The sequence below is a fragment of the Roseimicrobium gellanilyticum genome (genome assembly GCF_003315205.1).
GTDB lineage: Bacteria > Verrucomicrobiota > Verrucomicrobiia > Verrucomicrobiales > Verrucomicrobiaceae > Roseimicrobium > Roseimicrobium gellanilyticum.
In genome coordinates, this window is the sequence record NZ_QNRR01000001.1 from 57,672 (window position 1) to 115,342 (window position 57,671).

At 60.7% G+C, this 57,671-nt stretch carries 46 protein-coding genes (2 of these 46 cut by a window edge); 25 read left to right on the forward strand and 21 right to left on the reverse strand.

Features of this window, described 5'->3' with window-relative positions; all coding sequences use genetic code 11:
* The 4 genes from DES53_RS00225 to DES53_RS00240 form a co-directional block, all read left to right on the forward strand.
* On the forward strand, positions 1-326 hold the final stretch of the coding sequence (locus DES53_RS00225) for a ParB/RepB/Spo0J family partition protein (RefSeq protein ID WP_113956201.1). The gene continues 583 nt to the left of window position 1, outside the view; the window shows 326 of its 909 coding nt (coding positions 584-909); its start codon lies off the left edge, out of view; its stop codon occupies positions 324-326.
* A 153-nt stretch (positions 327-479) separates the two neighbouring features.
* Positions 480-989, forward strand: coding sequence for a nuclear transport factor 2 family protein (locus DES53_RS00230; protein ID WP_113956202.1), 510 nt, complete (start codon positions 480-482; stop codon positions 987-989).
* A gap of 78 nt (positions 990-1,067) precedes the next feature.
* Positions 1,068-2,516 carry a DUF2868 domain-containing protein gene (locus DES53_RS00235; protein WP_113956203.1) on the forward strand — a complete coding sequence of 483 codons (1,449 nt, stop codon included), beginning with the start codon at positions 1,068-1,070 and terminating at the stop codon, positions 2,514-2,516.
* A gap of 138 nt (positions 2,517-2,654) precedes the next feature.
* Entirely contained in the window at positions 2,655-4,100 is a 1,446-nt protein-coding gene (locus tag DES53_RS00240; RefSeq protein WP_170156749.1) for a GTPase domain-containing protein, read from the forward strand.
* A gap of 497 nt (positions 4,101-4,597) precedes the next feature.
* On the opposite strand, the gene DES53_RS00245 is transcribed toward DES53_RS00240, so the two are convergent.
* Positions 4,598-6,493: an NHL repeat-containing protein gene (locus DES53_RS00245; protein WP_147263102.1), complete on the reverse strand. Its 1,896-nt coding sequence runs from the start codon at positions 6,491-6,493 to the stop codon at positions 4,598-4,600.
* A gap of 319 nt (positions 6,494-6,812) precedes the next feature.
* Here DES53_RS00245 and DES53_RS00250 point away from each other — a divergent pair, with 319 nt between their 5' ends.
* The 7 genes from DES53_RS00250 (at position 6,813) to DES53_RS00280 (ending at position 17,251) form a co-directional block, all read left to right on the forward strand.
* Positions 6,813-9,113, forward strand: a complete 2,301-nt coding sequence (locus DES53_RS00250) for an outer membrane protein assembly factor BamB family protein (RefSeq protein WP_113956206.1) — start codon at positions 6,813-6,815, stop codon at positions 9,111-9,113.
* Positions 9,114-9,156: 43 nt separating this feature from the next.
* On the forward strand, positions 9,157-10,785 hold the full coding sequence (locus tag DES53_RS00255) for an outer membrane protein assembly factor BamB family protein (protein WP_113956207.1): 1,629 nt from the start codon (positions 9,157-9,159) through the stop codon (positions 10,783-10,785).
* Between the two features lie 192 nt (positions 10,786-10,977).
* Complete coding sequence (locus tag DES53_RS00260) at positions 10,978-12,027, forward strand: hypothetical protein (RefSeq protein ID WP_113956208.1); 1,050 nt, start codon at positions 10,978-10,980, stop codon at positions 12,025-12,027.
* 23 nt (positions 12,028-12,050) lie between these two features.
* Positions 12,051-13,490 carry an aldehyde dehydrogenase family protein gene (locus tag DES53_RS00265; protein WP_113956209.1) on the forward strand — a complete coding sequence of 480 codons (1,440 nt, stop codon included), beginning with the start codon at positions 12,051-12,053 and terminating at the stop codon, positions 13,488-13,490.
* Between the two features lie 54 nt (positions 13,491-13,544).
* Positions 13,545-14,669, forward strand: coding sequence for an iron-containing alcohol dehydrogenase (locus tag DES53_RS00270; protein ID WP_113956210.1), 1,125 nt, complete (start codon positions 13,545-13,547; stop codon positions 14,667-14,669).
* Between the two features lie 111 nt (positions 14,670-14,780).
* Entirely contained in the window at positions 14,781-15,701 is a 921-nt protein-coding gene (locus DES53_RS00275; RefSeq protein WP_113956211.1) for an alpha/beta hydrolase, read from the forward strand.
* Between the two features lie 461 nt (positions 15,702-16,162).
* Positions 16,163-17,251 (forward strand): bifunctional chorismate mutase/prephenate dehydratase, encoded by a 1,089-nt coding sequence (locus DES53_RS00280; RefSeq protein WP_113956212.1) that lies wholly within the window; start codon positions 16,163-16,165, stop codon positions 17,249-17,251.
* A gap of 47 nt (positions 17,252-17,298) precedes the next feature.
* Here DES53_RS00280 and DES53_RS00285 read toward each other — a convergent pair whose 3' ends face one another.
* The 4 genes from DES53_RS00285 to recO all read right to left on the reverse strand — a co-directional run bounded on the left by DES53_RS00285 (position 17,299) and on the right by recO (position 22,821).
* The gene (locus DES53_RS00285) at positions 17,299-19,176 is read right to left on the reverse strand and encodes a potassium transporter Kup (RefSeq protein WP_113956213.1); all 1,878 of its coding nucleotides are present in this window, start codon (positions 19,174-19,176) and stop codon (positions 17,299-17,301) included.
* A 33-nt stretch (positions 19,177-19,209) separates the two neighbouring features.
* Positions 19,210-21,099: a potassium transporter Kup gene (locus tag DES53_RS00290; protein ID WP_245958058.1), complete on the reverse strand. Its 1,890-nt coding sequence runs from the start codon at positions 21,097-21,099 to the stop codon at positions 19,210-19,212.
* Between the two features lie 213 nt (positions 21,100-21,312).
* On the reverse strand, positions 21,313-22,194 hold the full coding sequence (locus DES53_RS00295; protein ID WP_113956214.1) for a tetratricopeptide repeat protein: 882 nt from the start codon (positions 22,192-22,194) through the stop codon (positions 21,313-21,315).
* A 51-nt stretch (positions 22,195-22,245) separates the two neighbouring features.
* Positions 22,246-22,821: a DNA repair protein RecO gene (recO, locus tag DES53_RS00300; RefSeq protein ID WP_170156750.1), complete on the reverse strand. Its 576-nt coding sequence runs from the start codon at positions 22,819-22,821 to the stop codon at positions 22,246-22,248.
* A gap of 105 nt (positions 22,822-22,926) precedes the next feature.
* Here recO and DES53_RS00305 point away from each other — a divergent pair, with 105 nt between their 5' ends.
* The 3 genes from DES53_RS00305 to DES53_RS00315 are packed head-to-tail and all read left to right on the forward strand — an operon-like array spanning position 22,927 to position 26,388.
* On the forward strand, positions 22,927-23,688 hold the full coding sequence (locus tag DES53_RS00305; protein ID WP_113957138.1) for an SDR family oxidoreductase: 762 nt from the start codon (positions 22,927-22,929) through the stop codon (positions 23,686-23,688).
* On the forward strand, positions 23,685-25,220 hold the full coding sequence (locus tag DES53_RS00310; protein WP_113956215.1) for an acyl CoA:acetate/3-ketoacid CoA transferase: 1,536 nt from the start codon (positions 23,685-23,687) through the stop codon (positions 25,218-25,220). Before DES53_RS00305 ends, DES53_RS00310 begins: the two co-directional genes overlap by 4 nt.
* Before the next feature lies 1 nt (position 25,221).
* Positions 25,222-26,388: a thiolase family protein gene (locus DES53_RS00315; protein ID WP_113956216.1), complete on the forward strand. Its 1,167-nt coding sequence runs from the start codon at positions 25,222-25,224 to the stop codon at positions 26,386-26,388.
* 36 nt (positions 26,389-26,424) lie between these two features.
* On the opposite strand, the gene DES53_RS00320 is transcribed toward DES53_RS00315, so the two are convergent.
* Positions 26,425-27,750 carry an MFS transporter gene (locus DES53_RS00320; protein ID WP_113956217.1) on the reverse strand — a complete coding sequence of 442 codons (1,326 nt, stop codon included), beginning with the start codon at positions 27,748-27,750 and terminating at the stop codon, positions 26,425-26,427.
* 165 nt (positions 27,751-27,915) lie between these two features.
* On the opposite strand from DES53_RS00320, the gene DES53_RS00325 reads away from it, so the two are divergent.
* The 3 genes from DES53_RS00325 to trmD all read left to right on the forward strand — a co-directional run bounded on the left by DES53_RS00325 (position 27,916) and on the right by trmD (position 30,331).
* Entirely contained in the window at positions 27,916-28,320 is a 405-nt protein-coding gene (locus DES53_RS00325; RefSeq protein WP_113956218.1) for a cupin domain-containing protein, read from the forward strand.
* A gap of 102 nt (positions 28,321-28,422) precedes the next feature.
* A protein-coding gene (gene prfB, locus DES53_RS00330; protein ID WP_211325448.1) for a peptide chain release factor 2 occupies positions 28,423-29,548 on the forward strand; the annotation gives its coding sequence in 2 pieces (ribosomal slippage) (positions 28,423-28,485 and positions 28,487-29,548; 1,125 coding nt in all).
* Between the two features lie 30 nt (positions 29,549-29,578).
* Entirely contained in the window at positions 29,579-30,331 is a 753-nt protein-coding gene (trmD, locus tag DES53_RS00335; protein WP_245958059.1) for a tRNA (guanosine(37)-N1)-methyltransferase TrmD, read from the forward strand.
* A 151-nt stretch (positions 30,332-30,482) separates the two neighbouring features.
* Here trmD and DES53_RS00340 read toward each other — a convergent pair whose 3' ends face one another.
* From DES53_RS00340 to DES53_RS00365, 6 genes are all read right to left on the reverse strand, one after another.
* A complete protein-coding gene (locus tag DES53_RS00340) occupies positions 30,483-31,136 on the reverse strand; it encodes a transposase (protein ID WP_113956220.1) in 654 nt (217 codons plus the stop codon).
* A gap of 146 nt (positions 31,137-31,282) precedes the next feature.
* Positions 31,283-32,086, reverse strand: coding sequence for a squalene/phytoene synthase family protein (locus tag DES53_RS00345; protein WP_113956221.1), 804 nt, complete (start codon positions 32,084-32,086; stop codon positions 31,283-31,285).
* Positions 32,083-33,003, reverse strand: a complete 921-nt coding sequence (locus DES53_RS00350; RefSeq protein WP_113956222.1) for a fatty acid desaturase — start codon at positions 33,001-33,003, stop codon at positions 32,083-32,085. Before DES53_RS00350 ends, DES53_RS00345 begins: the two co-directional genes overlap by 4 nt.
* A gap of 45 nt (positions 33,004-33,048) precedes the next feature.
* Positions 33,049-33,795 (reverse strand): SgcJ/EcaC family oxidoreductase, encoded by a 747-nt coding sequence (locus DES53_RS00355; protein ID WP_113956223.1) that lies wholly within the window; start codon positions 33,793-33,795, stop codon positions 33,049-33,051.
* Positions 33,792-34,811, reverse strand: coding sequence for a Rieske 2Fe-2S domain-containing protein (locus DES53_RS00360; RefSeq protein ID WP_113956224.1), 1,020 nt, complete (start codon positions 34,809-34,811; stop codon positions 33,792-33,794). The genes DES53_RS00355 and DES53_RS00360 overlap by 4 nt, the downstream gene beginning before the upstream one ends.
* 147 nt (positions 34,812-34,958) lie before the next feature.
* Positions 34,959-36,725: a glycine--tRNA ligase gene (locus tag DES53_RS00365; protein WP_113956225.1), complete on the reverse strand. Its 1,767-nt coding sequence runs from the start codon at positions 36,723-36,725 to the stop codon at positions 34,959-34,961.
* A gap of 152 nt (positions 36,726-36,877) precedes the next feature.
* Here DES53_RS00365 and DES53_RS00370 point away from each other — a divergent pair, with 152 nt between their 5' ends.
* Positions 36,878-38,251 carry a glycoside hydrolase family protein gene (locus tag DES53_RS00370; protein WP_113956226.1) on the forward strand — a complete coding sequence of 458 codons (1,374 nt, stop codon included), beginning with the start codon at positions 36,878-36,880 and terminating at the stop codon, positions 38,249-38,251.
* 8 nt (positions 38,252-38,259) lie between these two features.
* Here DES53_RS00370 and DES53_RS00375 read toward each other — a convergent pair whose 3' ends face one another.
* On the reverse strand, positions 38,260-38,772 hold the full coding sequence (locus DES53_RS00375) for a DUF3592 domain-containing protein (protein WP_113956227.1): 513 nt from the start codon (positions 38,770-38,772) through the stop codon (positions 38,260-38,262).
* 44 nt (positions 38,773-38,816) lie between these two features.
* On the reverse strand, positions 38,817-39,380 hold the full coding sequence (locus tag DES53_RS00380; RefSeq protein ID WP_113957140.1) for a L,D-transpeptidase: 564 nt from the start codon (positions 39,378-39,380) through the stop codon (positions 38,817-38,819).
* A gap of 78 nt (positions 39,381-39,458) precedes the next feature.
* Here DES53_RS00380 and DES53_RS00385 point away from each other — a divergent pair, with 78 nt between their 5' ends.
* The 3 genes from DES53_RS00385 (at position 39,459) to DES53_RS00395 (ending at position 42,638) form a co-directional block, all read left to right on the forward strand.
* The gene (locus DES53_RS00385) at positions 39,459-40,331 is read left to right on the forward strand and encodes a carbon-nitrogen hydrolase (protein ID WP_113956228.1); all 873 of its coding nucleotides are present in this window, start codon (positions 39,459-39,461) and stop codon (positions 40,329-40,331) included.
* 477 nt (positions 40,332-40,808) lie between these two features.
* A complete protein-coding gene (locus tag DES53_RS00390; protein WP_113956229.1) occupies positions 40,809-41,864 on the forward strand; it encodes an agmatine deiminase family protein in 1,056 nt (351 codons plus the stop codon).
* A gap of 48 nt (positions 41,865-41,912) precedes the next feature.
* A complete protein-coding gene (locus tag DES53_RS00395; protein ID WP_113956230.1) occupies positions 41,913-42,638 on the forward strand; it encodes a YebC/PmpR family DNA-binding transcriptional regulator in 726 nt (241 codons plus the stop codon).
* A 93-nt stretch (positions 42,639-42,731) separates the two neighbouring features.
* Here the strand turns inward: DES53_RS00395 and DES53_RS00400 are convergent, their stop codons facing one another.
* From DES53_RS00400 to DES53_RS00425, 7 genes are all read right to left on the reverse strand, one after another.
* A complete protein-coding gene (locus DES53_RS00400; RefSeq protein WP_113956231.1) occupies positions 42,732-45,308 on the reverse strand; it encodes a protein kinase domain-containing protein in 2,577 nt (858 codons plus the stop codon).
* Between the two features lie 323 nt (positions 45,309-45,631).
* Positions 45,632-46,459, reverse strand: a complete 828-nt coding sequence (locus DES53_RS00405) for a peptidylprolyl isomerase (protein ID WP_113956232.1) — start codon at positions 46,457-46,459, stop codon at positions 45,632-45,634.
* A 48-nt stretch (positions 46,460-46,507) separates the two neighbouring features.
* On the reverse strand, positions 46,508-46,873 hold the full coding sequence (locus DES53_RS32340; protein ID WP_147263106.1) for a hypothetical protein: 366 nt from the start codon (positions 46,871-46,873) through the stop codon (positions 46,508-46,510).
* A complete protein-coding gene (gene ygfZ / locus DES53_RS00410) occupies positions 46,870-47,820 on the reverse strand; it encodes a CAF17-like 4Fe-4S cluster assembly/insertion protein YgfZ (RefSeq protein WP_113956233.1) in 951 nt (316 codons plus the stop codon). Before ygfZ ends, DES53_RS32340 begins: the two co-directional genes overlap by 4 nt.
* Before the next feature lie 18 nt (positions 47,821-47,838).
* Positions 47,839-48,855, reverse strand: coding sequence for an NAD(P)-dependent oxidoreductase (locus tag DES53_RS00415; RefSeq protein WP_113956234.1), 1,017 nt, complete (start codon positions 48,853-48,855; stop codon positions 47,839-47,841).
* 47 nt (positions 48,856-48,902) lie between these two features.
* Entirely contained in the window at positions 48,903-49,895 is a 993-nt protein-coding gene (locus DES53_RS00420) for a peptidylprolyl isomerase (RefSeq protein ID WP_170156751.1), read from the reverse strand.
* A 99-nt stretch (positions 49,896-49,994) separates the two neighbouring features.
* On the reverse strand, positions 49,995-51,002 hold the full coding sequence (locus DES53_RS00425; protein ID WP_113956236.1) for an ATP-dependent Clp protease proteolytic subunit: 1,008 nt from the start codon (positions 51,000-51,002) through the stop codon (positions 49,995-49,997).
* Between the two features lie 166 nt (positions 51,003-51,168).
* Between DES53_RS00425 and DES53_RS00430 the strand changes: the two genes are divergently transcribed.
* The 4 genes from DES53_RS00430 to DES53_RS00445 all read left to right on the forward strand — a co-directional run.
* Positions 51,169-54,831, forward strand: a complete 3,663-nt coding sequence (locus DES53_RS00430; protein ID WP_425468366.1) for a PVC-type heme-binding CxxCH protein — start codon at positions 51,169-51,171, stop codon at positions 54,829-54,831.
* Positions 54,832-55,145: 314 nt separating this feature from the next.
* Positions 55,146-55,550 (forward strand): GxxExxY protein, encoded by a 405-nt coding sequence (locus DES53_RS00435; protein ID WP_113956238.1) that lies wholly within the window; start codon positions 55,146-55,148, stop codon positions 55,548-55,550.
* A gap of 220 nt (positions 55,551-55,770) precedes the next feature.
* Complete coding sequence (locus DES53_RS00440; protein ID WP_113956239.1) at positions 55,771-56,691, forward strand: ABC transporter permease; 921 nt, start codon at positions 55,771-55,773, stop codon at positions 56,689-56,691.
* A protein-coding gene (locus DES53_RS00445) for an ABC transporter permease (RefSeq protein ID WP_113956240.1) crosses the window boundary here: on the forward strand, positions 56,684-57,671 show its 5' portion. 8 nt of this gene lie beyond the right edge of the window; the window shows 988 of its 996 coding nt (coding positions 1-988); the start codon lies at positions 56,684-56,686; the stop codon falls past the right edge of the window. Before DES53_RS00440 ends, DES53_RS00445 begins: the two co-directional genes overlap by 8 nt.

Consider the following 57,671-nt stretch of genomic DNA (forward strand, 5'->3'; position numbering starts at 1 on the left):
CAAAGGTGCTGCTCTCGCTGAAGAAGGCCGAGGACATTGAGGTTGCCGCGGAGGAAGTCATTCGCAAGTCGCTCACCGTGCGTGCCACGGAGAAGCTCGTGGAGGGCATCCTCAATCCTCCCGCGCCGAAGCCGAAGCCATCCGCACCGGATGCCGAGCTGAAGGTGGCTCTCGATTCCATCCAGACACGCCTCACGCGCCATCTCTCCACTGGCATCGCCATTCATCACGGCGAGAAGAAGGGCAAGGTCGAGATCGAATACTACAGCGTGGATGATCTCAATCGCCTGCTTTCGGCGATGGGCTTGCCGGATGAGGTGTCGTAGCGAAGATGACTGCACCTGTGGGTGCTGCATGGAGATGCGCACATTTGGACTGCTGCCATCCATTGCCACACGCCAATCCAGATTGGGCGATGGACGCGTCGCTTGCATTCCGCCCGGAAAGGGCGACGACTCCGCGAGCCTTTCCAGAGCGTGATGAATACGAAATTGAAGACGACAGCAGACCGGGTGGGGAAGTGGACCTCGCCCTTCGTGTGCATGGTGGTGGCCTGCCTCGTCCTTGCCTCGTGTGGAGGCACCAATGCCGGAGGCAAGACGCCCTCCGGCCCGCATCCTGATGAAGCGAACATTCGCGCGTTTCTGAATACCTATTTCTCCACCTGGTCCGCCAAGGACATGGATGGCTACGGTGCCTGCTTCCATCCCCAGGCGCGCATCCTCATGCTGGATGCGGATGACAAGGTGAGCAGCCAGGGGCTCACGGATTTCCTGCATGGGCAGAAGATGGCGCATCAGCTCTCCAAGGAACCCATGGTGGAGAAGCCTCTGGAAATGCGCTTTCAGGGAGATATGCGGGGCGTGCAGGCGGAAGTCACCTGGGTGCTGACGAAGGGCAGTTCCGAAGTGCGTGGCACGGACCTTTTCACACTGAAGCGCGAGGGGAACGGCTGGAAGATCGTCGCGCTCGTGTTTTACGGAGAGTAGGTGTCGCGGCCGCCGCGGGGAGGGAGCGTTCGCCCCAGCCTTCAACTGCGGTGGTACCTAGGGCGTATTTCTTAGCGCTTGGCTTGCAGCTCATTCCAGCGCAAGTTCCCGCCAGTGAACTGGGATGACTTTCAGCAGGTCGCACGCGCCCGCGCTGTCGAGGAGACAGATGCGGAGGCTCGCATCTGGGATGGTGGCGCCCGGCGGGCGGCCACCGAAGAAGCGAAACGCGTTGCCGGCTCGAATGTACTGGCCTTTCTCATCCGACGCTCCGCTGCATTGATCGGGCGCACGAAGGAGCCCGTGGAGTCAGTGCTTGGCGTGCCTGCGATTCCTGGCTGGTTGGTCAGCACAGGATGGATCGCGGCGTTTGGCATCGGATGGGTTCTTTCCGCCGTGGGGCAGGAGAGGGAGATCAATCTTCTCGCGCTGCCGCTCATGGGCATCCTCGCGTGGAATGCCGTCGTCGTGGTCCTCAGTCTCGTGGCATTGCTGCGTCCTTCGAATGAAAGCGCCAGGGGTGAGCGCGTGGAGCAGTTCTTCCGTCGCATCTCCGCGTGGAAGTCTCCCTCGACGCAGGATGCCGTGGCACGCCTTCCGCAGAAGGCGCCGGCGAAATTCCAGGAACTCACGAGTGGGACATGGCGGGCACGCCTCGCTTCGCGTTTCCGTGCGTGGCTGCATCTCGGCGCTGCGCTCATTGCCATCGGCAGCATTGCGGGGATGTTTGCGCGGGGCTGGTCGCGGGATTACCACGCCGTTTGGGAGAGCACACTGCTGGAGTCGAATGGCGCCTCGCGATTTCTCGGGGGGTTGTTTGCACCCGCGTCCAAGGTGACCGGCATCCCGGTGCCGCTGGAGAAGATTCCCGGCATGCAGCGCGTGGATGGGAAGGATGCCCTGGCGCCCGTTTCTGCACGCGACTGGATCTGCCTGTATGGCGCGACCCTCGGACTGCTGGTCGTGCTCCCGCGGTTCCTGCTCCTGTTGATGGAGCTGGCGCATGCGCGAAAGATTTCGCGGCGTGCATTGCAGGGCGCGGAGTGGCAGGCGTACGCACGGCGCGTGCTTTCCCTGGTGGAGGGAGCGGGTGCACCGGCGCATGTGTTGACCCATGGCCTGCCGACGGATGCCGCTTCGCAGGATCGTTGGCGGCAATGGGCGCACCAGCACTGGCGTGATGTGGGGCATGTGGATTTCCAGAGCGTGCCCGTCGCGGAAGAGACGGAGTACCTCGAAAGCTGGCAGCCCGCCGCGCCTCGTGTGTTGCTGGTATTTAATATGTCCAACGTGCCGGAGTCAGAAATCCAGCGCGAACTGGCGGAAGGGATTGCGGCGAAGCTGCACGCCAGCCTTTCTTCCGCGCCGCTGGTGGTGGCGCTGGAGGATCGAGAACTGCGCCAGCGCTGGGCTGGATTTGCGGATGGTGAAAAGCGACTGGCAGAGCGGCTCGCCTCGTGGCGCGAAACCCTGAATGGTTTGCCAGTGGAATGGCTGAAGATGGAGGCGGGGATGGGATCGCGATGACGTACCGCCACCGCAACCTACCAGCCGCGATGCCTTTGCGTGTTCCCATACAACCTTTGGGCATCTCATGGCGCATTGACGAAGCCGCGCCCTGTGGCAATGCATGGGGTTCAACCATTTGACCGATTCCGCCCTCACGTGGCCGCCATCACTCTCAGCCTCATCTCCCATACCAACGCGGGCAAGACCACGCTCGCGCGCACATTGTTGCGCCGCGATGTGGGCGAGGTGCGGGATGCGGCTCACGTCACGCTCTTCAATACCTCCTACACCCTCATGGAGGCGGATGAGGCGTCTCTGGTGTTGTGGGACACGCCGGGGTTCGGTGACTCCGCCCGCTTGCTGAAGCGACTGAAGCGGATGGATCGTCCGCTCGTCTGGTTCTTCAGCCAGATGTGGGACCGCATCACGGACAAACCTTTTTGGTGCAGCCAGCAGGCGTTGGGGAATGTGCGCGAAGAGGCCGATGTGGTTCTCTACCTGGTGAACGCCAGTGAGTCCCTCGCGGGTGGCACGTTCGTGGAAGCGGAGATGGAAATCCTCGGCTGGCTTGGCAAACCCGTGCTGGTGCTGCTGAATCAAACCGGCGTACCACGGCCGGTGGAAGAGGAAGCCGCGGAAGAACGTCTGTGGCGCAACCACCTCACGAAGTTTCCCATCGTGAAAGCCGTGCTGAACATGGATGCCTTCTCCCGCTGCTGGGTGCAGGAGGGCGAACTCATGCGCGCCATCGAGGAGGTGCTTCCCGCGGAGAAGAAGGATGACTTCATCATCGTGGAGAAGGCCTGGAACGCACGGAATGAGGAAGTGTTCCGCAAGTCCATGCGTGCACTCTCCCATCAGCTCACGGCCAATGCACTGGATGGTGTGCCGGTGAAGCCCGTGGGTTTCCTGGAGAAGTCCCTGCGCAGCGTGGCGGACGCCCTGCACGTGCCCATGCCCGAGGCGGATGCCGAGCGCGCGGCAGCGCGGCAGAAGTTGTGCGAGTCCCTCTCTGCTCGCATGGAGCAGACGGTGAATGAGCTGCTTGCTTTGCATGGCTTGGAAGGTGATGCTGGCAAGGAACTGCTGGAAGCGGCGCAGACCGATTTCTCCGAGCCGCAGAAGATGGATGTCGCGGCCACAAGTCTGGTGAGCGGCGCGGTGAGTGGTGGTCTTGCCGGATTGATTGCCGACCTCAAGGCCGGTGGGCTCACCTTTGGTGGTGGTGCGCTGGTTGGTGCGGTGATTGGCGTGTTCGGCAGCTATCGGCTCATCAAGGCCTTCAATCTCGATCGCGGTGAGGACAACAAGCTGCACTGGAGCCGTGAACACTTCCGTGAGCAGGTGAAGCTCGCGCTGCTCAGCTATCTGGCAGTGGCGCACTTCGGCCGCGGCCGAGGTGCCTGGAAGCGCGATCCACGCCCCGCACACTGGCAGATGGAAGTCAGCCAGCTCGTCGACAACGCCAAAGCGCGCGTCGATGCCATCTGGAAACATTCCTCACGCTCGAATGTGGGCGTGGCGAGTGTGAATGAGGAGGTGGAGCTGATGATGCGCGAGCTCGGTGATGAAACGCTGAAGAAGCTGTATCCGGTTCACTGATTCAAACCATTCATCACACGCTGCCATCGCGCGTTGTGCATGGTGCGCAGCACAAGTTTGATTCTCATGCCATGATCGCGGGGCCTCACGCGGGAGCATCGACGCGTCATCACATAAAAAAAGCTCTCCGGTCTTTCGACCGGAGAGCTAGCGATCCAGCAACCAATACGAGGATCGGAACGAAAGGGAACAACAAACGGGTTGGTACCAATCGGCCTGCCAAACGTGAGTCCGCACAGACAGTCGAATCTTAAAATCTTTTGGGGAGGCGTCAATTGCGGGGGGGCACTTTTTCAAAAACAGACCCTCATTCTCACTTTTGAGAGGGTGTTTCGGGCCCCTTTTACGAAAATTTTAGGATTATTCCGTTTGACAGGGGGTGAAGCCGCTCCGGCTGCAATTTTATTTACCGAGAAATTTCACATTTCTCAAAAGAAAGGGCTTGCCACCTCCGTGGAGGCGGCAAACCCGGCGTGGAAAATCCGTAGGTTATTCGCTCAGCGGCAGAAGGTTTTTACCGTCCATCCTTCGGCACTTTGGAACTCCGTAGCGCACACCAGCTTGCCGACGAAGTCCACCGTCCAGAACTGCTTTGCGCCGTCTGTGTGTTCCCACAAAATCTTACCAGTACCGTCCGTGCCAATGCGGTAGCTGACCGCTTTCCATCCTGGCTTGTTTTCGATCTGCGTCTCGATTTTGATCTCGTCCGAAGTGTTGAGCGTCCAGACCAGCGCTTTGCCGCTGTTGGGATCAGACCACAACATTCTGCCCACGGCACCTTCGCCGGTACGGTCATAGCTGGTGGCGATGAAGCCGGGAACTGAGTAGGATTTCGAGTCCACCTTGTCGCCGCAGCCATCCACCGTGAGCAGGGTGGCATTGCCTGACTCGTCGCTCCAGAGAACTTTCGAGTGGGTGGTGAGGCGCACAACGAACGCGTCGAAAACGCCGTCAGGTCCTGCGTTGGTAAGGTTGAGCACTCCATCTCCGGGGTCGTAGTCTCCTGTGCCGTCGTGGTGACCGCAGCACCAGACATTGGCCGAGACCGCATCTGTCGTGATGGCATTGCCGAACTCACTCTCGGCGCCGCCCATGCGGATGGCCCACTCCAGATTACCCAGTACGTTGAGTTTGCTGACGAACACATCCGGGTTCGCGGAAGTGGTTGAGGTCAGAAGGAGCGCAGCTGGACCGGTATCGAAGTCCACCGTGCCGCTGAATTTTCCGGTGAGCAGGATGTTTCCCAGAGAGTCCACCGCCAGGGCGTCGCTCGATCCTGCGGTATTCTTCGCCCAGAGGAGAGCGCCATTGCTGTTCAGCACGCTCACGAAGCTCGTGCCATGGGCGCTGCTGAGTTGGAACACACCACCATTCGGGTCGAAGTCCACAGTGCCGAAGAAGCTGCCGATGAGATGGATGTTCCCCGCAGCGTCCAGAGCGAGATCATGGGCACGTTCCTCCGCAGTGCTACCGACACGTTTCACCCACTGAAAGATGCCGGCACTGCTCAACTTGTGGATGAAGAGGTCCGTCTGATCTGCCGTGGTGGCGGTTACGGCAGTGATGCCGGGACCGGGGTCGAAGTCATTCGTGCCGGAAAACCAGCCCGTGGTGTACACATGGCCGGCGGCGTCCACGGCAACGGCAGAGGCATTGTCGTCATCTCCTGAGCCACCCAAGGTCTTGGCCCAGATGAAGAGACCATTCGCACTGAGCTTGCTGATATAGATGTCCTGGAATGCTACGGCGGTGAGGTTGGTGGTCAGGAGGCCGGGGTCGAAGTCGGCGGTGCCACTGAAGCGTCCCACGGTGATGACGTTTCCACTGGCATCGATGGCAATGTCGTTGGCCGTCTCTCGGCTTGTGCCTCCAAGACGTTTTGCCCAGACGAAGTTGCCGTCCGTGTCCAGCTTGCACACGAAGCTGTCGTCCTGTCCGGCGCTGATGAGGTTGAACGTGGCCGGGCCCGGATTGAAATCGCTCGTGCCTTCGAAGCTGCCGGTGCACACCACATTGCCGGAGGGATCCAGTGCCAGGGCTTGGGAGAATTCCGTTCCGGTTCCCCCGACCCGCCTGGCCCAGATGAGTTGGTTGTCGTGGTCGTACTTCGCCACAAAGGCATCATACCCGCCCGCGCTGGAGAGTTTGGCGAGGCCCGGACCCGGGTCGAAGTCCACGGTCTCCATGAAGAAGCCGGTCACGTAGAGGTTGCCTTCTTTGTCGCGGACGATGTCGGTGATTTCGTCATTGCCGATGTCTCCCGCACGGAAGGCGGAGCCAAAATGCTGGGCTGGGGAGGTGCCTGCGGTAAGGCTTAGCACCGAGGCGGCGAGCAGGCTGAGCAATGAAACCGACCTGCGGATGTGGTGGCGACGTATGATAGAGATTCTCATGGAGGGGACTGGTTCTCTCTAAAGGCATGTCCCCCGCCGCCCGAAGCGTGACGTGAATGTTCGAGCTGAAATCCAGAAAAAGTGCGTCACGAGGAGTCCAAAAAACACCTCTACGGCGGTTCAAGACATGTCCCTCAACCCGTGACCCTCGCGGGTTTCTTCCCACCCTGCGTCAGACATGCTGCTTCTGATAGATTTCTCCCATCGCCCCCGTTCCTTCGCTCCGCGTTGCGGTGCTCGGCCGGGTTTGCGCTTTTGGTTGAAGTCTTTAGACGCCCCGTGTTGAGTTTTGTCCCTGCCGTTTTCCCACCAATCCGTCATGACCCTGCATCACCGCCACCTGGCTCTCCTTGCCGTCGGACTCTCCGTTTTCGCCCCGGCCGTCATCCCCGCTTCTGCGGCTGACGCTGGTAATGGAAAGAACAACTGGACCACCTGGCGTGGCCCTTATCAGAACGGGGTCTCCGCTGAACATTATAAGAACGGCAAGCTGAACCCTTCCCCTGCCTGGGTGTATGACAGCAATGGCCGTGGCACACCGGTGGTGTGCGATGGCAAGGTCTTCTCCTGGGGCTACCGGGGCAAGGACGGCAACTTGGTGGAAATCCTCAGCTGCCTCGACGCTGCCACTGGCAAGAAAATCTGGGAGCACGAGTTCCAGGATTTCCTGAGCGATACCATTTATGACCGCTATTCGATTGGAGCCCCGGCGGTCGACCCCGAGACGAAGCGGGTCTATTTGATCACCCACTACGGCATGTTCTCCTGTTATGACTTCGACGGGAAACTCCAGTGGACCATCTCGACGATGGAAGACTACGGCCGCATGAGCTTCCCGAACGCCCGCGTGGGTACGCCGGTGATTGAAGGCGACCTGGTCATCATCCACGGCATCACCTCCAACTGGGGCGCAGACGGTCCTGCCGCCGACCGCTTCTATGCGTATGACAAAATGACGGGCGAGCTCGTGTGGTGGTCCCGCCCAGGCATTGTCCCGCCGGTGGACAGTTCCTTCTCCACGCCGGTCTTCGAAACCCGAGACGGCAAGCGCGTATTCTACTCCGGCACCGGCTGCGGCAATGTGGTGTGCGTGAACGCCCGCACTGGCAAGCCGCTCTTCCGTTTCCAGGCAGCAAAGAATGGCGTGAATGCTTCCGTGCTGCTTTATAAGAACAACATCATTGCGGTGCACGGCGATGAAAACGTGGACTCCTCCGAGAAGGGCCGCCTCGCTTCCATCAAGATTCCTGCGAAGCTCACTCCGAATCTGAGCCCCGAAGGTGAGATCATCCCGCTGGCCACGGCAGACGCGGAAGCCTGGCGTTCCCCTGTGGGTTCGAGCAACGGTTCCCCTGTGCTGGTCGGCAATCGCATTTTCCAGCTCGATGACACTGGCGTTCTCAATGTCGTGAGCGCCGACACGGGAGAAACTCTGTGGACCAAGAAGATGGCGACTGGCAACGTGCATGCCACGCCGCTGTATGTGGATGGCCTCCTCTATCTGACCCTTCTTGATGGCCGCCTGGTCGTGATGAAGCCCGGTGACAAGGATGGTGAAATCCTCCAGGAAGTGAAACTCGACGGCCAGTGCCTCGGCGCTCCGGTGGTGTGCAATGGCCAGCTCTTCGTGCATACCACGGTGAAGTTCTATTGCTTCACCATTGAGAACAAGGGTATCACCACAGACACGATTGCTGCCCCGGAAATGCCCAAAGCCGGCAAGCCCGCTGCGCTGCAGGCTATTCCCGCAGAAGTGGTGCTGACCCCCGGCGCTACCCAGAAGTTCCGCGTGCGTGAAATCGATGCCAATGGCTTCGTGGTTGGCGAAGCGAAGAATGTGAAGTGGGAGTCCTTCATCCCTCCGACCGCTCGCGTGAAGAGCACCATGGACGCCAAGTTCAACGACAAGGGTGAACTGGTTGCCGGACCCGAAGCCCACCTCTCCGCAGGTGCTTTCAAGGCCACGGGTGAAGGTGGCATCTTCGGCACCATCCGTGGACGCTTGCTTCAGAACCTTCCCATCAATCAGGATTTCAGTGCCGTGGAACTCAACGAAGAGCAGCCTTCGGAGCACGTGAAGTTCGCCTTCCCGCCCCTGCCATGGATCGGTGCTCGTCTGAAATTCGACGTGCGTGAGTTGAACGGTGAGAAGGTCTTTGCGAAGACGTTTGACCGCATCCTCTTCCAGCGTGCGACGGCATTCATTGCGAAGTCCGACCTGTCCAACTACACCATGCAGGCAGACGTGCTCACGGACGGCAGCGCCCGCGTGAAGTCGGACATCGGCCTCATCAACCAGCGCTACATGATCGCGCTGCGTGGCAACGCCGGCCAGCTCGAAGTCAGCTCCAACATGGAGCGTCTCAAGGCGACCGCTCCCTTCAAGATGAAGGCCAATGTCTGGTACACTCTGAAGACCCGTGTGGATGCGAACGGCGATGGCGGTGGCACCGTCCGCGCCAAGGCCTGGGAAAAGGGCCAGGCGGAGCCTGAAGCCTGGACCCTTGAAGTGCCGCTGGCACGTATCCATAAGAATGGCTCACCGGGCATTTTCAGCTTCACCCCGCTGAACCAGAAGCGCGCCTATCTGGACAACATCTCCGTGACCCCGAACAAGTAACCGCCGCCACCACCAACCCCACCAACATCTAAGTTACCCTGCGATGAACAAGAAAACTGTCCTCATGCTCGCGGCGGGCCTCGCCTGGGGCTGCCTGCATGCTGCTGACCACACCCAGTGGGGCGGCGTGAATGCGCGCAACATGGTGTCCGATGAAAAGGGCCTTCCGTCGGAAATGGAACCCGGCAAGAAGCTGGGTCCGAAAGCAGCGCCGAAGGCGGCGGGTCGTCTCCGCCCAGATGCCCAGGAAGCGAATGCGGCTCCTGGTGCAGAGGACATCGACATGTCCACCACCAAGAACTGTCTCTGGGTGGCCAAGCTTGGCTCGCAGACCTACGGCTCGCCCATCATTGCCGATGGCAAGGTGTATGTCGGCACGAACAACGAAAGCCCGCGGAATCCCAAGCACATTGGTGACCGCGGTATTGTGATGTGCTTTGAGGAGAAGACGGGCAAGTTCCTCTGGCAGCTCGTGAGCCCGAAGATGGGCACCGGCAAGGTGAATGACTGGGAATACCTCGGCATTTGCGGTTCTCCCACCATCGTCGGCAAGAAGGGTTACGTTCCCGGGAACCGTTGCCAGATCATCTGCTTCGACGTGGATGGCATGGCGAATGGCAACCAGGGCATGCAGGATGAGGCCCAGTTCATGGCCGCTCCCGGACCCGATGGCAAGCCGGTGCCGGTGGAGCCCGGACCCACGGATTGCGACATCCTCTGGGTGTATGACATGTACAAGGAGCTCGGTGTGTTCCAGCACAACGCCACCTCCGGCTACCCGCTCGTGGTTGGTGACAAGGTCTTCGTCCCCACCTGCAATGGCGTGGACTGGACCCACTCGAACATTCCCGCGCCGAACGCTCCCAGCTTCATCATGCTGAGCGCGGAAACCGGTGAACTGCTCGGTGAAATGGATCACGTGGTGAGCGAGCGCGTACTGCACTGCTCCTGGTCCTCACCCATTGAGGCGATGGTGAATGGCGTGCAGCAGATCATCTTCGCTGCCGGCGATGGCTGGGTCTATGGCATGGCCCCCGAGACCAAGAAGAACGACGAAGACCTCGACATCCTGAAGGAGTACTGGCGCTATGATGCCAATCCTCCCGAGTACCGGAAGGACGACAGTGGCAAGCCCCGCAAGTATGCCGAGTTCGACGGCCCCAGCGAAATCATCGCGACCCCTGTGTTCTATGAAGGTCTTGTGTACGTGCCCATCGGTCAGGACCCCGAGCACGGTGAAGGCCTCGGCATGATCAGCGCCATCGACCCGAAGAAGACCGGCGACTTCACCGGCCAGGCCGTGTGGACCTTCAAGGGCATCGAACGCTCCATCAGCACCCCTGCTCTCAAGGATGGACTGGTGTACGTGGCCGACTATACCGGCCGCCTCTTCTGCCTGGATGCCAAGACGGGCAAGGAATACTGGAAGTATGACACCAAGGGACACATCTGGGCGAGCCCGCTCGTGGCAGATGGCAAGGTGTACATCGGCAATGAAGAAGGCGAACTCTTCGTGCTCGCCGAGGGCAAGGAGATGAAGGAACTCGCGGTGATTGAGTTCCCCGCTCCGATTCTCGGTGGCGTGAGCGCGGCCAATGGCGTGCTCTACGTGGCCAGCCACACCCACCTGTACGCCTTCAAGCAGGGAGCCCAGGGCGTTGCCCAAAACTGAGTCACCTGTTTCGGTGGATCTGCCTTTGTTGTGAACCTGTCCCGCCCCCGGCGATTGCTCTGTCCAAAGTGCGCGCCGGGGGCACTTTCTCTCCCGAATTGCAGGGACAGTGGCAGGCGGGTGAAAACCCGCTAACGTTTCCGCCCCAGTTCACCCACCGCCCACCACCACTCCCACGCATCTCTCAAGACCATGACCGCTCAAGACCGCCTCGAAGCCCATCTCAAGGAAATCATCCAGTGGCACTTCTCCCCTGAAACCGGCTGCCAGTTCTGGCTGGACTGGGCGAAGAAGAACTTCGATCCCCGCCAGGAGATCAAGTCGATGGAGGACATGAAGAAGTTCCCCCACTTCCAGGATGAGTGGCTGCGCGACCTGCAGCCCGAAGTGTGGGTGCCTGCCGCGTACAAGGGCAAGCCCTTCAACATCTTCGAAACCGGTGGCACCACCGGCATGCCAAAGCAGCGCATCGGATGGGAGGACTACAAGACGGACTACAGCGAATTCTCCACCAAGATTTCGGATGAGCATTTCCCGCCCGGCGGTGCATGGCTCATGATGGGACCGACCGGTCCGCGTCGCCTGCGGCTCGCCATTGAGCACCTTGCCAATGTGCGTGGCTCTTCCTGCTACTTCATCGACCTCGACCCGCGCTTTGTGAAGAAGCTCATCTCGAACAAGCAGTTCGATGTGGCGCGCCAGTACATGGACCACGTGGTGGACCAGGCGGCGATCATCCTGAAACATCGCAAGGTCAGCGGGCTCTTCACCACGCCGAAGCTGCTCGAAGCACTCGCCGAGAAGGTGGACGTGTATGAGGCCGGCATCCGTGGCGTGTTCTGCGGTGGCACCACCATGGCTCCCCAGTACGTACGTTTCATTGTGGAAGAAGTGCTGGAAGGCCGCATCGGATTCTATCCCACCTATGGCAACACGCTCATGGGCCTCGCCGCCAGCGTGCCGCTCCAGAAGGAGGACAACTATTCCATCACCTACTACGCGCCGCAGCCTCGCGCCGTGCTTCGCGTCGTGAAGCCGGATGATACCAAGGTGACCGTGGACTATGACACCTGGGGCCGTGTGGAACTCACCACACTGACGAAGGAGTTCTTCATGCCGCGCTTCCTTGAGCGTGACGAAGCCCTGCGTCGCAAGCCCCGTGCTCCCTATGAGTGGGACGGTGTGGCCGAGGTGCGTCCCTTCGGTGCCATGGAGAACAAGATCGTGGAAGGCGTGTATTAATCAGTCAGCAGTCAGTCGTCATCATGAGCAGCATCCCGCACCTACCCGCCCTGCGCAAAGGGCAGCCCTATGAAAGCCTCGACAAGGTCGAGGTGAAGGATCACCGCACCGGCGAGGTCATGGCGACCGTGAGCCAGGTGAATGCCGGCATCCTTCGGCGTGACCTCAACCGCATCGGAGAGGCGCGTCAGGCATTGCGCAAGTTCACCGTGGACCAGCTCATCGCCATCTCCGCGAAGGCGGGTGAGCTGTTTTCCGAAGGGACGCTGCCTCTCGGCGACAAGGGCCACACGCAGACCGTCCAGCAGTACACAGAAACGCTTTCCCGCACGAGCGGTCTGCCGCACGCGATGGTGAAGCGCAACATCGCCAAGGTGGCGGATGCGCTCTTCAACATGCGCACCGTGCTCAATGGCCTGACACGTGGTCTGGACACAAGCGTGATCGACATCGGCTTCGGCGAGCAGGCTGGTTGCCCGGTGAGCTACTACCCCACGACGAATGCGCTGGGGCTGGTGATGCCGAGCAACTCTCCTGCGGTGAATTCCCTCTGGCTTCCCGCGATTGCGCTGAAGACTCCGGTGATCATCAAGCCGGGTCGTGAAGAGCCGTGGACGCCGTTCCGCCTCATTCAAGCCTTCATCGCTGCCGGCGCTCCTGCCGAGGCATTTGGCTTCTATCCCACCGACCACGAAGGTTCGGGTGAAGTGATGAAGATCTGCGGCCGCGCGCTCATCTTTGGCGACGCAAACACTGTGGCCCAGTACAAGGACAATCCGAAATATGAGTGCCACGGTCCTGGCTTCAGCAAAATTCTGATTGGTGCGGACGAAATCGAGCGCTGGCCCGAGTTCATCGACTTGATTGCCGGTTCCATCTCAGACAACGGCGGCCGCTCCTGTATCAATGCCTCTGCGGTGGTGGTGCCGAAGTACGGCAAGGAAATCGCCGACGCCCTCGCGAAGACGCTTGGCCCCGTGGCCCCGACTTCGCCTGATGATCCCGAAGCGAAGCTCAGCGGCTTTGCCAATCCGAAGATGGCTGAGTTCATCGACGGCGCGATTGAGAACGGTCTCAAGGAGCCCGGCGCGGAAGACATCACGGCGAAATATCGCGGTGGTCCCCGCAAGGCTGAACGTGACGGTGGTGTGTACATGCGCCCCACGATCGTGCTGTGCGACTCCTTCAAGCACACGCTGAGTAACAAGGAATACCTCTGCCCCTACGCCAGTGTGGTGGAAGTGCCGCAGGCCGACATGCTCGCGCAGATTGGGCCTTCGCTTGTGGTCACCGCGATCACGAAGGACCCGCGTTTCATCGAGCAGCTTCTCGAGTCACCGCTCATCGAGCGTCTGAACATCGGGCCCATCTCGACGATGCGCATCTCCTGGAACCAGCCGCATGAAGGGAACATGTTCGAGTTCCTCTACAAGCGCCGCTCCATCGAAGTAGCGCAGAACTAGCCAGGTTCTGCCGTCCTCCTTCCATCCTTAGTTCAAGCCCCCCGCTTCACCCGCGTGACAACCCTTCTTGCGCCGTTCGATCACATCCCCCGCACCCGCCTGGTCTTCGGAAACGGAACCGTGCAACGCATTGGTGAGCTGGCGCAGGAACTCGGCGGCAAGCGGGTGCTGGTGGTCTCGGATGCCGGCATTGTAAAAGCCGGGCACACCGGGCATGCCGTGGAGGCTTTGCGCAAGGCGGGCTTGGAGTCGGCGGTGTTCGACCAGGTGCATGAGAATCCCACGAACCTGGATGTGGATGCCTGTGTGGAATTCGCCAGGGAGTTCAAGACAGACCTCATCATCGGCCTCGGTGGCGGCAGCAGCATGGACACTGCCAAGGGCTGCAACTTCATCCTCACCAATGGTGGCACGATGAAGGACTACTGGGGCGTGGGAAAGGCCACGAAGGCTATGCTGCCCCTCATCGCCGTGCCCACCACGGCAGGCACGGGCAGTGAGTGCCAGAGTTTTGCCCTCATCTCGGATGCCGTGACGCATGTGAAGATGGCCTGCGGCGACCCCAAGGCCGCGGCAAAAATTGCCCTGTTGGATCCGGAGCTCACGGTCTCCCAACCGGCACGCGTCACCGCCGTGACGGGCATTGATGCCGTGGCACATGCACTGGAGACGGCGGTAACGAACAAGCGCAATCCGCTTTCCACCACCTATTCCCGCCAGTCGTTCCGCTTTCTCATGCGCGGCTTCGAGCGCGTGCTGAAAAACCCAGCGGACCTGGAAGCGCGAAGCTCCATGCAGCTGGGTGCTGCTTTCGCGGGCACGGCCATCGAGAATTCGATGCTCGGCGCCGCCCACTCCTGCGCGAACCCGCTCACGGCGGAGTTCGATATCGTGCACGGTCAGGCGGTGGGTTTGATGCTGCCACACATCATCCGCTTCAATTCCGGACTTCCCGAAATCGCCGAGATCTATGCCAGCTACCACGCCAATGATCTGCCGGGACGTGTCACGGAACTCCTTCGCGCCGCTGGCCTCTGCACGCAGCTTCGCGAGCTGAACGTGGATCGCGAACGCATCCCGGTGCTGGCCCAAGGAGCCGCAAAGCAGTGGACTGCCAACTTCAATCCACGCCCGCTGACGGAGGCTGATTTCATCGCGCTCTACGAAGCTGCGTGGTAAGTGGGCAGTCTTGTGGAAGAGACGGTCATACGGCGTCGTTCAGCCGAATGCGTTCTATGGTTTGGTGAGCGCCTGTTTCTCTACCCGGCTACCCCAGCTGCCTTTTCTGCCATGAAAACACTTTCCGCCATCCTCGCTGCCACCATTGCCGTGGCATTTGCATCGGCTGCTTTTGCCCAGGCTCCTGAAAAGCCCAAGACTCCAGCGCCTGCGAAACCAAAGTTCACCAAGGTGCTGCCCGCCTTGCCCGACACACTGGCTCTGCATGAGAAGATTGAGTGCTCTCGTGTGGGTGACTTCTCCGTGCTCCTGGACATCTATGTTCCCAAGGCTCCGGGCAAGTATCCTGCCATCCTGCTCATTCACGGCGGAGGCTGGAGGGCTCGTCAGGTGGAGGCAGACAAGCCTCTGGCGGAGCGTCTGGCCCAGCGCGGATATGTGGTCGCCCAAGTGGCCTACCGCCTCTCCACCGATGGCAAGTTCCCGGCAGCGCTGCATGATTGCAAAGCGGCCTTGCGTTTCCTCCGGGCACATGCGGGAGAGTATCACCTCGACCCTGAGCGGATTGGCGTCGCGGGCGGTTCCGCCGGCGGCCAGCTCAGCGGATTGATGGGAATGACCGGGGGCGTGAAGGAGTTGGAGGGCACCGGTGGTGAGCCTGAGCAGTCCACTGCTATCAAAGCCTGCATCGTGATGGCTGCGACCATGGACTTTGTGGAGTCGAACCGGATGCAGAACAACGAGGCGGTGATTCAATACCTTGGTAAATTCGACGAGAACAAGGCGCTGTACGCCCAGGCCTCGCCCATCACCCACGTGAAGCAGGGTTGCCCGCCCACCTTGTTCCTCGAAGGGGAACATGACACGGAAAAGATTGGTCGCCCCGAGATGCAGGTGAAGCTGCGTGCGCTGGGCGTACCCACGGAAGTGATCACTCTGAAAGGCGCCCCGCATCCGTTCTGGATGAGCCAGCCCTGGCTGGATGAGACTGCCAAGGCGGCAGGGGACTGGTTTGACAAGTATTTGAAGTAGGGGGCGATGACCTCCAAGAGAGAGCAGGCGAAAAGTCTCAAGGCCTTTGCACGAACTCCTGTGGAGGATTTGACCCCAAGAGGATGCTGCGACCCAAGGAGTGGGAACGCCTCGTTCCCATGGTGAAAGGGTGCATGATTTACCCCGCCCGAAGCGCTTCTCCGACACAAGAGAGGTCGCGTGGGTGCCGAATCACAAGGGGTAGTTACGTACTGATGGGAACGAGGCGTTCCCACTCCTTGGGCATGAATGGCGCGTGAAAGGGGAAGCTCCCAGCCACAAACCGAGTGGGCAGGAGTGAGTCTATTTGGTGGCATCTATTGCACCCAAACGCGCGCCGCCCCCTGAATTTCCCCTTGGGCCAGACCCGCTCCGGATCACCCGATTTGCCTTCGAGTGCATTTTCTACTTTCCACCCCGGCAGCGCTCGCTCTAAATCCTCGGGATTTCCTCACATCATCATGACACTGGAAGACGTTCGTATTGAGATTGACCGCGTGGATCAGGACCTCCTTCGCCTCCTGAACGAGCGCGCCGATCTGGTGCATCACGTTGGGGAAATCAAACGCAAGGAGGGACTGGAGATCTACGCCCCGGACCGCGAGGAGCGGCTGCTGAAGAAACTCATCGAGCTGAACAAGCAGAACAAGGGCCGCCTTCCCGAGAAGTCCATCCGCGCCATCTACCGGGAGATCATCTCTGCCGCCCTGGCCCTGGAGCAGGACATGCGCATTTCCTACATGGGTCCGGCGGGGTCCTGGACTCACCAGGCGGCCATCAGCCGCTTTGGCAACAGCGTGCTGTATCTCCCTGAGGCGAGCACGGAAGATGTTTTCGAGCGCGTGACCACCCAGGAGGCGGACTACGGCGTCCTGCCCATCGAGCACAGCACGGAGGGCGCAGTGCATCACACGCTGGATCACTTGGTGGACTCGCCTATGCAGATCTATTCGCAGTTCCTTTGGCGAACGGAAACTGTCCTCATGTCCAACGGTCCCAAGGATACGGTGGACTACATCTATGGCCACCCGCAGGTGATTGCCCAGTGCCGCAAATGGCTGACGCATAACTTTCCCGATGTGGAGCTGCGTGAAGCTCCCAGCACCAGCCAGGCGGCTGCCTTCGCCTGCGAGCACCCAAACTCCGCTGCGCTGGGCACGGCCCTTGGTGCGGAACTGCAGGGCCTGAAAATCATCGCGGCCTCAATCGACGACAGTGCGTCCCAGGCCCGTTTCATCGTGCTGGGTCGTCGACCCGCCCCGGCTACGGGAAATGACCATACCATGCTCATGGTGACTGCCCGCGACCGTGTGGGCGCGCTGCTGGAGATACTCAAGGCATTTGCCGACCATGGCATCAACGTGCGGCAGATTGAAAATCGCCCGGTGCCTGTGGAAGAATCTGCTTCGCAAACGCATGTGCGGTTCTTCCTTGAAGTCACGGGTCATTGCCACGACGAGGCTTTGAAGAAGTCGCTCGATGTGGTGATCAATGACGGCGACGCCATCAAGATTCTCGGGAGCTATCCGAGCTCGCCCTGGGGGGAGTGAGGGGAAGCGGATTTGAAATTTGAGATCTCAAATTTCAAATCGCCGGCTCACAGCTCCATCTGAATCCCCAGTTCAATGACCTGTCGTGAAGGCAGGTCGAAGTAGCCGGTGGCGGGGCGGGCGATGCGGGAGAGGAAGATGAAAAGCTTTTTCCGCCAGGGCATCATGCCGCTCTTGCCGGTGGGGAGGAGCAGTTCTCTTGCCTGGTAGAAGCTGATGTTGCTCATGTCGCCGCCGCGTTTCACGGCGAGGGCACGGCAGAGGTCGCGCATCACATCAGGGGATTCCACGAAGCCGTACCTGAGCACCACGCGGTAGAAATCAGGCATCAGCTCTGTGACGGTGAAACGCTCCTCCTTGGTTGCGTGGGGTTCCTCGAGGAATTGCACCGTGAGCAGCACCACGCGCTCGTGCAGGGATTTGTTGTGCTTCAGATGGTGCAGCAGCACAAGGGGCATGCCATCCGAGGAGCCGCTCATGAAGACGCCGGTGCCACGCACCCGGGGAATCCGTTTGTTCTCCAGTTCGCCCAGCAGGTGCACAATGGGAATCTGCCCCCGTGTCATGATGCGCCACAGCAGCGCGCGGCCATCCTGCCAGGTCTTCATGAGAATCCAGAGCAGCAGGGTCAGCAGCAGCGGCATCCACGCGCCGTGGAAGAGTTTCGCGAGGCTGCCCGCCACATAGGTGGACTCCCACATGAGGAAGAGAATCACTGGGACCATCCCCTTCCACCAGGGCCACTTCCACAGACGGGTGACCACGATGAGCAGCAGGGCGCCGGAGAGCATCATGTTCGCGGAAACCGTCAACCCGTAGGCAGCCGCCAGCTTGCTGGAACTCCCAAAGGCCAGCACCAGGGCGAGGCAGCACACGCAGAGCAGGAGATTGATCTGCGGCAGGTAGATCTGCCCACGCACATGAGGGTTCGTGTGCTTGATCTTCAGGCGGGGCAGGAAGCCGAGTTGTACGGCCTGCTGGGTGAGGCTGAAGACACCGGTAATCATGGCCTGCGAGGCGATGATGGTGGCCAGGGTGCTCAGGATGACCAGGGGCAACAGCCAGCTTTGCGGCACGAGACGGAAGAAGGGGCTCTCATGCGCAGAAGGATCACGCAGCACCAGTGCCGCTTGACCAAGATAGTTCAGCGTCAGACCGGGATAGGCCACGAGGAACCAGGAGCGCTGCATCGCTGTGCGTCCGAAGTGGCCGATGTCCGCATACAGTGCTTCGCACCCCGTGACGCACAGCAGCACACTGCCCATGATGCCGAGTCCATGGTGGCCATGCTCCAGAAGGTACCGCACCCCATAGTGTGGAGAAAGCGCAGCCACCGCGCCGGGATGCTGTATCAGATTGTAGATGCCCAAAAAACCCAGCACGCCAAACCAGATGAGCATGATGGGCCCGAAGCCCGCACCGATGCGGTGGGTGCCATGCCGCTGCACGAGGAAGATGGCCAGCAGGATGGCCACCGCCACCGGCACCACGTACTTCTCGAACTCGTGGTTAATTTCTTCCAATCCCTCGACAGCAGAGAGCACCGAGATGGCTGGAGTGATGACGCCGTCTCCGTAGAGCAGCGCCGCGCCGACGATGGCGAACAGGCCCAGCCACTTGAGGTGTTCCTTCTTCAGTCCTGCTTCCGGATGCCGGAGGATGGAGAGCAGGGCAAAGACGCCGCCCTCACCTTGATTGGTCGCTCGTACGAGGATGAGCAGGTACTTGATGCTCACGATCAGGATGAGCGACCAGAGCATGAGGGACACGGGTCCCAGGATGGTCACCGGGTCGTTCGCATGGAAGCGACCTTCGGCCAGACACTCGCGTAGCGCATACAGCGGGCTGGTGCCGATGTCTCCATACACCACACCAAGCGCTGCCACGGCGACCGCCCAGCTTCTGGCATGATGTGGATTGTTCATGAGTTCCGGACTGCGTCCAACTGCGCCACTCCACTACAGTTCGAGCTGGATGCCCAGTTCGATGACCTGTCGTGAGGGAAGCTGGAAGTAGCCGGTAGCGGGCCGGGCGATGCGGGAAAGAAAGACAAAAAGTTTTTTCCGCCAGGTGGCCATGCGGCCCTTGCCGTCGGTGAGCAGGAGTTCACGGCTCTGGTAGTAGCTGATGTCCCCGAGCTTGGTGATGCCCTGCCTCTTCAGCGCGGTGGTGAGGTCGCGCATCACTTCCGGCTGTTCCGCAAATCCATAGCGCAGAATGATGCGGCAGAAGGATTCGTGCAGTTCCACAATCTGAATGCGGTCCGCATTCTTGATGTACGGCTCCTCCTCGAATCGCACAGTGAGGATGACGGCATTCTGATGCAGCACCTTGTTGTGCTTCAAATGATGCAGCAGCACGAGGGGGAGGCCATCCGAGGAGGACGAAAGGAAAACGCCGATGCCCGGCACACGGAGGATTTTGTTTTTCTTCACCTCCTCCACGAGGTGAGTCACCGGGATGAGCTGGCGGGTGACGCGCTTCACCAGGATGGCACGGCCGTCGCGCCAGGTCTTCATCAGCGTCCAGAGGATGGCGGTGATGACCAGGGGGATCCAGGCGCCATGCAGGAGCTTGGTGAGGCTGCCCAGCCAGTAGCCGATTTCCATGGAAAGGAAGATGCCGATGGGGATGGCGGCCATCCAGGACGGCGTCTTCCACACGCGGGTCATCACCATGAAGAGCAGGATGCTGCTCAGCAGCATGTCCGAGGACACGCTCAGACCGTAGGCGCCGGCCAGCGAACCGGACTCCTGGAACACGACCACAAGAGTGAGGCATGCCACGCACAGGAGCATGTTCACCTGCGGCATGAAGATCTGGCCGCGCATGTCCGGAGAGGTGTGCACGATCTTCAACCGGGGAAGGAAGCCGAGCTGCACCGCCTGCTGGGTGAGGCTGAAGACGCCAGTGATCATGGCCTGTGAGGCGATGATGGTAGCGGCGGTGGCGAGGAAAACGAGCGGCCAGTGGGACCACGCCGGCGCCATCTGGAAGAAGGGATTGAACTTCGGCTGGTCCACCATGCCGGGGTTGTTCAGGATCAGGGCGCCCTGGCCAAGGTAGTTCAGGATCAGGGCTGGGTAGGCGGCGAAGATCCAGGAGCGGTTCATGGCCGTGCGGCCGAAGTGGCCGATGTCGGCATACAGGGCCTCGCAACCTGTCACGCAGAGCAGCACGGTTCCCATGATGTGCAGGGCCTCGGAGCGCTCATAGATGAGGTAGATCCAGCCGTGGTGAGGCAGCAGCGCGGTAAGGATGCCGGGCGCCTTCACGAGATTCATCAGCCCGAGAAGGGCCAGCACAAAGAACCAGACCAGCATCACCGGTCCGAAACTGGCGCCAATGCGTACCGTGCCGTGCCTTTGTACAAGGAAGAGTCCCAGCAGCAGGATGGCCGCACACAGGGGCACAATGAAATGCGGCAGGTCCGGATTGATGACGTAGAGACCTTCCACCGCCGCGAGCACCGAGATGGCGGGCGTGATGATGCCGTCCCCATAAAGCAGGGAGGCTCCCACGAGGGCGATGATGCTCAGTACTCCAATGGCTCGCTTGGAAAGACCCGCGGCTTGCTGGCGCAGGAGCGCATAAAGGGCAAAGACCCCGCCCTCACCCTGATTGTCCGCACGCGAAAGGAGCAACAGGTACTTGATGGTGACGATGATGGTCAGCGACCAGAACATCAGGGACACGGGCCCGTAGACGGTGAGCACCTTGTCCGCCTCGAACCTGCCGTGGGACACGGTCTCCTTCAGGGCGTACAGTGGGCTCGTCCCAATGTCTCCATACACCACCCCGAGCGCCAGTAGCGCGAGAGTCCAGCTCGAGGATTTCTTGTCTGACATCGGATGCCTTCCCCGTGTTCCTAAGGTCCGGGTCGAGGGACTGCCATCTATGCATTGCGCCGGAGATTTGGCAACTTGGAAGATGTGAACGTGCAGTTCACACGTTCAACGTAAGTACGTTATGCATACGTGTTGAGGGTGGCGTGGAGAAACCCGTGTGCCCCCGCCTTCATCGCGGAATCTGCTGCACCTCTATTTAGAGGACGGGGCGAATTACCGCCGCAGCACCTTGGCGATGCGCTTCCTGAGGGCCTCGGCCTTGCGGTCTTCGCCCATGGAGTCCAGCACGTTGGCGTAGTCCATGCCGATTTCCTCGTAGCTGTCTGCGCAGGTATCGATGTTCTGTTCGAGAATGCGCAGGGCCTTTTCGTAGTTCTGCTGGGCAGCCGCGTCGTCCTGCAGTTCATAGCAGGCGGTGGCGAGGTTGCTATAGCTCTGGGCCACTTCTGGATGCTCGGGGCCGAAGACCTTCGTGCGGATGTCGAGTGCCTCCATGTGCATCTCCTTCGCCTGCTCGGGGAAGCCGGCGGTGTAGTAGAGACCACCCAGGTTGTTGAAGACGGCGGCCACGCGTTCATTGTCACGGCCGTAGTCCTTCTCCAGAGTCTCCAGCGCCATCAGGTAGTGCTGCTCCGCAAGAGGGTAGCGGCCCAGGCTTTTGTAGATCATCGCCAGATTGTTGCGCATCTGGGCGCTGTCATGGGTGCGCGGCGGCACCATGCGGTCGTAGCCTTCGATGGCCTGCTCATACAGCGGGATGGCCTGGTCCTCTCGCTGGTTGAAATCATACAGGGTGGCCAGTCCTGAGCGGAGGCGGGCCATCTGGAAGGTGTCTGCGCCACCGCGCTCGCCGGTTTCGATGCCTTCCTGATACAGGGACTCGGACTTCTCGAAGTCGCCGGCCTGGCGATGCAATTCCCCGAGGGTTTCCAAGGCGTTGACCAGCAGGGGAAGGTTGGCTTCATCCTCCTCGGCTGCCTGTCGCGCATTGCGCAGGGCGGTGCTGGCCACCCTCAGCGCGTCGTCGATCTTCCCGGCATCCAGCAAACTGGACAGATGTCCTTCGAGCAGCGTGTTGAGGTTTTCTGAGGACATGGGTTCAGTTTGAAGCCGAAAGGATCACAACAAGCATGGACCGCGTTTCCATCAAGCAAAATCGCGATCGCTGCGGGATTCTTGTTTAGGGATTTTGGCAAGTTCTTCAAGCAGTTGCTTGCGCTGAGGTGGCAGCGGACGGTGATAAACATCGTGCAGGAGGGCAGCCGCGCCCTTCTGCCCATCCCCCAGGCCCAGTTCCGAGCAAAGGCGGGTCTCGTATCGCTGGACCAGTCTTTCCGAGGGTTCGTGCTCCACGAGGTAGTCCAGGCTCAGTGTCAGCAACTCGTGAATACCACCCAGCGGTGTTTCCTTTTCGGCCACCAGATCAATAAGCTTGCTGAAGTAAGTGGCGGCCAGCACCCGCAGGTAACTGGCTCGGAGCTGCAGTCGCGGGTTCGTGAGATGCACTTCACGCAGGGTGTGTAAATCGGTCTTTGGGTTGCGGGCCCACACCACCTCGCAGGTGACGAAGAGATCCAGCCGTCCTGCAAAAGGGGACTTGGGCTGGAGAGCACCCTTGGCCACCGTCTTGAAGAGCCCGTCCTCCGCCGAGCACCAGTGCACGATCAGACTGGTTTCGGTGAGCCGGGTGCGGTTGATGAGGATGGCACTGGAAGTTTCCAAATAGAAATGCCTCCGGATGGGGTGGGGAAGAAATATGAAACCTTCTTTTCCACGGAATGTAAAGGCTTGCAGAGCTCGTGGCGTTCCGATTTTATGACGCCCGGCATGAGCATCGCCATCGATCTGACTGGAAAAACCGCCCTCATCACCGGGGCATCGCAAGGCATTGGCGCCTGCATGGCACGCACGTTTCACCAAGCGGGCGCCACCGTGGTGATCAATCACCCTGGCATGGGCAGCACCGCTGCGGATGCGGCGTCCCTCGCCGCGGAGCTTGAGCAGGAACGCGCAGGAAGTACCCTCGTGGTGGAGGCGAATGTCGCAAGCGCGGAGGCAGTGCAGGCCATGATGCAGAAAGTACGCGAAGCCTGCGGTGGACTCGATTACCTCATCAATAATGCCGCCATCATCCGTGACCGCACCGTCGCGAAGATGTCGCTGGAGGAATGGCAGTCCGTGATGGATGTAAATCTCTCCGGGGTCTTCCACTGCTGCAAGCATGCGCTGGAGATCATGCGTGATCACGGCGCCATCGTGAGCATGGGCAGCATCGCTGCGATCCAGGGGTTCTACGGCCAGGCAAACTACGCTGCAGCGAAGGCAGGCGTGCAGGCGATGATGCGGGTGATCAGTCGCGAGGCGGCGAAGCGTGGCATCCGCGCCAATGCCATCGCGCCAGGGGTGGTGGATACCTCCATGGCGGCGACTATTCCGGAGCATGTGCGCGCGGAGATGCTGAAGAATGTGCCACTGGCCCGCTTCGGCACGGTGGAGGAGATTGCGCATGTGGCGCTTTTTCTTTGCTCGCCACTCGCGTCCTATGTCACCGGGCAGACCATTGAGGTGAACGGAGGCTGGCGCGGATGAGGGCCGCTGCGCGAGTCGTCTCTGTGGAGGAAGCCGTGGCCGCGATCCCGGATGGCGCGACCGTGGCCGTGGGGGGCTTTGTAGGGGCCGGGCATCCGGAGATGCTCACGGCGGCGCTGGAGCGCCGCTTTCTCGCGGGAGACGGACCCCGTGATCTCACCCTGATGTATGCGGCAGGGCAGGGCGACCGTGCGTCGCGTGGACTGAATCATCTCGCTCACGAAGGCCTCTTGAAACGGGTCATTGGTGGACACTGGAACCTTGCTCCGAAGCTGGGAAAGCTGGCGCTGGAAAACAAGATCGAGGCGTATAACATTCCCCAGGGGGTGGTGTGTGTCCTGTTTCGAGAGATTGCTGCGAAGCGTCCGGGCATCTTTACCAAGGTCGGGCTGAATACCTTCATCGATCCTGTGCATACGGGAGGCCGCATGAATGCACGTACGACGGAGCCTCTGGTGGAGCGGCTCGCGATGGATGGCGAGGACTGGCTGCGCTACCGCACCGTGCCAATCCATGTGGGGCTCATCCGCGCCACCAGTGCGGATGCGCGGGGGAATCTCACGATGGAGCGCGAGGGTCTCGTGGGGGAAGTCCTGCCCATCGCCCAGGCGGCACGCAATCACGGCGGCATCGTCATCGCACAGGTGGAACGCCTCACGGAAGGCAGCGTGGATCCCAAGGCGGTGCGCGTGCCCGGTGCGCTGGTGGATTATGTCGTGGTGTCCGATGCGGAGCAGCACGCGCAGACCTTTGGCGAGCAGTATAATGAGGCGTACGTCACCGCGTTGGGCGAGAAGCTGGAGCCGCCACGGCTCTCCTTCTCTGAGCGCAAAATCATCGGGGCTCGTGCGCTGCAGGAGATACGACCCGGTGAAATGGTGAACCTGGGCATTGGCCTGCCCGAGGCAGTGGCGTCCGTGGCAGCGGAGACAGGCAGGTTGCGGGACTTTACACTCACCGTGGAAAGCGGGCCTGTGGGCGGCGTGCCGGCCTCAGGTTTGAGCTTTGGCTGCAGTCATCGCCCGGAGGCGGTGATCGACCAGCCATCGCAGTTCGACTTCTACGATGGGGGGGGCATGGACATCGCGATCCTCGGCGCGGCGGAGATCGATGCCGAAGGCAGCGTGAATGTGAGCATGATGTCCGGCCGCTTTGCCGGAGTGGGTGGCTTTGTGAACATCGCGCAGAGTGCAAAACGTCTCGTCTTCTGCTGCACTTTTACGGCAGGGGATCTCGCGGTGGAGATGCAGGAGGGGGGCCTCCGCATCATGCGGGAGGGGAAGCACTCCAAGTTTGTGAAGCGGGTGCAGCAGGTCTGCTTTCACGGCCCCACCGCCATGCGTGAGGGACGAAAGGTCATTTATGTCACGGAGCGGGCAGTTTTTGAGCTGACCCCACAGGGGCCGGTACTCGTCGAGCTGGCTCCGGGAATCGATCTCCAACGCGATGTGCTGGATCGTATGGAGTTTGCGCCTGTGGTACAATCGACACGCACGATGCCCTCCGAATGTTTCCCGCAGCGCCTGTCCTGATATGAAATGGCCGACCCCCATCTATGTTGTCGAAGCGAAGCGCACGCCCATTGGCCGCTTTTGCGGTGGGTTGAAGGAAATGTCACCGGTGGAGCTGGCACTGGCGGTAGCGCAGACTGTGATGCCGGATGAACTGGGCGGGCAGGTGGATGAAGTAATCCTCGGCCAGGTGCTGCAGGCTGGCTCGGGCATGAATGTGGCGCGGCAGCTCGTGCTGCAACTGGGCCTCGCACAGAGTGTGACGGGTTTCACGGTGAATATGGTCTGCGCCTCCGGCATGAAGGCCGTGGCGCTCGGGGCAGATGCCATCGCGTCTGGACAATCCTCCGTGGTGCTCGCGGGTGGCGTGGAGTCCATGAGCCGTGCGCCGCACTATGCGCGCAACGTGCGGGAAGGGACGAAGCTGGGCCATGCCACCCTGGAGGACTCCATCTTTGTGGATGGCCTGACGGATCCAATTCTCAAAGTGGGCATGGGTGAGACGGCGGAGCGCATTGTGGATGCCTGCGGCATCACCCGTGAGGCGCAGGATGTCTTTGCGATGACCAGCCAGGAGCGCGCGGCCGCAGCAGTGGAGGCCTTTCAGCGGGAAATCGTGCCGGTGGAAACAAAGGCCGGCATGATCACCCATGACGAGCATCCGCGTGCAGACACCACCCCGGAGAAGCTGGCGAAGCTGAAGCCCGCCTTCCGCAAGGATGGCACGGTGACCGCAGGGAATGCTTCAGGCGTCAATGATGGTGCCGCGCTGTTGCTTCTGGCTTCAGAGGAGGCGGTGCAGAAGTACGAACTGCAGCCTCGCGCGCGCCTGATTGCGGGTGTTTCTACCGGTTGTGAACCGGCGACGATGGGATTGGGGCCTGTATCCGCCGTGCAGAAGCTGCTGAAGGAAACGGGCTGGTCCATGGATCAAGTCGATGCCATGGAGATCAACGAGGCCTTTGCTGCGCAGACCCTCGCATGCGCCGAGCAACTTGGCGTGGATCGCGCGAAGCTGAATCGCCGTGGTGGCGCGATTGCCCTGGGGCATCCTGTGGGCTGCAGCGGTGCTCGTGTGCTGGTGACCTTGTTGCACATCCTCGAAGACGAGGAACTGAAGCGCGGTGTGGCGACTCTGTGCGCCGGTGGCGGCATGGGCATTGCGATGGCGATGGAGCGGGTGGAGTAGAGCCTCGCGATTCGGCTGACATGGAGGAGAGGGTGCCTACTCATCCCTGCTGCCCGCGTCCTCATGCTCCAGCGACCTTCTGCTCGTCTCTGCCGCAATGAACACACACGCAATCGTGATGGCACCCATCACGATCAGATACACCGCGATGGGCCAGGGCTCGTTGTCGCTCCACTTGAGAAGGCCGGTCGCAATGAGGGGCGCCAGCCCACCGGCCAACGGAGAGGCAAGCTGATAGCCCAGGGAGGTGCCGGTGTAGCGCGTGCGCGTGCCAAAGAGTTCCGAGAAAAACGCGGCCTGCGGCCCATACATGGCAGAGTGGCCGATCATTCCGAGGACGATGGCCGTCCATACCAGCAGGGTGTTCTGCGTGTCCACCAGCCAGAAGAAAGGAAATGCCAGCAGCACCAGGAAGAAGGCACCTCCCAGATAAACCGGGCGGCGACCGACGCGGTCTGAGATGGCGCCAAACCACGGAATGGTGACCAACTGGATGGCGCTGCCCAGCAACACGCCATTCAGAGGAGTACTCTTCGGGAGACCAAGCTTCTCGGTGGCATAGGTCAGCACCCACACAGTGAAGATGTAGAAGAAGGCGTTCTCCGCGAGACGTGCACCCATGGCGAGCAACACATTGCCGGGATGTGTCTTCAGTACTTCCAGCACGGGCATCCTGGCAGGCGGCTTCTCCTTCTTTGCCTGCTCAAAGGCGGGACTCTCCAGCACCCGCAGGCGGATGAAGAAGCCAATGCCCGTGAGAAAAATGCCAAGCAGGAAGGGCACACGCCAACCCCAGTCAAGGAAAGTCTCCTGCGGCATCAAGTTGAAAAGACTCATGACCCCCGTGGCCAGAAGCATGCCCGCCGGCACACCCGCCTGCACCCAACTGGCATAGAGCCCGCGCTTCTCCTGTTTCGCATGCTCCACCACCATCAGAACGGCGCCGGCCCACTCTCCACCCACGCCGAGTCCCTGAATGAATCGCAGAAACACCAATGAGATGGGTGCCCAGATGCCAGCCGCTTCATATGTGGGTAGCAGGCCGATGGCACAGGTGGCCAGCCCCATCATCATGAGGGTAGTCACCAGCATCGACTTGCGTCCGATGCGGTCACCGTAGTGTCCGCAGATCACGCCGCCCAAAGGACGGGCGAAAAAGCCCACTGCATACGTCGCGAAGGACGCCATGGTCCCCATAAGCGGGTCGAAGGTGGGAAAGAAGAGTTTGTTGAAGACCAGCGCAGCCGCCGTCCCGTAGAGGAAGAAGTCGTACCATTCGATGGCCGTGCCGACGAAGCTGGCGGTCACCACGCGGCGCATCGCATGCGGATGGGGTGGTGAGGCAGGAACGGATGAAGACATGGGAGAGCTGGAGGCGGAAGAAAAACGGGTCGTCGATGCAACTTCTCTCGGAAGCTCAATGTGAAGGTTCTACCAAAAATAAATGAATGCCTATGAGAATATCCTTACGCCCGCTTATCTTTGTGCCTGATCACTCACGGCTCGTGAATTTCATCCCCCTCCCCCATGTCCAGCCCTCTTCGCATCGTCCACTACCGGGCCACTTCCCCTTCATTTGTTCAACGGCTCGGTCCCTATAAAATCGAGTCTCTGGTGGCTCCGGAGGATGAGCGTGCTGCCACGGCGTACCGCGTGTGCATTGAGCCGCACCAGACCACCGGCGTGAGCTACCACAAGGTGGCGGAGGAGTTCTACTATGTGCTGTCCGGCAGTGGCACGGCCATCCTGAATGGCGAACCCTTCAAGCTGGCGGCGGGTGATTTCCTGCGCCTGCCTCCGGGCACGACGCATGGCTTCGTCACTCAGGAGGAGGAGCTGGTGATGCTGGATTTCCACACGCCGGGCTCGCGACCGGACCATGATGTCTACTTTGTCGGCGCGACTCCAGAGGGGTTCACGGTCAAGGAGTAGGGCTGGAAAGAGGCGCGGCCGCTGCGAGGGAGAGATACGTATCTTTTCTTGCGCAGCCGCCATGGTGTGGCTACCTGACCTATGGACCAAGCCAAGACCGTCATCACTGATATGCAAGCCTTCGACACCGAGAGCCTGAAGGGCCGCCTCGGCGCGCTCCGGAGGTATCTTTGACGTCGCGAAGCTGAAATCCGAACTGGAGACGCTCGAGGAACAGACCGCTACGCCTGAGTTCTGGAACGATCAGGACACGGCGCGCAAGGTCATCGGGCGCGTCAACGCGATCAAGGGCCAGCTCGAGCCGCTGGCTGCGTTGGAAACGCGGCTGGAGGATTTTCTCGTCCTGGGTGAAATCGCCGAGCATGAGAATGACCTCGCCTCCTGGAAAGAGGTGGAGAAGGAATTTGCGGCTCTCGACAAGGCGCTCGGCGAGTTCGAACTCACCGTGATGCTCAGCGGCGAGTATGACAAGAACGGTGCCTTCATGACCATCCACTGCGGTGCGGGCGGCACCGAGTCCTGCGATTGGGCAGACATGCTCCTGCGCATGTACACCCGCTGGTCTGAGCGCTCCGGCTTCAAGGTGGAAATGGTGGACTTCCAGCCCGGTGAAGAAGTGGGCGTGCGCAACGCCACCTTCAAGGTCACGGGTGACTACGCCTTCGGGAAGCTGAACTGCGAACGAGGCGTGCATCGCCTGGTGCGCATCTCACCCTTCGACGCGGCGAAGAAGCGCCACACCAGCTTCGCCAGTGTGGATGTGACGCCCGACATCGAAGACGACGGCGGCATCGAGCTGAATGAGGCCGACATCAAGTTTGAAACCTACCGAGCCGGCGGCAAGGGCGGCCAGAACGTGAATAAGGTGGAAACGGCCGTGCGCCTCATCCACGCTCCCACGGGCATCATCGTGAACTGCCAGGTGCAGCGCTCTCAGGGCAAGAATCGCGAAATGGCGATGCACATGCTCAAGGCCAAGCTGTACCAGCTTGAGCAGGACAAGAAGAAGTCCGAGATGGAACGCCAGTACGGTGAGAAGGGTGATGTGGCCTGGGGCAACCAGATTCGCAGCTACGTCTTCCAGCCGTATCAAATGGCCAAGGACCACCGCACCGGGGAAAAGACCGGCAACATCCAGGCCGTGATGGATGGCGACATCGACGCCTTCATCGAAGCCAAGCTCCGCGGCCGCAAGGCGGGTGAGAGCGATGGGGATGAGGAGGTGTAAGGAGAAGGGATAAGGGAGTCGCGGCAGTTCGTGCTTCTGCTCTGGCATGGACCGGTGCAGAAGCACGCTTGCTCACTCTGCGCCTCCTGCTACTTGTGCCGCATCGTGCTTGCTGACATCATCACCCTCTTTCCCGAAGTCGTAAACGTCCCGCTGGGCTCCAGCATCATGGGGCGGGCACGGGACAAGGGGCTGTTTCAATTTCGTGTGCATGACCTGCGGGAGCAGGGCATGGGGAAGTATCGCCAGGTGGATGATGAGCCGTATGGCGGCGGCCCGGGCATGGTGCTCCGGCCAGAGCCCATCTTTGCGACTTTGGAGCCGTTGCGCACGCCGCAGAGCCGCGTGTTGCTGATGACGCCGCAAGGGAAGCCCTTCAAGCAGGAGGATGCCGTGCGGCTCAGCAAGGAGGAGCACCTTATCTTCTTGTGTGGTCACTACGAAGGTGTGGACCAGCGCATCGTGGAGAGTTGCGTGGACGAAGAGCTGAGCCTCGGCGACTACGTGCTCACGAATGGCGCGATCGCCGCCGCGGTGATGATCGATGCCATCGTGCGTCTCTTGCCCGGAGTGCTCGGTGATGATGAGAGCGCGGTGCAGGAATCCTTTGGCGAGTCTGGTTTGCTGGACCATCCGCACTACACCCGTCCGGCGGAGTGGCGTGGCATCAAGGTACCGGATATCCTGCTTTCCGGTGACCACGGGAAGATTGCCAAGTGGCGCAAGGAGCAGGCGCTCGAGCGCACAAAGGCGAATCGGCCGGATTTGCTCGAAGGAAAGTAGTCCGCCGAGCTTCGTCGGCGGGGGCGACAAGGCCTGCAAACACCAGCAGACTACAAGCGTCTCAGGCAGGTGAGCGCAGGCCCAAGGAGAGGGAACGCCTCGTTCCCTTCAGGGTGAAACGTCCCATGACGAATCCATCCCAGCTAACGTCTCAGTCCTCAACCGGAGCGAATTTCCTCGCTAGCTCCGTCTCATAGAGCGTGTATTCACCCTCTCGCAGTTTCGCCTTGGAAGGATTCCTCCTGATATACCTCACACAATTCGCGAAATGGTTCCCATCCCGAATGAGTCGGTCAAAGTAATCCACTTGCCAAAGCGTTCCCCGCCTTCCGGCCAACCTGTTGATGGGATGTGTTGAAGAGCCCTTCCACGATTTCATGATTTCCTTGAGATCCGACTCGATGTGCAGGGACGTCAAGGTGTGCGCGTGATTGGGCATGATCACCCATGCGTGATGCCAGTAGAGCACCTCATCAGAATGCCGCAGCGTGGCTTCCACAAGAGCGCGGCAGCCGGGGTCTCGAAGCAAACAAGAACCATGTCCGGCATCCAGCCACGCATCCATCTTGGCTGAAAAGCGTTTGTGGTATTCTTTCTGCACTTCCGCGGTCCACGGCTCAGGATGATGGGAAAGCCAGATTTCGCGTTCTTGTTTCCATTGAGCGCGCAGCTTGGCGGGTACAGCGTCGGCGAGGCGGATTGTGAGGAAGTAGGTGCGATCGGGTTGCTGCCAGTGAGGGAGGCGGTTGGCGGTCTTCGCGACGTGGTCGAAGGGGTTATAAAAGTGTAGCGACTCGCGGTCCATCGCTGGATGGTTGCGCGATATGAATGCAGAATCAAGGTCGGTGATATGCCATGGTGATGGTGGATCGTGGGACGTTTCACCCCTGAAGGGAACGAGGCGTTCCCTCTCCTTGGGCCTGTGCTTCCGTCGTGGATGACTTGTAGGTGTTATCGTGAGGCGTAGCTTTCGACGGAACGCTGAAACACACCCAGCAGCTTCGCAGCCTCAGGCTCCCGTACCGAGACTTCCGCGAGCTCGGCACGTGACTGCGTGAGGTGCTCTTTTACCCTCTCGTGCTCTTCCTTCAGCCACGCGGCGACATCCGGAGTTTGCATCGTGATGGATGCTTCCTCTCCCGCACCCGCATGTGCGCGCACTGCCTCCACCACCTTTTGCGGCACGTTCACAATACCCGCCTTCACATCATCCTCGAAATCCCTCACCACAGAGCACCATGCGAGGGCTTTCACCAGGCCGGGCACTTCTCTCGCACGTGTCTGCAATCCAGACACCACCAGCAAAATATCCACCGAGTGGTAAAACGTGCGATGCAGATGCGCGTGCAGCGTCTTCTCATCCAGCAATAGTCGCTGCACGCGGCGCTGGGAATCGAAGTGCATCGCTTGCAGCAGGGCATACACATCCGTGCGGCCTTCGGGAGTAGCTTCGAGTTCTTTCCAAAAGACTTCGCCGAGCTGGGAGAGGGGAATGTCCCCAGCAAAAACACCCGAGTCCCACTCCGCCTGCATGCGCGCAGCCAGCGCATCGAGAGAACCGTCCCAGGTGCGATCGCCGTCCATGTAGTCGTCAAACAACTGCAGGAAAGCATAGCCCACGCGGGCGGCGCGCATCTTCCTCCAGCGCAGCAGCGAGCGTCCGTAGAGGACGAGAAAGATACCGAAGTAGCGCCGGTGACGTCTCGCAAAGCGCAGGCACTCGGTGAAGCACAACCATTCAACGCCACGCTTCATGTCTCTGGTTTCTCCGGCATGGGGCGGGGACCGCGCCACATGTTCAGATAGATACGCAGGAAGGAGGGGCGCGGCTCGGTGAAATCCACATGCTTGTGCAGGTGCACCCACGGCACATCCGGATGCTGGTGATGCGCCTTGTGGTGGTGGTAGTTCAGAAAGAGCCACTGCACCACCTTGTTCACCTTCAGGTTCCAGGCACCTTCCTTCACATCGAGTTCCGACCAGGCGTGGTCTGCGTATTGCAAGGAACTCCAGTTCACTGCGAAAGCCGCATAGCAGAGCAGCCAGCCTTGCCAGGTGGCATCCGAGAGGATGAAAAGCGCCGCCTGCACGGCGAGCGTGAACAGGATCTCCAATCGAATCCTCCCACTCGGTGCGTTGTCAAAACCCTCCAGCATCGCGTCCGCTGCGGTCTGCTGGGCGAAACGAGAATCATCGGAACGAAGCGCCTTCATCTGAAATGCACCCGGCCACACGAGGTACATCATCATGCCCAGCGGTGAGGCGGTCCAGTAGAGTCCGGTGAGGATGCAGTACCACTGGAGGTATTTCAGGAGCTTGTTGTCATGCGGGCGCAAATAGTCGAACTGCTCGACCTCGGTGCGATTGTTCCTGTGATGCCGCAGATGGAAGATGCGCTGAAACGTGAGTGCGGTGGGGAAGAAGGCTGCGGCAATGCGCCCGCCCCATTCATTCATCGCGCGATTCGAATGGAAGATCCCGTGCACGGACTCGTGCAGCAGGGAGAAGAGGGTGTTTCCCACGAAGGAAAACGCCACCATGGCGAGCAGCACCTGCCACCAGGCGGAGGCGTGGGACGCGGCGTGCAACAAGGAGCCGGCCACCACGGCTGCGCCTGCGAGCAGCAGCAGGTTCAGCCGGTCGGGAATGGCGCGGAGCTCAGGAAAGGACATGGCCGCAGGAAGGTAAGGTCACACGCGGCCATGCTCAAGCCTCACTCAGCGGCGGCCGCTCGTCTTGCGGCCAATCATCATGCCCAGCAGGATGCCGACCACGGCGCAGCCCATGCCGACCATCATCATGGTCTTCTGCAGGGCGGTGAGCACAGGGTTGTCGAACATGTTCGTGGAATAGTGGATGGCGGTCACGAGCCACTTGCCATCTTCCTTGATCATCGTGGCCGTCCAGCGGGCATTGATGTCCAGGCGCTGGCCTCCCTTGAGTGTATAGACATCCTGGGTGGAGCCGTAGCACACGCCCATGCTGTCATTGAGATAGAGGCTGGTGAGGTCGTCCGCGTCGAACTTCACCGTCAGGTTGTCCACCACGCGGTTCGGGCCGGACATCATTTTCACATAGTAGTCGCGGATGCCCTGGTGACCTTTGGCCACGTCGCCGTTCATCGTGGTGAAGACGATGTTGGGATGCAGAAAGGCGACGAGGGCATTCACATCCTTCTTGTTCATGGCATCCGTGATGCCATCGCGCAGCACGCGGAGCTGCTCGTGATTGGGATTCTCCGCGGCGCGTACTTCGAGAGGTGCGGCAGCGGTGCCGGGTGCCGGAGCTGGCGCAGGAGCAGCGGCAGGTGGTGTCGCGGGCGCGGGCGCCGGGGTGTCCGGCACGGGTTGAGCAACGGATGGCGCGGGTGTGGGCGCTGGCGCCGGGGCGGCGGGTTGCTGGGCAGAGGCGCTCGTGATGCAAGCCAGCACAAGCAGTGGAAGGAGAAGCTCGAGGCGGGTCATAGCGGCTGCGGGGAGTGAGGTTGGGGGATGCTACCGGAGCCTTGGCGTGCGGCAAAGCTCAAATACTTGCAAAGATACGGATCTTCCTCCGGAGTCACCTTCGGAGAAAAACGCATGCCTTCCAGAATGCGGATGTCCTTCTTCAGGAAGGCGTGGAAAAGCCAGCCCGCCACCTGCACCCGAAGCCGGGAGAGCAGTGGGGCGGACCCACGCGGAACTGCGTACAGGGGTTTCACGATCGTGCCGCCTTCCGCCGGAAGAAAGCTGAGCCACAGGAAGGTCTCCCGGCGTTGAGTGCGCGTCTTCACCGTGAGCACAGAGCCCTCCCAGCAGTGGATGGTCACGTCGATGGCATTGCCAGAGACCTTCCGCATGATGCGGTCGGCCAGCTCGTTGCCAGTCACTTTCGACATGTACTTAAATTCCAGTCGATGTCCCTGGTCATCGATGCTCGGCGTGCCATGCAGGGCCCGGGCGTGGACCGTCTGGAAATGATTTAGGTCAAAGGCGTTTGCCACCACGGCCTGCCACGGACAGCGGAGGAAGACGGGCGTGCCCTGCTTGTACAGGAGTGACTCGGGTGAGACTCCATCAAAGAGCGGGAAGGGCTTCGCGTCGGCTTCTTGTCGTGGCGTCACCCAGATGGCGTCGCAGGCTTCGCGGACTGCATAGGAACGCAACGCAGGACGAGGCTGGAGCTTGGCAGGAGCTCCAGGGCCAGCACATCCGGGGGGACTTCCATGGCTGCCCCCGCACTCGAACCGCCAATGGTGCAGGGGGCACTGCAGCGAGGAGCCATGCACAGAGCTGTGGGCCAGATGCGTGCCCATGTGCGGGCAGTAGGCCTGCACGGCGCGTACGGCGCCGTCTTCTCCCCGAAATACTACAAGCGGCAGACCGGGCAGGTCAAAGGTGAGTACGGTGCCGCGCTTCAGCTGGCTCGAAGGCGCGACGAGGAACCAGCCGTGCAAGGGCAGTGGCTTATGCCAGTCGAGCTCAGGGAAGGGGGGCTCCATCGCGGGGGTAAATGACCATCCTAAGCATGTGTGGACTCGTCAACTGATGAGGTGTCATGCGCATCAAAGGAAAGCGCCGGTACCCAGTGAGGTTCCGGCGCTTTCAGAGGGTTCACGAGACGTGAACTGCGGATGTGGGCGGGCTGACTACTGCACGCGCTCCACCAGCCAGCCAAGCAGCTCGCTGATCTTGATGCGGTGCTGGGCATTGCTGTCGCGCTCGCGGACGGTGACGGTGTCCTTCAATTCTTCGCCTTTTTCGCCGAGGGTTTCGAAGTCGATGGTCACGCCGAAGGGAGTGCCCGCCTCGTCCTGTCTCGCGTAGCGGCGGCCGATGGCAGCCGTTTCGTCGTAGAAGCAGTTCATGTGCTTCTTGAGCAGGTCGTAGACTTCACGCGCCTTGGACACGAGCTCGGGCTTGTTCTTCAGCAGCGGGAACACACCCACCTTGATGGGGGCGATGCGCGGATGCAGGCGCATCAGGGTGCGGACTTCCACCTTGCCATTCATATCGGCCTTTTCTTCTTCACAGAAGGCACTCGCCAGCACGGCGAGCGCGAGGCGGTCAAGTCCGGCGGAGGGCTCGATCACGTGCGGTACATAGAAACCTTTGAAGAGGCGGTCAAACCAGGCACGCACTTCCGCTTCCGTGAGCGGGGTGCCCTTGGTCTTGGCCTGCTCAGCGGCGATGCGCTTCTGGATCATCGCTTCCTTCTGCTCCTCGGTCAGCTTGGCAGCGGCGGCCTTCAGTTCATCATCAAAGTACTCCTGCGGCTTGCCGCTGTGCTTCTGGTGCTGGCTGAGGTCGAATTCACCACGAGCCGCCACACCTTCCAGCTCATCCGTTCCGAAGGGGAACTTGAAGAGGATGTCCGTGCAGGCTCGCGCGTAGTGCGCGAGGTCGTCAGCCGACTGCGTGTAGTAGTCGAGCACATCGGTTCCGAGACCGATGGAATTGTAGTACTCGGTGCGCTGAGCCACCCAGTAGCGGTGCCACAGGTCCCAGCCCCAAGTGGGCTGCGGTGTGGAGAGGTCTGCACTTTCGCTCCAAGCCTGCGCAGGAGCGCCGGTGAGGATTTCGATGGCCTCGTCCGGCTTGATAAAGAACTCGAGTTCCATCTGCTCGAACTCACGCGAGCGGAAGGTGAAATTCTTCGGGGTCACCTCGTTGCGGAAGGCTTTTCCAATCTGGCAGATGCCGAATGGCACCTTCACGCGAGAGCTGTCCACCACGTTCTTGAACTGCGCGAAGATGGCCTGCGCCGTCTCCGGGCGAAGGTACGCGACATCCGCATCCGTGGCCGTCGGGCCCACGAAGGTGCGGAACATCAGGTTGAAGGGACGCGGCTCGGTGAGCTGAGCACCGTTCTCGGGGTTGAAGGCACGTGTATTCTCCACCTTCTCGCCGGTCTCACCACCGGTGGGTTCCGGGGACTTCACCCCGCGCTGTTCGTAGAAGAGCTTGGCAATCTTCAGCGCGGACTCACGAGGCTTGCCCTGCGGGGCGAGTACGGCAAAGGGGACGTCACTCTTCGTGTCCTCAGCACCGGTTGCTCCGGTGAAGCGATAGACCATGCCACTCTGCAGATCGACGTGGTCCGAGCGGAAGCGCTTCTTGGTCAGAAGGCAGTCACTCATCGGGTCGCTGAAGGTATCCACGTGACCGCTCGCCTTCCAGATGTTGGGGTGCATGATGATGGTGGCGTCGAGGCCGACCACATCTTCACGCTCACGGGTCATGGCGCGCCACCAGGTGTCGCGCAGGTTGCGCTTGAGTTCCGCGCCCAGGGGGCCGTAGTCCCAGAAGCCCGCGATACCGCCGTAGATCTCGCTCGACTGGTAGATGAAGCCGCGGCGCTTGCAGAGGCTCACGAGCTTTTCCATGGAGGCAGTATCTTTCTTGTCTTCGGGCATGGCAGGGGTGGGGTAAAGAGGGCAGGCAACCAAGGCCTTCCGGCCCCCCTGCGCAAGCAGAAAGAGGGGATACGGCGGCCGGGCCCGGGCTGGCCGAAAAGGTTTCACATTCGCCGCCAGCAAAGGGTCGGCCGGGACGTAGTGAACGCACGATGATGCGTTTGCGACTTCTCCTGGCGGGCCTGTTCGCGCTTTCGCTCCCCGTGCAGGCGCAGGAAGGCCCCGCCCGGTGGCATTTCAAGCCGAAGGACCACGCTCTCGGAGATGTGCACCCCTTTTTCCACGAGGGGCGCTGTTACCTCTACTACCTGAAGCCGGGGAAATACGAGGCCGCTCTCACCATCTCCACCTCGGACGATTGGCTGCAGTGGTCCGAGGCTCCCTTGACGCACGGACCAGTGAAGCCGGAGGACTGGATGAAGCCCTACTTTGTGCTGGGCGTGTTCCGCGACTCGAAGGCCAAGGTGTTCCGCAGTTTCTACGGTCACTTGGAGGGACGGATGGTCAGCTCCACCAGCGGCGACTTGCGGCATTGGGAATGCGCGCCCCGAGAGTTCCACGTTCCTCCAGCGGGCTACTACCAACGCCGGCGTGATCCTTACGTCTTTTGGATTCCGGAGAGGAAGCAGTGGGGATGCGTGATGACCACCTGGATGAAGGACCGGCCCAAGGAAACCGCCGGGGCGGTGAGCCTGGCCACCTCGCCCGACCTCAAGGTGTGGAAGGATCACGGACCCATTCTGGACCCGGGCAACATCGGCGAGCCCGAGGTCCCGCAGATGTTCCGCCTCGGTGGGCGTTGGATCCTGCTGGCCAGCATCTATGACCGTGCCGTGGGACCGCCGGTGTACTGGGGCAGCGAGTCACCCACGGGGCCTTGGAAAATGGAGCCCGAAGGCCAACTCGATGGCAAGGACCTCTGCGCCGCGCAGATCGACTTCGAGAGAGAGGTGCCAGTGTTGTTCGGCTGGATTCCCCTGAAGCCGTCCACACCCGGCGGGCAGCATTGGGGAGGTCATCTCGCCCTGCCGCGTGAGGTACACGTGCTGCCCAGTGGTCGATTGGGCACGAGGCTTCCTTCCAGGGTAGTGGATACTTTCAAGAAGTTGCCGTGGGTGGAGAAGCCGGACTTCACTGTGGAAAAGAAACCACACACCCTCGAAGGAAGCTGGCAACGGCTCGCCGTGGAGTTCACGCTCGCTCTGCCGGAAGGCGTCGATGAGGTCCAGGTGAACATCGCTCCACTCGGCAGGGTGATTTTGAAACGCGATCAGATCCGCATTCTGGATTCCGCTGGTGAATGCTGGAGTGACCTGCCTGTGAAACTACCCGCAGCGAAGCCTGTGCAAGTGAAGCTCTTCGTGGAGCAGGACATGGTGGAGTGCTTCGTCCACGAAGTCTACTCACTCGCTGCGAGAGTGCCCGCGCAGGCAGGAAAGCTGAGCTTGTCCTTTGATGCCGGGCATTCTGGTGCGCAAGTCACCAAGCTGCGGGTGAGTGAATGGGAACTGGCTCGCGACCCCTGACCAAATGACTACGCGGGACGAATCAGCGAGGCGAAATCGCAGTTCCCGCTTTTGGTAATCCACAGGAGGCAGCCAAAGGCCAGACCTGCGGTCATCCACAACACACCGACCACCAGCGGAGCAAGACTCCCCGAGCGAAATCCAGTGGCCAGAAAGGCTTGTGCAGGATTCTCGGGGCAATACATGACCTGCACCCTCCGGCCCGGTTGCAGTGCCTCCTTCAGTGCGTCGTGCGCCTTGAGCCGGGAATTTCCGCCATAGGTGGGATGAATCTTGGTGCCCTCGTACTGAGTGCCGTTCACCTCGTACGAATAGGTAGTCTTGATCTTCACGGAGCTATTTCCCCTGCGGCCTTGCGAGACCTTTTCGTCCACCTTGGAAATAGTGCCGGTGGTGATGGGCCACTTCTGGGCACGCAGGGCAAGCCATTGGCCATGCAATGCCCAAAGGGTGAGTCCTGCTCCCATCAAGACGAAGGCAGCGGGCAGCAGGTAGAAGAACTTGGAAATGGACTGATCCATACCCGCCGATAGTGCGGCAGTCCTGGGCCTTCAAGCTTCCCAGTTCACCGCGGCAGCATGTTCACGGGCGGTAGCGGGCCAGGCAAGATGTCCACACGGGCGCCTTTGCCCACCACGTCATACAGCCAGATGATGTCCCGCGAGGCCATGCGCACGCAGCCGTAGCTGGAAGGGGTGCCGAGCGTGCGCTCTTCTGCGGTGCCGTGGATGTAGATGTAGCGGTCGTAGGCACGGGCATTCTGGGGTTCCAGGCCCTTCAGCCACAGGATGCGGCTCACAATCGGGTCGCGGCCAGGAGCATTCACAGGCACGATTTCACCGGTGAAGCGGCGGTCCTTCAGCTTTGCGCCCACGGGCAGGCCATCGCCGAATTTCTTGGCAATCTTGAAGCGGCCCAGCGGGGTGAAGTTGGACCCCGGATAGTCGCCGAGCCCGAATTTGGAGGTGCTTACGGGGAACACGGCGATGGGCTGGCCTTCGCGGAAGCAGGCAATGCGCTGCTGTGCCACGCTCACAATCATGCGATGCTTCGTGTCCGCGCACTGGGTGAGGAGAAGTGCGGCAACGAGGCCGGTGAGAAATGCAAGCGGGCGGCGGGGGAATTTCATCGCGGGCATTATGCCAATGAAACAGAAGTTCTCCAGCCTTCCATTTGCATCGTATCGCATTGGGTCCATCCATAATTCATGAGCAGCATCATCAATCTTGGCCTCATCCAGACGCACGCCACCGAGGACAAGGCGGACAACCTCCGCCGGCACATCGCCTTGATCCGCGAGGCCGCGAAGCGCGGCGCGCACGTGGTGTGCCTGCAGGAGCTCTTCCTCACGCCCTATTTCTGCAAGCGTGAAGACACCGCACTCTTTGACCTGGCGGATCCGATTCCCGGAGACACCACGAAGCAGCTTGGCGATCTCGCCCGCGAACTCGGCGTTGTCATCATCGCCTCGATGTTTGAGAAGCGCGCCATCGGCCTGTACCACAACACCGCCGCCATCATCGATGCGGATGGCGAGTACATGGGCAAGTTCCGCAAGATGCACATCCCCGAGGACCCGGGCTTCAATGAGAAGTTCTACTTCACGCCTGGCGACCTCGGCTACAAGGTGTGGGACACGAAACGCGGCCGCCTTGGCGTGCTCGTGTGCTGGGACCAGTGGTATCCCGAGGCCGCGCGTCTCACCGCCATGAGCGGCGCGCAGATTCTCTTCTATCCCACCGCCATCGGTTGGCTGAAGAGCGAGAAGGCCGAGCTCGGCAAGGCCCAGCACACCGCCTGGGAAACCGTGCAGCGCGGTCATGCCGTGGCGAACGGTTGCTACGTCGCCGCCGTGAATCGCGTGGGTGTGGAGGAGGAAACGGAGTTCTGGGGACAGTCCTTTGTGGCGAACCCGTACGGTGAGATCGTCGCCAAGGCGTCGCCGAGCGATGAGGAGATTCTCATGGTGCCCTGCGATATCAAGGCCATGGAAGATTTCCGCCGCATCTGGCCCTTCTTCCGCGATCGCCGCATTGATTCCTACAACGACCTCACGAAGCGGTGGCGGGATGATGGCTAAGTGATGGTCAACCGAGCCATAGCCATCGTGACATCGCCGATTTGAAGGCGCATGCGCCTTCTCAAGGAGCGGGAACGCCTCGTTCCCGAACCCCTGATGTGACAATCACACTGCCCGATGCAGGCAACATCATGATTCCCGCGCGCGCATCTACTCTAATCCGTGGAGCAACCTGGCGGCGCATGCGATGGCCGTCGGTAATGGCCACCTCAGTCGTGCGGGAACGAGGCGTTCCCGTTCCTTGGGCGTGCGCTCCAACCGTGTTGTGGTTGTTACGGGCTTTGATGTTGTCACGCCCCGGCACACCCGTGAGTTGACATCCCGACGATCACGCCCATTCCCAATGTCAATGATCGCGTGCACTGCATGGCGCGATTTTGAAACGAGAATCTGATTGAGTCCATCTGGATTCTGCGGATTGAAATGGGTGCGTCTTTTCGCACTCAAAACGTCCCCTCGTCTCCTCAGTAATTCTTCATGAGCAAAGCCTCCCCCAGTCCTCACTACATGCCTGCCGAATGGTCTCCTCAAGAGGCCGTGTGGCTTTCCTGGCCGTGTAATCCCGATAGCGCTCCACGCACGCACGAAGTGCTGCAGGACAAGTTCGGTGAAATCGCCGCAGACATCTCGCGCTTTGAAAAGGTGCGCATCAATGCACCCGCCATCGCGCACCACAGCATCCGCCTGCACATCGCGGATCACGAGGGGGACTTGAGCATGGTGGAACTGTTCGACCATCCCACAAATGATGTGTGGTGCCGTGACCATGGTCCCATCTTTGTGAAGGATCGTGCAACGGGCGCGCTGACCGTCACCGACTGGGGATTCAACGCGTGGGGTGGCAAGTTCCCTCCGTTCGACCTGGACAACCAGGTGCCTGCGCGCGTCGCCGAGGCCTTCAAGTTGCCCCGTGTTGCATCGGACATGATTCTTGAAGGCGGCTCCATTGAAGTGAATGGCGCCGGTGTGCTCATCACCACCGAGGCGGTCCTGCTGAACAAAAACCGCAATCCGGACTGGTCGAAGAAGCAGATCGAAGACGAGATCAAAAAGAACCTCGGCGTGTCCTCCATCTTCTGGCTGGGCAGCGGCATCGAGGGAGATGATACGGACGGCCACATCGACGACATCACGCGCTTCATCCGCGAAGATGCCGTGCTGACCGTGGTGGAGAAGCGCGACTCAGATCCGAACTACAAGATTCTGGAGGAGAATCGCGAGCGTCTGCAGGACCTTCGTACGGAGGACGGTAGCCGCGTGGAAGTGCTCACCATCGAAATGCCCGAGCCGCTGCGCCCGAAGAAGGGCTGGCGCCTGGACCGCCTGCCGGCGAGCTACGCGAACTTCCTCATCATCAACGGAGCCGTGCTGGTGCCCATCTTTGGCCAGAAGCGCAATGACAACAAGGCCCTGGGTATCATCCGTGACTGCTTCCCCGGTCGCGAGGTGATTGGCATTCTGGCGAGTGATCTTGTGTTCGAAGGCGGGGCGATCCATTGTATCTCCCAGCAGCAGCCGACCGCGAAAGCGTGAGGCTTCTTCTCTAGCTGCGAATCCGGAACCAAAGACAGACGACTCTCCATGGGTGCACAATGGAAACAGAAATGGCGTGAACTGGCGGCAGACCAGAAGGGCAAGATTGTCGGCAAGCTGACGCGTGAAATCCAGGTGGCCACCAAGCTGGGTGGCCCCAACCCGGAATTCAACGCGCGCCTCGCCGCCGCCATTGCCGTGGCCAAGAAGCAGAGCGTCACGCGCGACACCATTGAGCGCGCCATCGCCAAGGGGTCCGGCACCGGGGCGGACGCGGTGCAGTACCACACGGTCGTTTACGAAGGCTTCACCCCGCACCGCGTGCCGGTGATTGTCGAGTGCCTCACGGACAACAACAACCGTACCTCGACAGAAATTAAGATGCTCTTCAAGGCCGGTAACTTGGGCACCCCGGGCTCGGTCGGCTGGATGTTCGAGCACTGCGGCCTGGTGGAGGCGCATCATCCCGACACCTCAACGGATATCGAAACTGCCGCACTGGAGGCGGATGCGGACAATGTGGAGCCGCTGGAGCTGGATGACGAGGAGCTGGCCCATCATATCGGCGCACGTTTCTTCTGCCCGACTACGAAGCTGGATGCCGTGACGAAGGCGCTGAAAAGTGCTGGCTGGATCGTCACCACCTCAGAGCTGCACTACCATCCCAAGGAGTGCCCGCCGCTCACAGACGCCCAGCGTGAGGAAGTGACAAACTTCCTGCAATCGCTCGACGGCCACGCGGACGTGCATCGTGTGTACGCGGCGATTGCGTAGAGCACCCGATTGGAGCGCAGCGGGCGAAAACGCCCCGCGCTCCATTCCGATTGCTTCGCCTCTTAACGCCGCTTCCAACTGGAGTTGGTTGCCCTAGCTCCCCGTCTTCGTGAGCACCACCTTGTCGAGGCGCATGAGCTGGTCGCCCAGCGCAATCTGCTTGGGACGGATCCAGAGGCGGTAGTGTCCGGGACTTGGAATGCGAGCCTTGCCCAAAGTCACCGTCTTCGGTGTCGGCGAGATATCCACCTGACGGGGGAAAAGCTTGCTGCCGAAGGTCACGGTGTAGTGGCCGGGTTTCGTCCCGGGGTACGTCTGGCTGAGCTGGACCTCATACTCACCCGGTTGCTCGACCTGCACCAGCCAGCTCACCTGATCGGCAATGCCGAACCAGTTGGAGATGACGCCATCTTTGGCCAGCAGAGGGCCGGGAGTGAGCACGGCCTTCTCTACGGGCAGTGTCGTGGTGTCACCGGTTACAGGCACGGTGTTGAGCAGCAGCGCATTGATGCGCTTCACCCCTGCCTCTGCCTGGGGCTTGCTGCGGGGTTCGGTAGTGGGTAGTTGCAGGAGGTAGTCTCTCGCTTCCGGAGCGGCCACGCGCTCCAAAGCACTGAGGATGGAGGCCATTTCGCCTGCGTCCTTGGTGTTGTTGCGGGCCTCGATGAGTGACTTGGCAATTTCTTCCTGCGGAGTTTCACCGGACAAGCCTGCGAGGTTGCCGAGGCTGTTGACGGCATTCTTGCGGATGTAGGGATCCTTCGCCTTGGGGATGAAAGCCTCCAGGGCAGGAATGGGCTCTGCATTCGGCCAATCTGCAAGGGCGATGGCGGCGGCATTGCGGATCTGGGGATTGTTGTTTTCCAATGCATCCGTCACGTCCTTGAGAGAGTCCTTGCCACCGAGGCGCGAGAGCACCCGGATGTAGGTGGCACGCACATCGTCCGCGCCGGAGTTGCTTCGGTACGCCTGGAGGAAGGGCGAGCTGGCGCTGTCAGCATTGGTATCTTGGGAGGCTGCGTTCACGAGCGCGTTTTCGGCAGCTTTCAGTTCATTGGTATCACCCGCGATCAGATTGGTCAGCATCTCCGGTACATGCGCCGGGCTGGCGACACGGCCCAAGGCCTGCCAGATGGCGATGCGAGTTTCGCGGTCCTGCACCTTGGGGAACTGGCGCAGCAGCGGGTCCGCAGCGTCATTGATTCCGCGGGCCGCAATGGCTCCGGCGAGGTTCTTCCGGGCGATGTCGGACTTCGCCGACAGCACGTAGCGGGAGATGAGAGTATTGACGGTGTCGCTGCCTTCCAGTTTTTTGAGCGTTTCGCCCGCCACTTGGCTGTTGCCGGGCTCTTCCAGGAATTGGAGGAGAAGATTCACGTCTTTGACGTTGCCCTGAGGCTTCTCCATGTTTGCCAGTGCTTCGAACCGGCTTTCGGCACGGGCGCGTGAGACGAACTGGAAGGCAAAGAACGCGACGACCAGCGCCGCGATTCCCACCGGTGTCCAGAGTGTGAGCCACTTTGGCAGGGGAGCCTTGTGACGCAGGTGCTCCGGAGCCATGGCGGCGGCGATATTTACCGGACGTATCATCGGCCTGGGAGCCGGACGTGCGCCCACCACTCCGGAAGGAGTGCGAGCCACCGGCCGTGTGGGCCGTGGTGCCGTAGGCCGGAGGGGGCCAGAGGAAGAGCCTGGCCGGACATAGCGAGGGACTCCTTGAGACGGTGTGGTCGGAGGATAGCCGCCCTGATCTTCCGGCAGCGCTTCGGCAATGTATTCCTCCTCTTCGGGCGTGGCCATGGCCACGGTGCCGTCATCGGTGAAGGGCTGCTCCGGTTCCATATTTGGAACCTGACCGGCCTGGAACCACTCGAAGGCCTGGCTTGCTGTGACCGGGCGGGCATCCGGATCGCGCATCATGAGCCACTCGACCCAAGCAGTCAGCGCCCTTGGCAGGTCGGGACGGATTTGTTCCAGCGGCACCCGGCTGTGGTAGAGGTGGCTCGCCATCACTTCCGGAGCGGTCTCACCCTGGAAAGGATACTGCTGGGTGAGTGCGAAGTAATACACGCAACCCAGTGAATAGAGGTCCGTGCGTACATCCACCGGGGAGCGCTCGAACTGCTCCGGAGCCATGAAGAAAATACTTCCCAGGATGGAGCCATCCGCATCCACTTCCTGGATGTGCGGTTGGTGGGCAATCTTCGCGAGACCGAAGTCGAGGATCTTGATCTGGAACTTGCCGCTCGGCAGCCAGATGACCATGAAGTTCTGCGGCTTGATGTCGAGGTGAATCAATCCGGTCGCATGAGCGGCGATCATCCCTTCGAGGGATTGCGAGACCAGCTCGCGGAAGTCTCCATCATTGAGCGCGCCACGCTGGATGATGTCCTCAAGAGTTTCCCCCTTGAGCAGTTCCATCACAATGTAGGCGCCTTCCACATCCTTGCCCACGTCGAACACGGTGACAATGTGTGGATGCTGCAGTGTTGAGATGGTGCGGGCCTCCTCAAACAACTGATCCGCCTGGCGATCCGCCTCCTCCTGGGAATCTGCGCGCACCCGTTTCAGGGCGACCTCGCGACGAAGGTTTCTGTCATACGCCTTGTAGACGCTGCCGAGGCCACCTTCGGCGATTTTTCCAAGGACTTCGTAACGATTTTGGCTCATGCGGTGTGTTGAGAAAAAAATCAGATGGCCGGCAGGAGGAGCATGGGAGAGGCTCCGGTGGACGGCACGCCGCGAAGGAGACACTGAAGCGGGGATTTCAAGATGGCCTCGCGTTCCGCGGAATGCATGACACTCATGATGTGGAGGGCGGAAGGATCAGGCAATCAAAAAAAAGCGCACAGGCCACGCAGGCGTTCACTATGTACCTACCAGGACGTTTCAATCTCTCTGGAAAAACACTTTTGAATGTGTGCCTGAAAAACCAACGGGACGCCTTGTGGGGCGCCCCGCTTTGCAAAAGAATTGTCAGATGGCGGTGGTGATTACCAGACGCGGTACAGGAATTTCTCAAAGCCATTCATGCCGGCTTCGCTCTTGATGATGCTCTTCTTGCCCTTGCTGTTCACGCTCACGAGCGGTCCCTTCTGCTCGATGACCTTCAGGCTCTTGATTTCCACGCGCTCCAGCGGGCAGTCGTTGGAATCGGTCGCCACGCGGGAGAGCTTCTTCAGGGCATCAAGGCCGGAATAGACCTGGCCGAAGACGGTGTACTGGCCGTTGAGAGCGGACATGTTTCCGAGCACGAAGTAGAACTGGGTGCCGTCACTCTGGCGCTTGGGATTCATCTTGTCGCCACGGCGCGCCATGGCCACAGCACCGGTGACGTGGGGCAGCTTGAACTCGCCCGGGATGGTGTACTCCTGGCTGAGTCCCCAGTTGTCACGCGAAGCATCGTCCTTGCTCACCGGGTCACCGGTCTGGACGAGATAGTCATCCACAGAGCGATGGAAGGCCATGCCGGTGTAGATGCCCTTCTCCGCGTTGCTGACGAAGTTCTGTACTGTCTTGGGAGCGGCATTGCCCAGAAGCTCAAACATGACCTGATGCTCTTCACCCCCGAACTCGATGACCATCACGGCCACGGTGTGCACTTCATTGAGTTGCTCCTTGGTGGGCTTGGCGGCAGCAGCCGCGTCTTTCTTGGTAGCGCTAACAGGCTTGGAGCCGACATCGCTGGCACCTGAAACGGTGCTTCTCGGAGAGCCCGTGTCAGTTTTCGGAGCAGGGACGGACTGGGTTTGTGCTTGGACTTGGAGCGACACCGCCGCAAACAGGGCGGCAAGGGTCAGGCAGCTACGGGAGAACTTCATGATGATGGCGTGTGGGTTCGCGTATTCAGGCGGGAGGTGTGCCAAAAACTAGCGCAGGTTGTCCGGAATGGGAGGAGCGGGAGTGGGTGGCGGAGCGGGGACTTCAGGAGTCGGCGAGGGCACCGGATCAGCAGCAGGCTCCTGAAGGGTCGGTGCAATGGGATTGACCGGTACGGGCTCGGGCTCGGACGTCTTGGGAGACTCGTTCATGTAGTCGCCGGGCATTGCGGCACGGTACCGCGGCTTCACCTGGCGCCTGGGCATGCCCCACTGGTCATGCAGGCGGTCCATGTCATCCACGGAAGGATTGCGGATGACTTCTCCGCTGCTCGCCGTTTCAAATCCAGTGCACGAAGAAAGCAAGCCGACGGCGGTAAGGCCGAGAGCAGCAAGCATGATGTTTTTCCAGTTCATGTAGGGGAAATGTCAACCTTCGCAAAGATTCTAGGCGGTTCTTCGCTGCCAATCAATAGCGAATCCCCTGCCTCCAATCCGTGACGCACATACGCAAGGCCCACGGGACGGTCAAGCACGGGATGGTGGGTGATGCTGGTCATTTGACCCACCGCCTTTGGGGGCTCTTGAGAGCTGTCAAAAAGGGTCCACGGAACCGCATTGGTTCCGTGAGCGGGGGTGTCGGCGGGGAGAGCCCCGAAGTCGACACGCACGAGGCGGCGAGGCATTTTGCCCGTGAGCTTGATGCGGGAGAGGATTTCCTGCCCGATGTAGCAGCCCTTGGTAAAGCTCATGGCGCGACCCTCCAGTCCGGCCTCTTGGGGAAAGGCGTCATTGTTGATTTCCTGCGGCCAGCGGGGAACGCCCTTCAGGATGCGGAGGGCCTCCCATGTTTCGGGAGCGACGGTCTGCACATCCGGGGGAAGTGCCAGTCCTACCCCGGAGGCGGGAACCCAGACATCCACTCCCACGGCACCCAAGCGCGTAACATCCAGCCGGGCCGAGCCTGTCGGAAGGGGCAATTGCCGGGCGGCTTCTGCCGCCGGACCAAAGAAATGCCAGAGGCGCCAGTCTTCCGTCACATCGCGAAGCTCGACATCGTCGGCCACAATATAGCGCTCAAGCCGTGCGCCCAGATGTTCCCTTAGCCCTTCCTCCGCATCGAGCAGGAGCAGGCTGCCGGGATCTGCGGAGGCGTGGATGAAGACATCGCCTTCGATGCGGCCTTTCGCATTCGTGACGCAGGCATAGATGGCGGCGGCAGGCGAGGCACCGCGGACCTCATTCGTGACCTGGCCATTCAGGTAACGCACGCGGTCCGCACCGGCGAGGGCGAACTTCGCTCGGGCGGAGAGGTCGGCGGCCCCGCCTTGGGATTCCAGGCGCTGGTATAGTTCCGGTGTCATGAAGCAGGGCTTTCTGGGCTAGCTTCCATTGGCCCCGGACTGCTTGGGTTCCTCTACTTCCACGTCGTCCTCTGCGTTGTCACCTTCCATCTCGAAGGTCGAGGCCTTGAGGGTGATGCGCGTCTGCTTCTTCAGGATAATGGGCTTCGACTCGGGACGGGAGACGGCACCCACGGCCACCGTGGGGGTCTGGAGGTTCTCAAAGACCACAGAGTAGTCCTGCTCTCCTTTGCCCGCGCGCTCCGCCTGTTCCATGGCGGCCACGGTGGCGGCGAGTGCAGGGGTGATGATGTTCTTCTCCTTGGCGAGCTCCTGGGCGTAGCGGCCGTCCTTGAGCATGTTCTTCAATGAGAAGTGGGGCTCATACGCGCCATTCATCATGGCGGGCAGCTTCATAGTCACCAGGGGCGAGCAGTTCGCGTTGTTCTGGAAGGCCTCCAGCAGTTGAGCTCCAGCGATGCCCTGGGCCTGCGTGATGGCCAGGGCTTCGGCGACGGCCTGCACGATGTTTGCGCTCACCAGGTTGGTGGCGATCTTCAGCACGGTGGCGTCGCCCACCTTGAGCCCGAAGTTCAGGATCTTTTTCGAGCTGGCTTCGAGGAAGGGTTTGGCCTTCTCCTGCTCGCGCTCGTTTCCGGAGAGGTAGTAGACCAGCTCGCCCTTCTCCGCGGCTGCCTTGCTACCGGTGAATGGGGCATCAAGAAATCCCGCGCCAACTTCATCCGCGATGGCGTACGCCTGATTCATGGCGAGTGGGCTCACGGTGGCGTGTGCGCAGATGACGTGCGTCTTCTTCAGCGCGGGCTGCATGTCCTTCATCACCTCCACCAGCGCATCCCCATCCCGCACAAAAATCTGGATGTACTGCGCCACCTCTGCGAGCTCGGCCGGGGAGGAGAGGAAGTTGGGCTCGGCCCGGGACGTGCGGTTCCACACAAACACATCATGCCGCGCCCGGCGAAGACACTCCGCCACGCGGCTGCCAATGATACCCAGGCCAATCACGCCCACGGTCAGACTCTTGCTGCCAGACATGCGGACAAACTACGCGCGCCCGCGCTCCACGCAAAGGGAGATGCCGCTCATTTCGCCACGCCATCCCAAGGCGCAGGGGCCAGATCCTTCGCAAAGCCGGGGGCTTCTTGGATGGTGGCTGCGGCGCGGAGTTCTGCGCGAAGCCGGCCTAATGCGCTCACGCGCCATTCGTTTCCCAGCATGGTCATGATCTCGGCCTTCACCTCGGAGAACTCGGGGGGGCGTGCGGGCTTCTTCTCATGCACCAGGGCGATGTGCCAGCCCAGCTGCGTACGGAAGACCGGACTGGGCTTTCCGACGGGCAGGGCAAAGAGCGCCTTGGCAAAGTCCTCCGGGACACGCTCCCGGGAGAGCCATCCCAGATCACCGCCCACCTTCTTGCTCCTTTCATCGTCGGAGAATGCGGCGGCGAGTTGCGCGAGGGTGGCTGCGCCCGCGGTGAGCTGCTGCTGGATGGCTGCCATCTCGGCGGTGCGATCCGGCTTCCCGACATCGTGCGCCGTCAGGAAAATGTGGGAGGCACGCACACGCTCAGGCAAGCGCATGGATTCACGATGGGCCGCGAACCATTTCTGCGCGGCCGCCTCGTCGAGTTGCGAAACGGAGGAGGTGCGCTGGCTTTTCAGCCATGACTCGATGGCCCGCGTCTGGGCCAGCTCTGCCGTGAGCCGCTCGCGAAGTTGCAACTCGGTGAGGCCTTGCAGTTCCATGCGCTGCTTCCAGTGATCTGGAGGCTCGAATTGCCGGATGAACTGCTGAAAAGCGGCTTCTGCCTCGGCCGGTGTGATGGCCGTGGCGTGTGGAGCCCTGGCGGCGAAGTCGGCTATGAGGCGCCTTTCCACCAACGCATCGACGGCCTCGCGCCGCAGCTTTTCCTCAGCGGCGACATCCAGACTTTCCCAAACCATGCTGCGTCTCCAGAGGAGGCCGCGCAACTCGCGAGCCACTTCCTCGCGGGTGATGGAGACGCTGTTGACGGTGAGTGTCGCCTCAGGCTGTGGCGAGGCAGGTTTGCAACCAGCCAGCAACACGCCCGCCATGGAGAGGGCGCACAGGAGGCGAGCAGCAGATGCGCGAAAATGGGGCCGCGCCTCAGGCCCGGATGCGCCGTTCCCAAGCCGTACCTCCTTTGCCATGCGCTAGCGGATGTGGAAGCGCTTCGTGACCATCTTGCCCGCGAGCAGCTTGATGCGGTTCCACGCGCTCTGATCATTGAGCGGCACCCAGCGGCGCTCTTCCTTGCGGTAGTGCCAGTCCTTGTCGTTCTGGTAGTTGAACGCCGCGCCGCGACCTTCAATGATGTTCAGGATCTCGTGGTCGTGGTAGTTGAGCTCGTCGTAGTCTGTGATCGCCTGCTGGCCCATCTCTGAGTACAGTTCATTCAGGTCGATGAGCAGGTCGTTGAGATCGGTATCGAGCTCCTTCACCTTCAAGCCGACGCGCTGGGCCTCCTTCAGCATGATGGGATAGCCGTGGCTGGGATAGGCGGAGTTCAGGTGCTTGCTGATGCGCTCGCGCTCCTTCGGATCCTTGAGGTGGTAGCTGAGGATTTCCTCGCAGATCTTGATGGAAAGGGAGCTGGCACGGTCGATCGCGCCGAAGACGAGAGGATGCACATGCTCGTACAGATTTTTGTACGGATTGCTGTCATTTGCCTGGGCGGATTCGCGCCAGAGACGGAGCACACGATTCAGCTCATCCTGGCTTACCGAGACCGCGTAGTTATTTCGGTCGACCGGAGACAGGGCATGCGTGAGTGAGGTATCCACCGCGGTCAGGTAGGCCAGCGGTCCCATGTGGATCTCATCTGCACCGAGGGCCATCATGGTGGCGGCGCTGGCACACTCCAGAGGCACGAGCGCCGTGATGCGATCGTTGTGCTGGCGCAGGAGGTTCACAATGCGCAGGGCCGCCTGGCCGTTGCCGCCGTTGGACTTGATGAAAAGATAGAGGCGCTTCTGCGGGCCGATTTCCTTGAGGACTTCGAAGAAGGCCGCCACGTCATTATGGCACACGCTGCCGTTGCCACTGCTCCAGTAGGCAATGAACGCGCCGTCGAGCTTCTTCTCGATCTTGGTGATGATCTTTTGCGTCTGCGCAAAGAGGATCGGCGGCTTGTTGATTTTCACGGCTTGCTTCTTCTGCATGGGGGGCAGAGCATGGAGGAAAGCGAACCAATGTGCAAGGATTTCGCCATCGGCATGACATTGTGCCGGGGCGATGTCCGATTTCTTACAAAGATTGTCCGCCAGTTGCAAGGCTGTTTCCCGTAGCCTTTTTCCGCTTCCACCCGGTATTCACCCCTCGCACGCCATGTCCCCCTTTTGTTGGCCGTCTTCAAATTCCGCACTTAACCTGTGTTCAGCCGTCGCTCTGGCGCTGAGTTTTGTCTCACCCCTTTCGCTTTCCGCCGCGCCCAAGGAGCTTGAGGGTGCCCGTGCTCCCTCCCAAAGTGAGTGCCCCAGCCCGGAAGAGGCTCGCAAAAAGATGACTGTGCCCGAGGGTTACGAGGTGCGTTGCTTTGCGCACGAACCCATGGTGCAGAATCCCGTCGCCATGACGTGGGATCATCGTGGCCGCCTTTGGGTGGTGGAGCTCTATGAATATCCGGAAGGCACGCCGCTCCCGGTGGACAAGCGCCCTTTTGGCCAGGCTGCGACCGACAGCAACTACCGTCCGGTGCCCGATCTTTGCAAGGGGGAGCAAAAGGATGCAGAGGGCAAGATCCCGCGTGACCGCGTGCTCATCCTCGAAGACACGGACAACGACGGCGTGGCGGACAAGCGCACCGTCTTCCTCCAGGGACTGGACATGGCGTGTGGCATCATCTGTGGCGACGGTGGCGTGTACATCGGCCAGCAGCCGCATTTACTCCACTTCAAGGACAACGATGGCGATGACAAGCCGGATGAGTGGCGAGTGGTGCTCACGGGTTTTGGGCGTGAGGATACGCATGAGCTCATCAACAGCTTCTCCTGGGGGCCGGATGGCTGGCTCTACATGACACATGGCGTCTTCACCAATTCGAAGGTGCGCCGCCCCGGCGAACCCGTGGAGAAGGGCTTCAAGTTCGATGCTGGTATCGGCCGCTGCAAACCGCTCACGGGTGAGTTCGAAGTCTTCGCGGATGGCACGAGCAATCCGTGGGGCTGTGACTTCGACGCGAATGGCAATTTCTTCGTGAGTGCCTGCGTGATTGATCACCTCTTCCACATGGCGCCGGGGGGCATCTATGTGCGGCAGGGTGGTGCGCCGGAGAATCCGTATGCGTATGAACTGCTGCCCAGCATCGTGAAGCACAAGCACTTCCGCGCGGCCTATGCGGGTATCCAGATCTATCAGGGTGGGGTATACCCGAAGGATACGCATGGACATTTGTTCATCGGGAACATCCATGACAATGCCATCCACGAGGAGAAGGTCACGCCGGTGGGTGCCACCTTCAAAGCGGAGCCCGTGCGCGACTTCCTGCGCGCCAATGACGGCTGGTTCCGTCCCGTGAGCACACAGACGGGCCCGGACGGCAACCTCTGGATCATGGACTGGTGTGACAAGTATCCCTGCTACCAGAATGCCAAGGCGAATCCCGAAGGCGTGGACCGCGCGCGTGGGCGTGTGTGGCGCGTGGTGACGAAGGGGGCGGAGCCGGGCAGTCGTGAGGAGAAGGGAATGGACTTGAAGAAGCTTGAGGCGGCAGACTTGGTGAAGCTGATGGGTCATTCCAACAATTGGATGAGCCGGACTGCGAAGCGGATGCTGGTGGAAGCCTGGCGAGGCGAGTGGAGCGTCACGACCAAAGCTCCCATAGACAAGGTTTTGCTCCCCTTGATCCAGGACAAGGATTCGTCCCGCGCCATGATGGCCGCATGGACACTTATTTCCGCGGAGGCTATGAGCGCGGAAGCGTGGGAGGCTCTCGCCGTTTCCAAGGACCCTGCGCGGCGCGCCTGGGCGGCACGGGCTGTCGGAGAGATGGCTGTGCGAGTCTCCCAGTCCGGCAAGAAGGTAGACTTGCCAGCACTTGAAGGGCTGGCTGTCGATGAGGATCCAACGGTGCGACATTCGGTAGCCATTGCCCTCAGACAGATGGCGAGCACTTACCTGACAGTAGGTGCAAAGAGCGATGTGTCCGTGAAGACGATGCCGGATGACTATTCCGAGCTATTTCGGTTTCCGGTGGGCGCTGCGGGTCATGATCCCGTGAGTGCCTTCGGTCTCTGGCAGGCATTCGAGCCCGTGCTGGCAAAGGACCCTTCTTTCTGGATGCAGTGGTTTGCTGAGATCGCGCCCCACTCTGAACCTGTGTCCCGTACAATCACCTTCAAAGCGATGCGTCGTCTTTGCGACACGCGGAATGCTGAGAATCTCAATCATGCCATTACCTTCTGCGAAAAGATCCACTCCCATGACAGCCTGCTGGCGCATGCACTTGATGGACTTGTGAAAGGGCAGGAATCGGGCGTCATCAAACCCAAGAAGGACACCACCAAGCAACTTGCCGCCTGGCGTAAGAACGACAATGCCGACGTGCGCAAGTCGGCGGAGCAACTCGCGGTTCTGTGGGGCGACTCGGAAGCGACCAATGCCCTCATCGCCGTGGCAGTGAATGAAGCGACGCCGACGCCGGAGCGTTTGCAGGCCATCAAGACTCTGCGCCGCGTGAAGACGGATGCGGTGCGCTCCGGACTGGCAAAGCTCCTGACCGAAAAACTCCCCGCTACGGTCAGCGTGGAGGGCATTCGCGCTGCCGGCGATCTCGGTGGTGATGCTTTCCCACCCGTGCTCATCACATTGGCTGCATCCAAGGACTTCTCCATCCGCCTTGCCGCGCTGGAAACCCTCTCTGGACGTGTGGACTGGGCCAAGCTGATGCTCACCGCGATCGAGGAGAAGAAGATCAGCGGCGCTGAGTTCCCCGTGCCGGTGCGTCGTGCTCTCGCCACCAATGGTGAAAAGGCCGTGCGTGACCATGCCTTCCGCGCGCTCGGTGCGTGGAAGGAATCCTCCGCGGATGTGAAGACCTTGATTGATGCGAAAAAGAAAGCGGCACTCGCGGGCACGCCGGATCTGGAACAGGGCAAGCTCATGTTCCAGGCCACCTGCGCCATTTGCCATCCCTTCCATGGTGGTGGACAGAAGGTTGGCCCGGATCTCATCGGCAGTGGCCGCAGCAATCTGGATGCGCTGCTCGCCAATGTGATCGATCCGAATCAGATCATCGGCAACGGCTATGAGAACATGATCGCCTCCACGAAGGATGGTCGCACGCTTGCTGGTCGCCTGGTGGAAGACACCCCGTCGCACATCAAGCTTCTTGCCGCGGGTGGTGCTGAGCAGATTGTGCCGCGTGATCAGCTCGCGAAGCTGGAGAACACCCACCAGAGTCTCATGCCTGCAGGTTTCGGCCAGCTGCCGGATGAGCAATTCCGTAATCTCATGTGGTATGTGCTCGCTCCGCCGGAAGAAGGTCCGCTGACCAAGGAGAAAAAGGAACTGCTCAGCAAGGGTGTGGAAGGTGGCGAAGCGGCCAAGAAATCCACCGGAACCAACTGGCACAAGCCTGATTGGGAAAGTGTCTCTCTGTGGAATCCCAAGTGGAAGGTGAGCGCTCCTGAGTTCGAACGCACGCCCGTGAAGCTCTCCGATTTCCACGGACGCAAGAACGTCCTGCTCATGCATCCCTTCGACAAGAACAAGCCCACCGTGCTGGAGAGCACCATGAAGCTGGATACCGGCAAGCCGCATAAGTTGACGGCCATCGTCGCCGCTCACGACCAGGGCGATTGGGAACTGCGCGTGAAGGTGAACGGCAAAGAGGTGAAGAAGCAGGTCATCGACCACGACGGCGAACGCTGGAAGACCGTGACCGCGGACCTGAGCGAATTCGCCGGCCAGGAAGTCACCCTCCAACTCGAAGGCGCCGCCACCGGCTGGGCCTGGGAATTCGGCTACTGGGCCGAGGTGCAGGTGGAGTAGGTCAAAAGGTTGGACGCAAAGGAGCGAAGCAGCAGAGGCGGTGTGCGGGTGGTGCACCGCAGGGAAGATCCTGGTTAACCGCAAAGGGGCAGAGGGGCAAAGGACGCAGAGGATTGAAAGGATTGGTGCAGGGTATGCAGCAGGGTCCAGCGAGGGTAGCGCCTCGATGCAGAGGAGGCAGAGACGCGTAGGGATCGTCAACAGCGAGTGTTGCCATGAGGTGTGCCGTGGTTCATAGCGAGAACAAGGCTGGGGATACAAGGACGAAGCGAAGAAATTGGGTGAACCGACGGTTAAAATCGCCAGATTGCTGAATGAGGTCAGAGCCAACGCCACACGAGAATGAGATTGCTGCCAAGGCAATCGGGTGCGCCATCAGAGTGCATCGGACTTTGGGGCCTGGGCTGCTGGAGAGCATCTATGAGACGTGCTTTACGCATGAATTGGCGAAAGTTGGTTTCGAAGTTCATCGTCAAAAACCGCAACGAATCGTTTATGAAGGTATTGTGCTGGAGGACGCGCTCAGACTGGACCTCGTAGTCAACGACATCGTTCTCATCGAGGTTAAAGCGGTTGAGAAAATTCAGCCCATCCACAAAGCGCAGTTGCGGACCTATCTCAAACTGGCCAATCGCCGCCTGGGACTGCTCATCAATTTCAATTCAGAGCTCGTTAAGAACGACATTCATAGGGTGGTGAACGGCGAGGTCACCGATTGACTCCCATCTTGCGACGGGCGATCCCTGCGCGTCTCTGCCTCCTCTGCATCGAGGCGCTACCCTCGCTGGACCCTGCTGCATACCCTGCACCAATCCTTTCAATCCTCTGCGTCCTTTGCCTCTTTGCCCCTTTGCGGTTAACCAGAATCGTCCCTGCCACCCACTACCTCCCACCATCCCCAGTTGATTTCTGTAACACCCCCGCCACAATCAGCGCGCGATGCTCGCGTTCATTCTGCGCCGATTCTTCAGCAGCCTGGTGGTGCTGTATTTCGTCGTGTCGCTGACATTTCTGCTGACCACGGCGCAAAAGGGTGGGCCGTTCGAAAAGGAAAAGATGACGGCTACGGCCAAGGCGGAGAAGGAGAGGAAATACGAGCTGGATGGTCCCAAATGGTGGCAGCTGGCGCGTTACCAAAAGCGGTTGTTGCTGGAAAGGGACATGAATGTCTCGATCCGGTATGGGGATCTGACGGTCGCTGAAATCCTCGCGCAGAAGCTGCCGAATTCACTCACGCTCGGGGCGTGCGCCTTCCTCATTGCTGCCATTGGCGGTGTGGCGTTTGGCTTCATCGCGGCGCTGAGGCGGGATTCGTGGGTGGACGTGTCCGCGATGTTCTTCGCCCTGGGGGCCATCAGTATTCCCACGTTCATCACGGGGCCGTTGATGATTGCCGTGCTCGGGTTGTGGCTTGGATGGTTGCCCATCGGGGGCTTTGGGACGTGGCAGCAGTTGATGCTACCCTCCATCTGCCTCGGCCTGCCGTTCCTGGCGTATGTGGCACGGCTCACCCGGAACAGTCTCCTGGACGTGATGTCGCAGAACTACATGCGCACAGCGAAGGCGAAGGGGCTGGATGACAGCACAGCGCTGCTGCGTCACGCGTTGAAGGTGGCCATTCTGCCGGTGGTCACCTACCTCGGCCCCATGGCCGCATATGTGCTCACCGGGTCGTTCGTAGTGGAGAGCGTGTTCAACATTTCAGGAGTGGGCATGGTGTTCGTGAATGGCATCCAGAACCAAGATCCCTTCCTCCTCTGCGGCGCGGTCATCGTGTATTCCGCGCTGCTGGTGTTCTTCAATTTCGCGGTGGATGTGACCTACACATTCCTGGACAAGCGCATCAAACTTCATGGCTGACGGGACCTCCACTGCCAATCGCTGGACCGGCGCCCCACCGAATGGATGGGACGTGCTGAAGCGCAATCGCGTGGCCATGGTGTCGCTGTGGTTCCTCGTGTTCGTGGCGCTCTCAGCGATTGTCATCCCGTTCTTTCTGCCCGATGCACTCAAGACCACGAGCGATGCCTCATTCTCTCCGCCCATGAGCGAGAGCGCCGACAAGCAACATGTCCACTACCTCGGCACGGATGTAAATGGGCAGGACCTGTTCTACCGCCTGCTGATGGGGGCGCAGGTCAGCATGGGGGTGGGACTGGTCGCGGCACTGGTGAGCCTGCTCATTGGCGGTGTGTACGGCATGGTCAGCGGCTACGCCGGAGGCCGCGTGGACGGCGGCATGATGCGCCTGGTGGACATCCTGAACTCAGTGCCCAGCCTCTTGTTCGTGATGATTTTCATCTCCGCATTCGACGGTCACTTCAAGGACGCACTGGATGGCATGCGCCTCTATGGTCAGGAGAAGCACTGGCAGTGGCTGGAAAAGTTCGGCGCCAATCTCATTCCCTACTCGCGCATCATGATCCTGGTCATCGCGCTAAGCTTCATCCAGTGGCTCACCATGGCGCGCATCGTGCGTGGGCAGGTGCTGGTGCTCAAGGAACTGGCCTTCGTCACGGCGGCGCGCACCATGGGGCAGAGTGGCTGGGCCATCCTCTGGAAGCATCTCTGGCCAAACCTCAGCACCATCGTCCTCACCTACCTCACACTCACCATCCCGGCGGTGATTCGTGACGAGAGTTTTCTCAGCTTCCTCGGGTTGGGCATCGATGACCCAGCGGCGAGCTGGGGTTCCCTACTGAAGGACGGCGCACAGGTCATCAACCCGCTCGACAGCAAGTGGTGGCTGCTGGCCTTCCCGGCCGGTCTGATGTCCGCCTGCCTGCTTGCGCTCAATTTCCTCGGGGACGGATTGCGGGACGCCTTTGACCCGAAAAGCA

Coding starts and splice junctions, on each gene's coding strand:
- DES53_RS00230 (WP_113956202.1), top strand. CDS start 480: ATGAATACGAAATTGAAGACGACAGCAGACCGGGTGGGGAAGTGGACC.
- DES53_RS00245 (WP_147263102.1), bottom strand. CDS start 6,493: ATGAGAATCTCTATCATACGTCGCCACCACATCCGCAGGTCGGTTTCA.
- DES53_RS00250 (WP_113956206.1), top strand. CDS start 6,813: ATGACCCTGCATCACCGCCACCTGGCTCTCCTTGCCGTCGGACTCTCC.
- DES53_RS00255 (WP_113956207.1), top strand. CDS start 9,157: ATGAACAAGAAAACTGTCCTCATGCTCGCGGCGGGCCTCGCCTGGGGC.
- DES53_RS00260 (WP_113956208.1), top strand. CDS start 10,978: ATGACCGCTCAAGACCGCCTCGAAGCCCATCTCAAGGAAATCATCCAG.
- DES53_RS00265 (WP_113956209.1), top strand. CDS start 12,051: ATGAGCAGCATCCCGCACCTACCCGCCCTGCGCAAAGGGCAGCCCTAT.
- DES53_RS00275 (WP_113956211.1), top strand. CDS start 14,781: ATGAAAACACTTTCCGCCATCCTCGCTGCCACCATTGCCGTGGCATTT.
- DES53_RS00280 (WP_113956212.1), top strand. CDS start 16,163: ATGACACTGGAAGACGTTCGTATTGAGATTGACCGCGTGGATCAGGAC.
- DES53_RS00285 (WP_113956213.1), bottom strand. CDS start 19,176: ATGAACAATCCACATCATGCCAGAAGCTGGGCGGTCGCCGTGGCAGCG.
- DES53_RS00290 (WP_245958058.1), bottom strand. CDS start 21,099: ATGTCAGACAAGAAATCCTCGAGCTGGACTCTCGCGCTACTGGCGCTC.
- DES53_RS00295 (WP_113956214.1), bottom strand. CDS start 22,194: ATGTCCTCAGAAAACCTCAACACGCTGCTCGAAGGACATCTGTCCAGT.
- DES53_RS00305 (WP_113957138.1), top strand. CDS start 22,927: ATGAGCATCGCCATCGATCTGACTGGAAAAACCGCCCTCATCACCGGG.
- DES53_RS00310 (WP_113956215.1), top strand. CDS start 23,685: ATGAGGGCCGCTGCGCGAGTCGTCTCTGTGGAGGAAGCCGTGGCCGCG.
- DES53_RS00315 (WP_113956216.1), top strand. CDS start 25,222: ATGAAATGGCCGACCCCCATCTATGTTGTCGAAGCGAAGCGCACGCCC.
- DES53_RS00320 (WP_113956217.1), bottom strand. CDS start 27,750: ATGTCTTCATCCGTTCCTGCCTCACCACCCCATCCGCATGCGATGCGC.
- DES53_RS00325 (WP_113956218.1), top strand. CDS start 27,916: ATGTCCAGCCCTCTTCGCATCGTCCACTACCGGGCCACTTCCCCTTCA.
- DES53_RS00340 (WP_113956220.1), bottom strand. CDS start 31,136: ATGGACCGCGAGTCGCTACACTTTTATAACCCCTTCGACCACGTCGCG.
- DES53_RS00345 (WP_113956221.1), bottom strand. CDS start 32,086: ATGAAGCGTGGCGTTGAATGGTTGTGCTTCACCGAGTGCCTGCGCTTT.
- DES53_RS00350 (WP_113956222.1), bottom strand. CDS start 33,003: ATGTCCTTTCCTGAGCTCCGCGCCATTCCCGACCGGCTGAACCTGCTG.
- DES53_RS00355 (WP_113956223.1), bottom strand. CDS start 33,795: ATGACCCGCCTCGAGCTTCTCCTTCCACTGCTTGTGCTGGCTTGCATC.
- DES53_RS00360 (WP_113956224.1), bottom strand. CDS start 34,811: ATGGAGCCCCCCTTCCCTGAGCTCGACTGGCATAAGCCACTGCCCTTG.
- DES53_RS00365 (WP_113956225.1), bottom strand. CDS start 36,725: ATGCCCGAAGACAAGAAAGATACTGCCTCCATGGAAAAGCTCGTGAGC.
- DES53_RS00370 (WP_113956226.1), top strand. CDS start 36,878: ATGATGCGTTTGCGACTTCTCCTGGCGGGCCTGTTCGCGCTTTCGCTC.
- DES53_RS00375 (WP_113956227.1), bottom strand. CDS start 38,772: ATGGATCAGTCCATTTCCAAGTTCTTCTACCTGCTGCCCGCTGCCTTC.
- DES53_RS00380 (WP_113957140.1), bottom strand. CDS start 39,380: ATGAAATTCCCCCGCCGCCCGCTTGCATTTCTCACCGGCCTCGTTGCC.
- DES53_RS00385 (WP_113956228.1), top strand. CDS start 39,459: ATGAGCAGCATCATCAATCTTGGCCTCATCCAGACGCACGCCACCGAG.
- DES53_RS00390 (WP_113956229.1), top strand. CDS start 40,809: ATGAGCAAAGCCTCCCCCAGTCCTCACTACATGCCTGCCGAATGGTCT.
- DES53_RS00395 (WP_113956230.1), top strand. CDS start 41,913: ATGGGTGCACAATGGAAACAGAAATGGCGTGAACTGGCGGCAGACCAG.
- DES53_RS00400 (WP_113956231.1), bottom strand. CDS start 45,308: ATGAGCCAAAATCGTTACGAAGTCCTTGGAAAAATCGCCGAAGGTGGC.
- DES53_RS00405 (WP_113956232.1), bottom strand. CDS start 46,459: ATGAAGTTCTCCCGTAGCTGCCTGACCCTTGCCGCCCTGTTTGCGGCG.
- DES53_RS32340 (WP_147263106.1), bottom strand. CDS start 46,873: ATGAACTGGAAAAACATCATGCTTGCTGCTCTCGGCCTTACCGCCGTC.
- ygfZ (WP_113956233.1), bottom strand. CDS start 47,820: ATGACACCGGAACTATACCAGCGCCTGGAATCCCAAGGCGGGGCCGCC.
- DES53_RS00415 (WP_113956234.1), bottom strand. CDS start 48,855: ATGTCTGGCAGCAAGAGTCTGACCGTGGGCGTGATTGGCCTGGGTATC.
- DES53_RS00420 (WP_170156751.1), bottom strand. CDS start 49,895: ATGGCGGGCGTGTTGCTGGCTGGTTGCAAACCTGCCTCGCCACAGCCT.
- DES53_RS00425 (WP_113956236.1), bottom strand. CDS start 51,002: ATGCAGAAGAAGCAAGCCGTGAAAATCAACAAGCCGCCGATCCTCTTT.
- DES53_RS00430 (WP_425468366.1), top strand. CDS start 51,169: ATGTCCCCCTTTTGTTGGCCGTCTTCAAATTCCGCACTTAACCTGTGT.
- DES53_RS00435 (WP_113956238.1), top strand. CDS start 55,146: ATGAGGTCAGAGCCAACGCCACACGAGAATGAGATTGCTGCCAAGGCA.
- DES53_RS00440 (WP_113956239.1), top strand. CDS start 55,771: ATGCTCGCGTTCATTCTGCGCCGATTCTTCAGCAGCCTGGTGGTGCTG.